Source organism: Micromonospora sp. CNZ297, assembly GCF_007827625.1.
The window spans coordinates 55,194-112,864 of record NZ_VISU01000010.1 but is presented as its reverse complement, the minus strand read 5'-3'; the positions used below and the strand labels follow the sequence as shown (position 1 = coordinate 112,864).

At 73.4% G+C, this 57,671-nt stretch carries 52 protein-coding genes (2 of these 52 cut by a window edge); 26 read left to right on the top strand and 26 right to left on the bottom strand.

What is annotated here, in order from left to right; all coding sequences use genetic code 11:
• From FB454_RS19080 to FB454_RS19050, 7 genes are all read left to right on the top strand, one after another.
• Positions 1-8 carry the final stretch of a BMP family lipoprotein gene (locus FB454_RS19080; RefSeq protein WP_030270517.1) on the top strand. Its footprint begins 1,063 nt before the window's first position, so 8 of the gene's 1,071 nt are visible here — the last part of the coding sequence; its start codon lies beyond the left edge, outside the window; it ends in the stop codon at positions 6-8.
• 121 nt (positions 9-129) lie between these two features.
• Positions 130-1,785, top strand: a complete 1,656-nt coding sequence (locus FB454_RS19075) for an ABC transporter ATP-binding protein (protein WP_013283978.1) — start codon at positions 130-132, stop codon at positions 1,783-1,785.
• Between the two features lie 173 nt (positions 1,786-1,958).
• Positions 1,959-3,146, top strand: coding sequence for an ABC transporter permease (locus FB454_RS19070; protein ID WP_369752228.1), 1,188 nt, complete (start codon positions 1,959-1,961; stop codon positions 3,144-3,146).
• A gap of 2 nt (positions 3,147-3,148) precedes the next feature.
• Entirely contained in the window at positions 3,149-4,429 is a 1,281-nt protein-coding gene (locus FB454_RS19065; protein ID WP_145823255.1) for an ABC transporter permease, read from the top strand.
• Positions 4,430-4,533: 104 nt separating this feature from the next.
• On the top strand, positions 4,534-5,235 hold the full coding sequence (locus FB454_RS19060) for a cytidine deaminase (RefSeq protein WP_013473962.1): 702 nt from the start codon (positions 4,534-4,536) through the stop codon (positions 5,233-5,235).
• Positions 5,236-5,377: 142 nt separating this feature from the next.
• The gene (locus FB454_RS19055) at positions 5,378-6,658 is read left to right on the top strand and encodes a thymidine phosphorylase (RefSeq protein WP_013283982.1); all 1,281 of its coding nucleotides are present in this window, start codon (positions 5,378-5,380) and stop codon (positions 6,656-6,658) included.
• 101 nt (positions 6,659-6,759) lie between these two features.
• Positions 6,760-7,440, top strand: a complete 681-nt coding sequence (locus tag FB454_RS19050) for a DUF4272 domain-containing protein (protein WP_013283983.1) — start codon at positions 6,760-6,762, stop codon at positions 7,438-7,440.
• A 6-nt stretch (positions 7,441-7,446) separates the two neighbouring features.
• On the opposite strand, the gene FB454_RS19045 is transcribed toward FB454_RS19050, so the two are convergent.
• Entirely contained in the window at positions 7,447-8,298 is an 852-nt protein-coding gene (locus tag FB454_RS19045) for a putative RNA methyltransferase (protein WP_013283984.1), read from the bottom strand.
• A 3-nt stretch (positions 8,299-8,301) separates the two neighbouring features.
• Positions 8,302-8,787 (bottom strand): MarR family winged helix-turn-helix transcriptional regulator, encoded by a 486-nt coding sequence (locus FB454_RS19040; RefSeq protein WP_091330225.1) that lies wholly within the window; start codon positions 8,785-8,787, stop codon positions 8,302-8,304.
• Between the two features lie 57 nt (positions 8,788-8,844).
• On the opposite strand from FB454_RS19040, the gene yczE reads away from it, so the two are divergent.
• Genes yczE through FB454_RS19020 form a run of 4 tightly spaced genes read left to right on the top strand, consistent with a single transcriptional unit; the run spans position 8,845 to position 11,574 of the window.
• Entirely contained in the window at positions 8,845-9,465 is a 621-nt protein-coding gene (gene yczE / locus FB454_RS19035; RefSeq protein WP_145823254.1) for a membrane protein YczE, read from the top strand.
• Entirely contained in the window at positions 9,453-10,028 is a 576-nt protein-coding gene (locus FB454_RS19030) for an NADPH-dependent FMN reductase (RefSeq protein ID WP_013473967.1), read from the top strand. The genes yczE and FB454_RS19030 overlap by 13 nt, the downstream gene beginning before the upstream one ends.
• Positions 10,025-10,447, top strand: a complete 423-nt coding sequence (locus FB454_RS19025; protein ID WP_047892650.1) for a PPOX class F420-dependent oxidoreductase — start codon at positions 10,025-10,027, stop codon at positions 10,445-10,447. Before FB454_RS19030 ends, FB454_RS19025 begins: the two co-directional genes overlap by 4 nt.
• A 50-nt stretch (positions 10,448-10,497) precedes the next feature.
• On the top strand, positions 10,498-11,574 hold the full coding sequence (locus tag FB454_RS19020) for an adenosine deaminase (protein WP_013473969.1): 1,077 nt from the start codon (positions 10,498-10,500) through the stop codon (positions 11,572-11,574).
• Here FB454_RS19020 and FB454_RS35445 read toward each other — a convergent pair whose 3' ends face one another.
• The gene (locus FB454_RS35445) at positions 11,575-11,946 is read right to left on the bottom strand and encodes a hypothetical protein (RefSeq protein ID WP_232236649.1); all 372 of its coding nucleotides are present in this window, start codon (positions 11,944-11,946) and stop codon (positions 11,575-11,577) included.
• A 427-nt stretch (positions 11,947-12,373) separates the two neighbouring features.
• Here FB454_RS35445 and FB454_RS19010 point away from each other — a divergent pair, with 427 nt between their 5' ends.
• From FB454_RS19010 to FB454_RS18995, 4 genes are all read left to right on the top strand, one after another.
• A complete protein-coding gene (locus tag FB454_RS19010; protein WP_145823253.1) occupies positions 12,374-16,018 on the top strand; it encodes a sensor histidine kinase in 3,645 nt (1,214 codons plus the stop codon).
• The gene (locus FB454_RS19005) at positions 16,015-16,419 is read left to right on the top strand and encodes a roadblock/LC7 domain-containing protein (RefSeq protein WP_013283992.1); all 405 of its coding nucleotides are present in this window, start codon (positions 16,015-16,017) and stop codon (positions 16,417-16,419) included. The genes FB454_RS19010 and FB454_RS19005 overlap by 4 nt, the downstream gene beginning before the upstream one ends.
• Positions 16,420-16,519: 100 nt before the next feature.
• Positions 16,520-16,900 (top strand): DUF742 domain-containing protein, encoded by a 381-nt coding sequence (locus tag FB454_RS19000; RefSeq protein WP_013473970.1) that lies wholly within the window; start codon positions 16,520-16,522, stop codon positions 16,898-16,900.
• Position 16,901: 1 nt separating this feature from the next.
• Positions 16,902-17,495: a GTP-binding protein gene (locus tag FB454_RS18995; RefSeq protein ID WP_013283994.1), complete on the top strand. Its 594-nt coding sequence runs from the start codon at positions 16,902-16,904 to the stop codon at positions 17,493-17,495.
• A gap of 124 nt (positions 17,496-17,619) precedes the next feature.
• On the opposite strand, the gene FB454_RS18990 is transcribed toward FB454_RS18995, so the two are convergent.
• From FB454_RS18990 to FB454_RS18980, 3 genes are all read right to left on the bottom strand, one after another.
• Positions 17,620-18,840 (bottom strand): ABC transporter substrate-binding protein, encoded by a 1,221-nt coding sequence (locus tag FB454_RS18990; protein ID WP_145754429.1) that lies wholly within the window; start codon positions 18,838-18,840, stop codon positions 17,620-17,622.
• A 121-nt stretch (positions 18,841-18,961) separates the two neighbouring features.
• Positions 18,962-21,373, bottom strand: a complete 2,412-nt coding sequence (locus FB454_RS18985) for a transposase (RefSeq protein WP_145754426.1) — start codon at positions 21,371-21,373, stop codon at positions 18,962-18,964.
• A 40-nt stretch (positions 21,374-21,413) separates the two neighbouring features.
• A complete protein-coding gene (locus tag FB454_RS18980; RefSeq protein WP_013283997.1) occupies positions 21,414-22,364 on the bottom strand; it encodes a hypothetical protein in 951 nt (316 codons plus the stop codon).
• A 145-nt stretch (positions 22,365-22,509) separates the two neighbouring features.
• On the opposite strand from FB454_RS18980, the gene FB454_RS18975 reads away from it, so the two are divergent.
• Positions 22,510-22,851, top strand: coding sequence for a PadR family transcriptional regulator (locus FB454_RS18975; RefSeq protein WP_013473973.1), 342 nt, complete (start codon positions 22,510-22,512; stop codon positions 22,849-22,851).
• 68 nt (positions 22,852-22,919) lie between these two features.
• Here the strand turns inward: FB454_RS18975 and FB454_RS18970 are convergent, their stop codons facing one another.
• The 10 genes from FB454_RS18970 to deoC all read right to left on the bottom strand — a co-directional run bounded on the left by FB454_RS18970 (position 22,920) and on the right by deoC (position 34,837).
• Positions 22,920-23,603, bottom strand: coding sequence for a permease prefix domain 1-containing protein (locus tag FB454_RS18970; protein ID WP_013283999.1), 684 nt, complete (start codon positions 23,601-23,603; stop codon positions 22,920-22,922).
• 62 nt (positions 23,604-23,665) lie between these two features.
• Entirely contained in the window at positions 23,666-25,504 is a 1,839-nt protein-coding gene (gene cydC / locus FB454_RS18965; RefSeq protein WP_145754423.1) for a thiol reductant ABC exporter subunit CydC, read from the bottom strand.
• 34 nt (positions 25,505-25,538) lie between these two features.
• A complete protein-coding gene (gene cydD, locus FB454_RS18960; RefSeq protein WP_145754420.1) occupies positions 25,539-27,218 on the bottom strand; it encodes a thiol reductant ABC exporter subunit CydD in 1,680 nt (559 codons plus the stop codon).
• Positions 27,215-28,222, bottom strand: a complete 1,008-nt coding sequence (locus FB454_RS18955) for a cytochrome d ubiquinol oxidase subunit II (protein ID WP_145754417.1) — start codon at positions 28,220-28,222, stop codon at positions 27,215-27,217. The genes cydD and FB454_RS18955 overlap by 4 nt, the downstream gene beginning before the upstream one ends.
• An 11-nt stretch (positions 28,223-28,233) precedes the next feature.
• Positions 28,234-29,481 (bottom strand): cytochrome ubiquinol oxidase subunit I, encoded by a 1,248-nt coding sequence (locus tag FB454_RS18950; RefSeq protein ID WP_145754415.1) that lies wholly within the window; start codon positions 29,479-29,481, stop codon positions 28,234-28,236.
• Positions 29,482-29,584: 103 nt separating this feature from the next.
• Positions 29,585-30,490, bottom strand: a complete 906-nt coding sequence (locus tag FB454_RS18945) for a M56 family metallopeptidase (RefSeq protein WP_013473979.1) — start codon at positions 30,488-30,490, stop codon at positions 29,585-29,587.
• 10 nt (positions 30,491-30,500) lie between these two features.
• On the bottom strand, positions 30,501-30,995 hold the full coding sequence (locus tag FB454_RS18940; protein ID WP_123109769.1) for a BlaI/MecI/CopY family transcriptional regulator: 495 nt from the start codon (positions 30,993-30,995) through the stop codon (positions 30,501-30,503).
• A gap of 629 nt (positions 30,996-31,624) precedes the next feature.
• On the bottom strand, positions 31,625-32,449 hold the full coding sequence (locus tag FB454_RS18935; protein ID WP_047893660.1) for an aldehyde dehydrogenase family protein: 825 nt from the start codon (positions 32,447-32,449) through the stop codon (positions 31,625-31,627).
• A complete protein-coding gene (locus FB454_RS18930; protein WP_145754411.1) occupies positions 32,442-33,872 on the bottom strand; it encodes an aldehyde dehydrogenase family protein in 1,431 nt (476 codons plus the stop codon). Before FB454_RS18930 ends, FB454_RS18935 begins: the two co-directional genes overlap by 8 nt.
• Before the next feature lie 5 nt (positions 33,873-33,877).
• Positions 33,878-34,837 carry a deoxyribose-phosphate aldolase gene (deoC, locus tag FB454_RS18925; protein WP_047893661.1) on the bottom strand — a complete coding sequence of 320 codons (960 nt, stop codon included), beginning with the start codon at positions 34,835-34,837 and terminating at the stop codon, positions 33,878-33,880.
• A gap of 136 nt (positions 34,838-34,973) precedes the next feature.
• Between deoC and upp the strand changes: the two genes are divergently transcribed.
• A complete protein-coding gene (gene upp / locus FB454_RS18920) occupies positions 34,974-35,606 on the top strand; it encodes a uracil phosphoribosyltransferase (RefSeq protein ID WP_013284009.1) in 633 nt (210 codons plus the stop codon).
• Between the two features lie 193 nt (positions 35,607-35,799).
• Positions 35,800-36,474, top strand: coding sequence for a GOLPH3/VPS74 family protein (locus FB454_RS18915; protein ID WP_013284010.1), 675 nt, complete (start codon positions 35,800-35,802; stop codon positions 36,472-36,474).
• A gap of 88 nt (positions 36,475-36,562) precedes the next feature.
• On the opposite strand, the gene FB454_RS18910 is transcribed toward FB454_RS18915, so the two are convergent.
• Together FB454_RS18910 and FB454_RS18905 are read right to left on the bottom strand one after the other, a co-directional pair.
• Positions 36,563-38,227, bottom strand: a complete 1,665-nt coding sequence (locus tag FB454_RS18910) for a phospho-sugar mutase (protein ID WP_145754407.1) — start codon at positions 38,225-38,227, stop codon at positions 36,563-36,565.
• A gap of 49 nt (positions 38,228-38,276) precedes the next feature.
• Positions 38,277-40,295, bottom strand: a complete 2,019-nt coding sequence (locus FB454_RS18905) for a serine/threonine-protein kinase (RefSeq protein WP_013473984.1) — start codon at positions 40,293-40,295, stop codon at positions 38,277-38,279.
• Between the two features lie 203 nt (positions 40,296-40,498).
• On the opposite strand from FB454_RS18905, the gene FB454_RS18900 reads away from it, so the two are divergent.
• Positions 40,499-42,082, top strand: coding sequence for an acyl-CoA mutase large subunit family protein (locus FB454_RS18900; RefSeq protein ID WP_013473985.1), 1,584 nt, complete (start codon positions 40,499-40,501; stop codon positions 42,080-42,082).
• A 472-nt stretch (positions 42,083-42,554) separates the two neighbouring features.
• Entirely contained in the window at positions 42,555-43,814 is a 1,260-nt protein-coding gene (locus FB454_RS18895; protein ID WP_145754405.1) for an amidohydrolase, read from the top strand.
• Here FB454_RS18895 and FB454_RS18890 read toward each other — a convergent pair.
• Positions 43,771-44,766 (bottom strand): DUF4349 domain-containing protein, encoded by a 996-nt coding sequence (locus tag FB454_RS18890; protein WP_013284015.1) that lies wholly within the window; start codon positions 44,764-44,766, stop codon positions 43,771-43,773. The genes FB454_RS18895 and FB454_RS18890 overlap by 44 nt on opposite strands.
• Before the next feature lie 124 nt (positions 44,767-44,890).
• Between FB454_RS18890 and FB454_RS18885 the strand changes: the two genes are divergently transcribed.
• From FB454_RS18885 to FB454_RS18870, 4 genes are read left to right on the top strand one after another with little or no spacing between them, the layout of a single operon-like run.
• Positions 44,891-45,520 (top strand): MBL fold metallo-hydrolase, encoded by a 630-nt coding sequence (locus tag FB454_RS18885; RefSeq protein WP_145754402.1) that lies wholly within the window; start codon positions 44,891-44,893, stop codon positions 45,518-45,520.
• A gap of 2 nt (positions 45,521-45,522) precedes the next feature.
• Positions 45,523-46,449: a hypothetical protein gene (locus FB454_RS18880; RefSeq protein WP_145823252.1), complete on the top strand. Its 927-nt coding sequence runs from the start codon at positions 45,523-45,525 to the stop codon at positions 46,447-46,449.
• Between the two features lie 43 nt (positions 46,450-46,492).
• The gene (locus FB454_RS18875; protein WP_145754397.1) at positions 46,493-47,233 is read left to right on the top strand and encodes an SCO6745 family protein; all 741 of its coding nucleotides are present in this window, start codon (positions 46,493-46,495) and stop codon (positions 47,231-47,233) included.
• A gap of 42 nt (positions 47,234-47,275) precedes the next feature.
• Positions 47,276-48,238 carry a GNAT family N-acetyltransferase gene (locus FB454_RS18870; protein ID WP_013473987.1) on the top strand — a complete coding sequence of 321 codons (963 nt, stop codon included), beginning with the start codon at positions 47,276-47,278 and terminating at the stop codon, positions 48,236-48,238.
• Between the two features lie 74 nt (positions 48,239-48,312).
• On the opposite strand, the gene FB454_RS18865 is transcribed toward FB454_RS18870, so the two are convergent.
• Positions 48,313-48,768 (bottom strand): gamma-glutamylcyclotransferase, encoded by a 456-nt coding sequence (locus FB454_RS18865; protein WP_013284020.1) that lies wholly within the window; start codon positions 48,766-48,768, stop codon positions 48,313-48,315.
• Positions 48,769-48,874: 106 nt separating this feature from the next.
• Here FB454_RS18865 and FB454_RS18860 point away from each other — a divergent pair, with 106 nt between their 5' ends.
• The gene (locus FB454_RS18860) at positions 48,875-50,278 is read left to right on the top strand and encodes an NAD(P)H-quinone dehydrogenase (RefSeq protein ID WP_013284021.1); all 1,404 of its coding nucleotides are present in this window, start codon (positions 48,875-48,877) and stop codon (positions 50,276-50,278) included.
• 24 nt (positions 50,279-50,302) lie between these two features.
• Here FB454_RS18860 and FB454_RS18855 read toward each other — a convergent pair whose 3' ends face one another.
• From FB454_RS18855 to FB454_RS18845, 3 genes are all read right to left on the bottom strand, one after another.
• Positions 50,303-50,965 carry a DUF998 domain-containing protein gene (locus FB454_RS18855; RefSeq protein WP_145754393.1) on the bottom strand — a complete coding sequence of 221 codons (663 nt, stop codon included), beginning with the start codon at positions 50,963-50,965 and terminating at the stop codon, positions 50,303-50,305.
• A gap of 96 nt (positions 50,966-51,061) precedes the next feature.
• Positions 51,062-51,244 (bottom strand): hypothetical protein, encoded by a 183-nt coding sequence (locus FB454_RS18850; RefSeq protein ID WP_141722566.1) that lies wholly within the window; start codon positions 51,242-51,244, stop codon positions 51,062-51,064.
• 38 nt (positions 51,245-51,282) lie between these two features.
• Entirely contained in the window at positions 51,283-51,906 is a 624-nt protein-coding gene (locus FB454_RS18845) for a DedA family protein (protein WP_013473989.1), read from the bottom strand.
• Positions 51,907-52,408: 502 nt separating this feature from the next.
• Between FB454_RS18845 and thrS the strand changes: the two genes are divergently transcribed.
• A complete protein-coding gene (thrS, locus tag FB454_RS18840) occupies positions 52,409-53,623 on the top strand; it encodes a threonine--tRNA ligase (RefSeq protein WP_145754390.1) in 1,215 nt (404 codons plus the stop codon).
• Between the two features lie 70 nt (positions 53,624-53,693).
• Here the strand turns inward: thrS and FB454_RS18835 are convergent, their stop codons facing one another.
• The 3 genes in view from FB454_RS18835 to FB454_RS18825 are tightly spaced (each overlapping or abutting the next) and all read right to left on the bottom strand, a layout consistent with a single transcriptional unit that may run on beyond the window.
• Entirely contained in the window at positions 53,694-55,772 is a 2,079-nt protein-coding gene (locus FB454_RS18835; RefSeq protein WP_145754387.1) for an ABC transporter ATP-binding protein, read from the bottom strand.
• A complete protein-coding gene (locus FB454_RS18830) occupies positions 55,769-57,502 on the bottom strand; it encodes an ABC transporter ATP-binding protein (protein ID WP_013284026.1) in 1,734 nt (577 codons plus the stop codon). Before FB454_RS18830 ends, FB454_RS18835 begins: the two co-directional genes overlap by 4 nt.
• A protein-coding gene (locus FB454_RS18825; protein WP_030270693.1) for a MarR family winged helix-turn-helix transcriptional regulator crosses the window boundary here: on the bottom strand, positions 57,496-57,671 show its 3' end. The gene runs 346 nt beyond the window's last position; 176 of the gene's 522 nt are visible here — the last part of the coding sequence; the start codon falls outside the window, past its right edge — the gene reads right to left on this strand; it ends in the stop codon at positions 57,496-57,498. The genes FB454_RS18830 and FB454_RS18825 overlap by 7 nt, the downstream gene beginning before the upstream one ends.

Genomic DNA, 57,671 nt, shown 5'->3' with positions numbered 1-57,671 from the left:
CCAAGTGACGGTCCCGCCGGCCGCCGCGGTGCGATCATCGGCAGCGGGGGCCGGCGGGCACCAGGTTTGACGATCCGGCCGTCCCGGCGCAACGGGGAAGGTACCCCGGCGCCGGGGCGGCCGATCACCTTGAATCCCCCGAACATCCCCACCCGGCGTGGTGGCGGCGCGGCAGGTCGCTACGCTGCACCATCGCTCGCACTCCAGGAGGTTGCGCTGAGACTCGAACTGCGCGGCATCACCAAACGGTTCGGTGATCTGGTCGCCAACGACCACATCGACCTGACGGTGGAGCCTGGAGAGATCCACGCCCTGCTCGGCGAGAACGGCGCCGGCAAGTCGACCCTGATGAACGTGCTCTACGGCCTCTACCAGCCGGACGAGGGCGAGATCCTGGTCGACGGCAAGCCGCTGAAGCTCAAGGGCCCGTCGGACGCGATCGCCGCCGGGATCGGGATGGTGCACCAGCACTTCATGCTGGTGCCGGTCTTCACCGTGGCCGAGAACGTGATGCTCGGCGCCGAGCAGGTCAGGGGGCCCTTCGCCGGCATCCTCGACCGCCGGCGTGCCCGGCGCGAGGTCGCCGAGGTCTCCGAGCGGTACAACCTGCGCGTCGACCCGGACGCGGTGATCGAGGACCTGCCGGTCGGCATCCAGCAGCGGGTGGAGATCGTCAAGGCCCTCACCCGCGACGTCGACCTGCTGATCCTCGACGAGCCCACGGCCGTGCTCACGCCGCAGGAGACCGAGGAACTGCTCACCGTCATGCGGTCGCTCAAGGCCGCCGGCAAGTCGATCGTGTTCATCACCCACAAGCTGGGCGAGGTGAAGGCGATCGCCGACCGGATCACTGTGATCCGGCGCGGGAAGACCGTCGGCACCGCCGAGCCGAGCGCCAGCCGGGACGAGCTGGCCGCGCTGATGGTGGGACGCAGCGTCCGGCTGACGGTGGACAAGAAGCCGGGCACCCCCGGCAAGCCGATCCTGGAGGTCGCCGGCCTGGTCGTGGACGACGACCGGCAGGTACGCGCGGTCGACGGCGTCGACCTCACGGTGCACGCCGGCGAGGTGCTCGGCGTGGCGGGCGTGCAGGGCAACGGCCAGACCGAGCTGATCGAGGCGATCATGGGCCTGCGCCCGGTGCTCGCCGGCACGATCAGCCTCGACGGCGAGCCGACGCACGGCTGGTCGACCAAGAAGGTGCTCCGCGCCGGCGTCGGCTACGTGCCGGAGGACCGCAGCGTGGACGGCCTGGTCAAGGAGTTCTCCGTGGCGGAGAACCTGGTGCTCGACATCTACGACCGGCCGCCGTTCGGCAAGGGCCTGTCGCTCAAGCCCGAGGCCATCGCGAAGTCGGCGCGGGAGCGGATCGAGCAGTTCGACGTCCGTACCTCCTCGGCCGACGCGGCGGTCGGCACGCTCTCCGGCGGCAACCAGCAGAAGGTGATCGTGGCCCGGGAGCTGTCCCGGCCGCTGAAGCTCTTCATCGCCGCCCAGCCCACCCGGGGCGTGGACGTCGGCTCGATCGAGTTCATTCACAGCCGGGTCATCCGCGAACGGGACATCGGCACCGCGGTCATGGTGGTCTCCAGCGAACTGGACGAGGTGATCGGCCTGGCCGACCGGATCGCGGTCATGTACCGCGGGCGGATCATCGGCATCGTCGGCCCGGACACCCCGCGTGAGGAGATCGGCCTGCTGATGGCCGGCATCACCCCGGACGCCGCCACCCCGGACGCCGCCACCGCGACCGAGGACGGCCCTGGCAACGAGGACGAGGCATGACCAACCCGAACCCCGTCTCGGGCTCGCCGGACAAGGAACCGGCGACCGAGGCGCAGGAGTCGCTGAGCGAGGCCCGGGCGACGCCGACGCAGCCGGCCGGTGACACCGAGCAGACGGTCCCCGCCACCGCGACCGCGAAGAAGCCGGACCCGGCCGGGGAGTCCCGCCCCAGCATGGGCCGGATGTTCCTGGACAACCTCTGGGCGGCCAACACGCTCACCGTGACGGTGCTCGCGGTGCTGCTGGCGATGGTGGTCGGCGCGGTGCTGATCATCGTGTCCGACCCCGAGGTGCTCGCCACCTACAGCTACATCACCGCCCGTCCCACCGACGCGCTGAACGCCAGCTGGACTGTGGTCAGCGAGGCGTACGCGAACCTGTTCAAGGGCGCGATCTTCGACCCGGACGCGGTCGGCTTCACCGCCGCCATGAGCCCGATCTCGGAGACGCTCACCTACGCCGCGCCGCTCGTCTTCACCGGCCTGTCGGTGGCGCTGGCCTTCCGCGGCGGCCTGTTCAACATCGGCGCCCAGGGCCAGGCGACGATCGCCGTCATCCTGGCCGCCGTGGCCGGCTTCGCGCTGCCGCTGCCGCCCGTCGTGCACCTGCTGGTGGCGCTGATCGCCGGCGCGCTCGGCGGCGCGCTCTGGGGCTTCATCCCCGGCATCCTCAAGGCACGGGCCGGCGCGCACGAGGTGATCAACACGATCATGCTCAACTACGTGGCGGTCTACTTCCTGTCCTGGATCATCGTCCAGAACGGGGTGCAGAACCCGAACCGGGCGGACGCGATCAGCAAGCCGGTCGACTCCACCGCGCAGCTGCCCCGGCTGCTCGGCGAAGACCTGCGGGTGCACGCCGGCATCCTGCTCGCGGTGGCGGCCACCTGGTTCATCGCCTGGCTGCTCAACCGCTCCACGCTCGGCTTCGAGCTGCGGGCCGTGGGCGCGAACCCGGACGCGGCCCGGACCGCCGGCATCAGCGTCACGAAGACGTACGTGCTGGTGATGGTGTTCGCGGGCATGCTGGCCGGTCTCGGCGGCTCGACCATGGTGCTCGGCACCACCGCCACCGCGCTGACCCCGCTGGTGATCGCGCAGATCGGCTTCGACGGCATCCTGGTCGCGCTGCTCGGCCGCGTGAAGCCGTGGGGCGTGCTGCTGGCCGCGCTGCTGTTCGGCGCGCTCCAGGCCGGCGGCAACCGGATGCAGTCGTACTCCGGCATCTCGCTGGAACTGGTCACCGTGCTCCAGGCGCTCATCGTCATCTTCATCGCCGCGCCTGCCCTGGTGAAGACGATCTTCCAGCTCCGGGCGGCCCGCGCCGCCCGGTTGCAGACGAGCCTCGCGAAGGGCTGGTGAGCATGTCCACCACCGCTGTCCCCGAGGTCGCCGTTACCGCGGTCGACGAGGGTTTCTGGACCCGCAACCGGAAGATCGGCGCGGTCCTGCTGGCGCTCGGTGTGCTCGCGGCGGTGCTGTTCGGCGCGCTCGCGACCGACCAGCACGCGCGGTTCACGCTCAGCGAGACCGAGGGCGGGGCCGCCCTGGAGATCAACGGTACGGTCGGCGCGATCCTGTTCGGGCTGATCACCGCCGCGGCCGGAGGCGCGCTGCTGGCCGGTGTGCCGAAACGCTGGTTCACGCTGCTGCTCGGCACCGGGCTGATCGCCTTCGTGCTGAGCTTCCTGTGCTGGCAGGTCTCGGCCGCGCCCGAGGGCCGCAACTTCATGCCGCTGGTGAACGTCGTCCGCGGCACGTTCATCCTGGCCCTGCCGCTGATCTTCGGCGCGCTCGCCGGTGTGCTCTGCGAGCGTTCCGGCGTGGTCAACGTGGCGATCGAGGGCCAGCTCCTGATGGGCGCCTTCTCCGGTGCGCTGTTCGGCAGCATGTCCGGCAGCGTCTGGGTGGGCCTGGTGGCCGCCGCCATCGGTGGCGCGTTCATCTCGTTCCTGCTGGCCGTGTTCTCCATCCGCTACCTGGTCGACCAGGTGGTCATGGGCATCGTGCTCAACCTGCTCGCGGTCGGCATCACCGGCTTCCTGTACGAGCGGCTGATGCAGACCGACGCGGCGAAGTACAACAGCGCGCCCCGGTTCGGCAACTGGGAGATCCCGCTGCTGTCCGACATCCCGCTGCTCGGCCCGGCGCTGTTCCGGGGCAACATCTTCCTCTACGTCGGCCTGCTGCTGGTGCTCGTCATCCACCTGGCGCTGTTCCGTACCCGGTGGGGCCTGCGGACCCGCTCGGTCGGCGAGCACCCGACCGCCGCGGACACGCTGGGCGTGAAGGTGCTGCGGCTGCGCTACCGCAACGTGATCCTGGCCGGTCTGGTGGCAGGTGTCGGCGGCGCCTCGTACACGCTGGCGCTCTACTCGTTCACCAAGAACATGATCGGCGGTAAGGGCTTCATCGCCCTGGCCGCGCTGATCTTCGGCCGGTGGAGCCCGACCGGCGCGCTGCTGGCGGCGCTGTTCTTCGGCTTCGCCGACCAGCTCGCCACCTACCTGGGCGCGATCGGCAGCAGCATCCCGAGCCAGTTCCTGGCGATGCTGCCGTACCTGGCGACGATCCTGGCCGTGGCCGGGCTGGTCGGCAAGGTCCGGGCGCCGGCCGCCGACGGCAAGCCGTACATCAAGGGCTGACCGCCCGCCGCGACACCGTGCCCGGCGGGGCGACCCGCCGGGCATCGTCGTCTCCGGCCGCACCCGCGACCGATCGGCGTTGATTGGGCAGAATGGGGGTTGTGATGGAGATCGACTGGGAGCGGCTGCGTACCGCCGCCACCGAGGTCATGCGGCACGCCTACGTGCCGTACTCGAAGTTCCCGGTGGGTGCCGCCGCGCTCGTCGACGACGGCCGGGTCGTGGTCGGCTGCAACGTGGAGAACGCCGGCTACGGCGTCACGCTCTGCGCCGAGTGCGGCGTGGTCTCGCAACTGCACGCGACCGGCGGAGGCCGGATCGTGGCGCTGTCCTGCGTCGACGCCACCGGTGAGCCGCTGATGCCGTGCGGCAGGTGCCGGCAGCTCCTCTGGGAGCAGGGCGGGCCGGAGTGCCTGGTCGAGGCGAAGGGCGGACCGCTGCGGATGGCGGAGCTGCTGCCGCACGCCTTCGACGTGGCCGACATCGAGGCGGTGACCGGCGAGCACCCGGTGCCCGTGGTGCCGGACCGGCTGGCCGCCTGGCGGGGCCGGGGCACCGTGTTCGTGCACCCCGACCTGTCGGCCGGGCAACAGGTCTGGACGACGTACTGGGAGCGGTCGTCCGGTGAGACCGAGGGCGCCGAGACCGGCGTGCTGGAGGAGGGGTCGACCTGGGACGATCCGGCCGAGGCGATCGCGTGGGGACTGGCGCGGACGCCGCGCGTGGTCGTGGTGGACGCCTCGGGGACGATCTTCTGGGCTGGTGAGGGTGAGCCTCCTACGGAGATTCCGGTCCGCTGGGGCTGAGGTTGGGGCCGGGGCCGACCGTGCCCGGCTCCGGGCGGTCAGGCTTGATCCCTCCGCCGGGCACGGTCGGCCCCCGGCCCGACCTGGTCACCGTTCGCGGGTCGGTGCGGCCACGCGCGATCAACTGATTGGATCTTGAGAAGTGAGTGCTTTTACGGCGGTTGACGTCATCCGGGCGAAGCGGGACGGGGGTGTGCTGAGCGACGGGCAGATCGACTGGGTGGTCGACGCGTACACCAAGGGTCTGGTCGCCGACGAGCAGATGTCGGCGCTGGCCATGGCGATCCTGCTGCGCGGCATGACCGCCCCGGAGATCGCCCGGTGGACCGCCGCCATGATCGCCAGCGGCGAGCGGCTCGACCTGTCGCCGGTGTCCCGGCCGACGGTGGACAAGCACTCGACCGGCGGCGTCGGTGACAAGATCACCCTGCCGCTGACCCCACTGGTGGCCGCGTGCGGCGCGGCGGTGCCGCAGCTGTCCGGCCGGGGTCTGGGCCACACCGGCGGCACGCTGGACAAGCTGGAGTCGATCCCGGGCTGGCGGGCGGCGCTCACCAACGACGAGTTCATCGCCCAGCTCCGCGACGTGGGGGCGGTTATCTGCGCGGCCGGCGACGGGCTCGCCCCGGCCGACCGCAAGCTGTACGCGTTGCGCGACGTCACCGGCACCGTCGAGGCGATCCCGCTGATCGCCAGCTCGATCATGAGCAAGAAGATCGCCGAGGGGACCGGCGCGCTGGTGCTCGACGTGAAGGTCGGCTCCGGCGCGTTCATGAAGAACGTCGACGACGCCCGCGAGCTGGCCCGCACCATGGTCGAGCTGGGCGGCGCGCACGGCGTACGGACGGTCGCCCTGCTCACCGACATGTCCACCCCGCTCGGCCTCGCAGTGGGCAACGCGGTCGAGGTGACCGAGTCGGTGGAGGTGCTCGCCGGTGGCGGTCCGGCCGACGTGGTGGAGCTGACGCTGGCACTGGCCCGGGAGATGCTCGACGCGGCCGGGCTGCCGGACGCCGACCCGGAGGCGGCACTGCGGGACGGCCGGGCGATGGACTCCTGGCGCACGATGATCCGGGCGCAGGGCGGTGACCCGGACGCACCGATGCCCACCGCGAACGAGGTCGAGCTGGTCACCGCCACCGAGGACGGCTGGGTCGCCGACGTCGACGCGTACGCGATCGGGGTGGCCGCGTGGCGTCTCGGCGCGGGCCGGGCCCGCAAGGAGGACCCGGTGAGCATCCCGGCCGGCGTGGTGCTGCACAAGCGCCGCGGTGACCGGGTGCGGGTCGGCGACCCGCTGTTCGAGCTGCGGGCCGAGCACGCCGAGCGGATGCCCGCCGCGCTGGACGAGGCGCGCCGCGCGGTGCGGGTGGCACCGGACGCGCCGGACGCGACGCCTCTGGTCGTCGAGCGGATCGGCTGACCGGGACCGGCCATGGTGCCGGCCCGGCCGGAGCCGCTATCCTCCCAGGCCAGGGGGGATCGGCCGGCGACGAGCCGAGGTGAGCAGACAGGGGCTTGACCGTGCGCGTACCCGCTCCCGATCCCCGGGCCGTCCGGGAGGCGAGCCTGGACGAGTTGTCCCGGCTGGGTCTTCCGCTGCCGCCGCCGCAGTTCCCGCTGGTGTGGGAGCCGGGCGACGAGATCGAGCTGCGTCCGACCCCGGAGATCGAGGCCCGGATCGCGGTGCTGCACGTGATCCTGGCCCGTTGCTTCGGGATGCCCGCCCGGGCGGCGATGGGCTGGCTGCTGGAGTCGCACCTGGTCGACTCGGTGACGCCGCCGGAGTGGCAGTTCGTGATGGGCGGCCGGGGCGACCACAGGTCGTTCGTGCTGCACCACGACGCCTTGTTCTCGCTGGCCTGGGTGCTCGGGCTGGCCAAGGAGCTGGACCCGACGGTGCCGGTGGACGAGCGGCTGGTCGAGCGGATGCCGAACCTGGTCGCGGGGGAGACGTTCGGCCAGTGGCGGGCCCGGATCCTGGCCGCGCCGCAGCATCCCGGCGATGCCGCGGCGCTGCTGGACCTGCACTACTGCCTCGACTGGGCGTACCTGGAGACCGAGAAGGCGGGTGGCGCGCTGCCGGGGCTGGTGGACGCCAACGCGATCGGGCAGCGCCGGTGGGCGCTGGAGTGGGCGGTGGTGCTGCGCGGGCCGTACCACGACGAGCCGCCGGGCTGGGAAGAGGTCGACCTCTCCACCTGAGCCGGGTCAGCGCGGGCGGTGCACGCCGAGCCGGACGGAGAGCGTGACCGGCACCGGCTCGGGCAGCGCGGCGATGCGCGCGGCGAGCCGTCGCGGGTCGGCGTGCCAGGCGCTCGGTCCCATCCCGACGAGCGTGGTGACCTCGGCGCGGGTCAGCGCGAGCCGGGCCCGGTGCCCGGTCGCGGACTCCTCGGCGAAGTGGGCGCCGAGGCTGCCGGCGACCCGGTCGGCCTTGTCCGGGTCGACCCGCAGCAGGTCCAGCGCGTCGACGAGTTCGGTCAGGTGGTCGGCGGCCGGGGTGACCACCAGCAGCGCGCCGCCCGGGTCGAGCACCCGGTGGAACTCCGGGCCGTTGCGCGGCGCGAACACGTTCAGCAGCACTGAGGTGGACCGGTCGGCCAGGGGCAGCCGCTGCCAGGTGTCGGCGAGCGCGGCGGCGGCCCGCGAATGCGCCCGGGCCGCGCGGCGCAGCGCCGGCTTGGAGACGTCCAGGGCCAGGCCGGCGGCCTCCGGCAGCGCCGCCAGCACCGCCGCGAGGTAGTGCCCGGTCCCGGCGCCGGCATCCACGACCAGGGGGTACGCGTCGGAGCCCGCGACGCGTACCGCTGTGGTCGCAAGCGCGGCGGCGACGGCGTCGTAGTGGCCGGCGGCGAGGAAGCCGGCGCGGGCGGCGACCATCTCGGCGCTGTCCCCGGTGTGCGGGGCGCGGCCGGCGAGCAGGTTCACGTATCCCTGCCGGGCGATGTCGAAGCTGTGCCCGCGCGGGCAGCGCAGCGCGCGTGCGGTGCCGGCGGTGGTCTCGGTGAGCGGCTCGGCGCAGACCGGGCAGCGCAGCCGGGCGAGGATGCGATCGTCCACGGCTCAGTGCTCCGTCTCGGGTCGGCCGGTGAGGCGGCCGGTGAGGTGGTCGATCACCCGCTGGCTGAGCGTGCCGAGCGCGGCCACCTCGGCCGGGGTGAGCCGGTCGATCAGGTGCCGGCGGACGGCCGCCACGTGCCCGGGTGCGGCGGCCTCGACGGCCCGGCGTCCGGCCGGGGTGAGCACGACGACCGAGCCGCGGCCGTCGGTGGCGCACTCCTCCCGGGTGACCAGGCCGCGTTGCTGCATGCGGGAGATGTGGTGGGACAGGCGGCTGCGGGACCAGAGCATCCGGTCGGCGAGTTCGCTGAGCCGCAGCCGCTGCTCCGGGGTCTCGGACAGGTCGCTCAGGACGTCGTAGTCGGGCTCGGAGAGGCCGGCGTCCTGCATCAGCTCCCGGGCCAGTTCCAGGTCGAGCAGGCGGCGCATGCGGCGGTAGCCGCGCCAGGCGCGGTCCTCCTGCTCGTCCAGCCAGCGCGGTTCGTCCATGCGCCGATCGTACCGGTGTTGTTGACATGTCACCAAGTTGCGGCCTAGGTTGATGACATGTCAACCAAACTGCCGTCCCGGCTGGTACGGCTGTTCGCCGGCCTGGCCCTGTTCGGCGTCAGCGTCGCGCTGATGGTCCGCGCCGACCTCGGGCTCGCGTCCTGGGACGTGCTGCACCAGGGCCTCGCCGACCGCACCGGCCTGCCGATGGGCCTGCTGGTCAACGGCGTGGCGCTGCTGGTGCTGCTGCTGTGGATCCCGCTGCGGCAGCGGCCGGGCGTCGGCACCGTGGCGAACGTCGCGCTCGTCGGCCTGGCCCTCGACGCCACGCTGGCGCTCCTGCCGCCGGTCGCCCCGCTCGTCGGCCGGATCGGCCTGCTGGTCGCGGGCGTCCTGCTCAACGGCCTCGCCACCGCGCTCTACCTCGGCGCCCGCCTCGGCCCCGGCCCGCGGGACGGGCTGATGACCGGCCTGGCCGCCCGCGGCCTGCCGCTCGGCCCGGCCCGCACCGCGATCGAGGTGACGGTGCTGGCCGTCGGCTGGCTGCTCGGCGGCGCCGTCGGCCCCGGCACCCTGCTCTACGCGATCGGCATCGGGCCGATCGTCGCCTGGTTCGTTCCCCGGCTCACCGCCCCGGCCCCCGTCCCGACAGGAGTGACCTCGCCATGCCCCGCCTGACCGTCGTCGTCGCCAGCACCCGCCCCGGCCGGGTCGGCCGCCGCATCGGTGACTGGTTCACCGCCGCCGCCGTCCGCCACGCCGGCTTCGACGAGGTACGCCTCCTCGACCTGGCCGAGGTCGACCTGCCCTTCCACGACGAGCCGCACCACCCGTCCGAGCGGGTCTACCTGCACGAGCACACCCGGGCCTGGAGCGCCGAGATCGACGCCGCGGACGCCTTCGTCCTGGTCATGCCGGAGTACAACTACGGCTTCAGCGCGCCGCTGAAGAACGCGATCGACTACCTCTATTACGAGTGGCAGCACAAGCCCGTGGGCTTCGTCAGCTACGGCATGACCTCCGGGGGCCTGCGCGCGGTGCAGATGATCAAGCAGGTGGTGACCACGCTGAACATGACCCCGGTCAACGACCAGGTGGTCGTCTTCCTGCGGCAGGCGCTGGACGAGGCGGGCGAGCTGCGACCCGACCCCGGCCGGGAGGAGGCCGCCGCGCTCATGCTGGATCAGCTCGCCCGGCTGGCCGCCGCGCTCGCGCCGCTGCGAACCGAGGTGGCGCGGTGAGCGCGGTGAGCGCCCGGCTCTGGGAACTGTTCGGTGAGCGCGGGCGCGGAGTGCTCGTCACGCTGCGCCGGGACGGCCGCCCCCAGCTGTCCAACCTCGACTACCTGGCCGAGCCGGGCCTGATCCGCTGCTCCACCACGGGCGACCGGGCCAAGGTGCGCAACCTGCGCCGCGACCCCCGGGCCAGCTTCCACGTGACCACCGCCGACGGCGGGGCGTACGCGGTCGCCGAGGGCACCGTGACGCTCACCCCGCCCGCTGCGGCCACCGACGACGCGACCGTCGACGAGCTGGTCGAGGTCTACCGGCGGATCCGCGGCGAGCACCCGGACTGGGCCGACTACCGGGCCGCCATGGTGGCCGACGGGCGGGTGGTCCTGCGGCTCGCGGTGGAGCGGGTGTACGGCTGGCGGCCCTGACCGGACCGGTCCACCGCCGCGCCCGTACCGGGGGTGACTAGGGTCTGAGCATGGTCGCAATCTCGTACGAGGACATCGTCAAGGTCCCGAAGGCGCTGCTGCACGATCACCTCGACGGCGGCCTGCGGCCCGCGACGATCGTCGAGCTGGCCGCCGAGGTCGGCCACGAACTGCCCACCACCGACCCGGCGGCGCTCGGCGTCTGGTTCACCGAGGCGGCGAACTCCGGCTCGCTGGAGCGCTACCTGGAGACGTTCGCGCACACGGTGGCGGTCATGCAGACCCCTGCCGCGCTGCGCCGGGTGGCCCGCGAGTGCGCGCTGGACCTGGCCGCCGACGGCGTGGTCTACGCCGAGGTGCGGTTCGCGCCGGAGCAGCACCTGGAGCAGAACCTGACCCTGGACGAGGTGGTCGACGCGGTGGTCACCGGGTTCCGGGAGGGCAGCGCGCTGGCCGCCGAGGCGGGCACCCCGATCCGGATCGGCACGCTGCTCACCGCGATGCGGCACGCGGCCCGCTCGCAGGAGATCGCCGAGCTGGCCGTGCGGCACCGCGACACCGGGGTGGTCGGGTTCGACATCGCCGGCGCCGAGGCGGGCTTCCCGCCCACCCGGCATCTGGACGCGTTCGAGTACCTCCAGCGGGAGAACTTCCACTTCACCATCCACGCGGGTGAGGCGTTCGGCCTGCCGTCCATCTGGCAGGCGATCCAGTGGTGCGGCGCCGACCGGCTCGGCCACGGCGTCCGCATCGTCGACGACATCACGCCGGGCAACCCGCCGGTGCTGGGCCGGCTGGCCGCGTACGTGCGGGACAAGCGCATCCCGCTGGAGCTGTGCCCGTCGTCGAACGTGCAGACCGGCGCCGCGGCCTCGATCGCCGACCACCCGATCGGGCTCCTGCGTGACCTGCGGTTCCGGGTGACTGTGAACACCGACAACCGGCTGATGAGCGGCACCTCGATGTCGCGGGAGATGGCGTTGCTGGTGGAGGCCTTCGGCTACGGCTGGAAGGAACTCCAGTGGTTCACCATCAACGCGATGAAGAGCGCGTTCATCCCGTTCGACGAGCGGCTGCGGATCATCGACGAGGTGATCAAGCCGGCGTACGCCGAGCTGATCGGCTGATCACGACTGGCGGGGATGGCCGGAGAGCAGTGCGGCCACCCCGCGCAGCACCTGCCCGGCCCGGGCGGCCTCGGCGCCCAGCCCGGTCTGCCGGCGCAGCACGGCCGGCTCGGCGCGCAGCAGCGCGACCCCGCGCCGGAGCAGCACCCGGGGCGCCTTGCGCTGCTCGGCGAGATCCCGGGCGAGGCGGCGCAGGAACGTCGCGCCGCGCGGGCGGCGCAGCGCGTACGCACCGGCGAGCAGGCCCAGTCGCCGGCACTCGGCCACGATCTCGGCCGCGAAGATCCCCTCGGCGACGAAGATTGGCGATCCGTCGACATCGAATGGCCGGGTGGCTACTCGACGGTCTGCGCCGATCGCATAAACCGGCACTTCGGCCTTGCCCTCACGAGCCAGTCGGGCGATTGTTTGCACCGCCGTGTCCGAATCCCAGGACAAGGGGGACTCCCAGTCCACCTGTCCGTTTCGACGCGGACACGTAGGGTCATCGCCGTCCTTGTAGAAGTCGTCCAGGCAGAGCACCGGAAGTCCGGTTCGCTGGGCTATGTATGACTTTCCGGACCCGGAGGGGCCGGCGAGCAGGACGACGCGGTGCGGGTGTTCCATTACCTTCAGTGACTCCGGCCAGACGGATTGCTATCAAATTGCATCAACATCTCATCACACCTCCGGTGAGGGACAACCTGGGCTTTCTCTTTGCGGAGCGGCGTGATGGAATCTCGGAGGTCCGACCCGCCGGGTCGGTCGCTCGGCGTTGCCCTCAGGGTGGCGCGGGGTGCGGTAATGCGAGGGCGGTGACGTGAGCAAACGGCCAACGACGGCGGGCTCCTTCCTGTCGCGGCTGCGCCGGCCGATGAGTCGGCTGCGCGATATGCCGATCTGGTCCAAGCTCGGTCTGATCATGATCGTGCCGACCATCGCCACGGTCGTGGTGGGCACCAGTGGTCTGGTCGACCACCTGGAGACGCTCAACAATGCCAACCGGGCGGGGGATCTGGCCAACCTGATCGGCTACTCGGGTGACCTGGTCGACACCGTGCAGGACGAGCGGGTCGGCGCCGTGCTCTTCCTCGGCGCGAAGGAGTTCCAGACCCGGGCGCAGTACCAGGAGGGTTACAACCGCGCCAACCAGCGGGTGGACCAGGCGAAGTCGCCGTACCTGCGGCAGCGTGGCGAGATCGACGACCTGCCCCGCAACTTCGTCGGGCTGCTCGACACGATCGACACCCAGCTGAAGGACCTTCCGGCGACCCGCAGCCAGGTGCTGAACGGCAAGCTGAAGATCAACGACGCCGACCAGGCGTACCGGCAGCTGATCGAGGACCTGCTCGCGATCCGCGACTCGGCCACCCAGCTCGCCGGCAACAACGACCTGAGCGACCGGATGCGCGCGGCGGCCGCCGTCGCCCGGCAGAAGGAATACCTGACCCAGCGCCGGGTCGTCGTCCACCAGGCGCTGACCCAGAACCAGTACACCGCCGCGCTGCGCGAGCAGTTCATCGCCAGCGGCACCGGCCAGTCGCAGTCGCTGGCGACCTTCCAGTCGGTCGCCACCGAGCCCGACAAGCTGTTCTACGAGCAGACCGTCTCCGGGCCCGACCTGCGCAAGGCCGACCGCTTCACGAGTTTCGTCTCGGGCAACAACAACGGCTCGATGGAGAACGCCCCGTTCGGGGCGGACCAGTGGGACCAGACCATGGTCGCCAACGCCAAGCTGATCCGGACCGTGGAGGCCCGGCTCGACGGCAACGTGGTCCGGCAGGCCGACGCGCTGCGCTCGGACACCCAGCGCCAGGTGTTCCTGGAGACCGGCCTGCTGCTCACCATGCTGCTGCTGGCCATCCTGTTCGCGTACCTGGTGGCCCGCTCGATGGCCCGGTCGCTGCGCGACCTGCGCCAGGGCGCCCTGGCGGTGGCCCAGTACGGGCTGCCACAGGCGGTCGCCCGTCTGCGCGACCCGCAGGTCACCGGCCAGCTCTCCCCTGTGCAACTGGCAAACCAGATCGCCGAGCCGCTGCCGGTGCGCAGCAAGGACGAGTTCGGCCAGGTGACCGAGGCGTTCAACGCCGTCCACCTGGAGGCCGTCCGGACCGCCGCCGAGCAGGCCGCCCTGCGGGCCTCGGTTGCGACCATGTTCGTCAACCTGGCCCGCCGCTCGCAGATCCTGGTCGACCGGCTGATCGGCCACCTCGACCGCCTGGAGCGCGGCGAGGAGGACCCGGACCGGCTGGCCGAGCTGTTCCAGCTCGACCACCTGGCCACCCGGATGCGCCGCAACGACGAGAACCTGCTGGTCCTCGCCGGTGCGGACTCCACCCGTGTGCAGCGCGAGCCCGCCGCACTGATCGACGTGCTGCGCGCCGCCCAGTCCGAGGTCGAGCACTACACCCGGATCGAGTTCGGCGTGATCGACCGGGACATCGAGGTCGCCGCCCACGCGGTCAACGACCTGGTGCACCTGGTCGCCGAGCTGTTCGACAACGCCACCGCCTTCTCCCCGCCGGACTCGCAGGTCATGGTGGAGGCCCGGCGGGTCGGCGACCGCGCCTCCCTCTACGTGGAGGACCGCGGCATCGGCATCAGCCCGGACCAGCTCCGCGACCTCAACGAGCGGCTGGCCACGCCGCCGCAGGTGGACGTCGCGGTCTCCCGGATGATGGGCCTGGTCGTGGTCGCGCGGCTGGCCGCCCGGCACGGCGTCCGGGTCGAGCTGCGGCCGGGTGCCGACCGGGGCACCGTCGCCGACGTGACGCTGCCGACCTCGGTCCTGGTGCCGCGCGCCCTGGCCGGCCGTGGCCTGCCCGGACCGGCCCTGCCGGCCGCGGGCCCGCAGCAGAACGGCCCGGCACCGGCCTTCGGCGCCCTGGCCGCCTTCGGCAACAACAACCCGCCGAGCCTGCCGCCGGCGCCCCACCCGGGCTCCTCGGGCAACCAGGTCACGCTCGGCGGACGCGCCTTCGACCCGGCGCCGCGCAACGGCTCGGGCACCCCGGCGAACGCCGGTGGCGGCCGTGCCATGCCGGCCTGGTCCGACCTGACCGGCGCCAGCCCGTCCGGCGGCGACGGCGGATTCGGCGGCCGGCCCAACGGCCAGTCGACGGACCCGCTGCCGCAGCGGCGCAACCCGGCCGACGGCGACCCGGGCAGCACCGGCCAGCAGCCGGCGATCCCGCGCCAACTGCCGAGCAGCCCGGAGGCGCGGCCCTACAGCCCGCCGCCGGTCTCCGCGCCGCCGGTCCCGCCGGTGTCGGCCCCGCCGCTGCCCCCGGTCTCCGGCGCGCCGGTCTCCGGCAACCCGCTGCCGTACCGCCCGGTCTCGGCCGCGCCGGTCTCCGGCGACCCGTTCTCGGGCCGCCCGGTCTCCGCGGCGCCGGTCTCCGGCGACCCGCTGCCGTACCGTCCGGTCTCGGCCGCGCCGGTCTCCGGGCACCCCGCGCCGGTGTCCGGGCAGCCCGCCGCCGGGTACCCGGCCTCCGCGCCGCCGGCGAACCAGCCGCAGGCGCGTCCGATGCCCGCACCGGGTGTCAGCGCCCCGCCGGTCTGGCCGCCGGTCGCGCCGACCCCGGCTCCGGCGGCGCCGGAACGGCCCACCAGTGGCATGGACATGACCACCGAGCTGCCCCGGGTGCCGCGCACGGAGATTCCGGCCACCCCGCAGCAGGCGGCCGGCCAGCCGTCCGCCGCTCCGGCCGCGAGCCGGCCGGCCGAGGCCCCGGCGGCGAACCGCCCGGCGGCACCGGTGGCACGCCCGGCCGCGCCGCAGCAGCAGGGCAACCGTCAGCGGTACGCGGACGAGACGATGGAGCTGCCGATCTTCCGGGAGCTGGAGTCGGCGTGGTTCCGCACCCGCCGGCCCGGACCCAACGAGGAGTCGGCGGCACCGGCCGCGACGACGAACGGCGGCGCCGCCACCCAGCAGTTCGCCAAGGTGGACACGGACGGCCGGCCCGTGCCGCAGAAGACACCCGCAACGACAGGTAACACGCCGATGGCACACACTCCGACGGCCGGCGGAGCACCGCGTGACAACGGCGCGGCGAACGGGAACGCCCGTCCCGCGCACACCGGCGGGTTGCCCACCCGGCAGCCGACCGCGTCGCCGCAGTCCTCCTCCCCGTGGCAGACGGCGGCCGACGACGGCTGGCGTGCCGCGTCGGCGGCCACCGAGGTCCCGGTTGCGGAGACCACCCAGAAGGGCCTGCCGAAGCGGACGCCGATGGCGCAGCTCGTGCCCGGCAGCATCGAGAAGCCTTCCGCGTCGGTGCAGCGGCGTACTCCGGAGGGTGTTCGGGGCCTGCTCTCGGCCTACCATCGGGGCGTACAGCGCGGGCGTAACACCGACAGCAACACGACCGGCCCGGAGGGCACTCCGGGCGGGCAGCAGTCCTCGCAGTCTGGCTCAGGCCCGGTGGCCGGGAGCGGGCAGAAGGAGCAACAAGGATGACTACTACGCAGGATCTCGGATGGCTGCTCGCCAACTTCGCCGACCGGGTGCCCGGTGTGGCGCACGCGGTCGCGGTCTCGGCCGACGGCCTGCTTCTCGCCTCGTCCCGTGACCTTCCGCGGGACCGCGCCGACCAGCTCGCCGCGATCGCGTCCGGTCTGGTCAGCCTGACCCAGGGCGCGGCCCGCTGCTTCGAGGGCGGAGCGGTGTTGCAGACAGTCGTCGAGATGGACAACGGTTTCCTGTTCCTGATGTCCATCTCCGACGGCTCGTCGTTCGCGGTGCTGGCGGCGCGGAGCTGCGACGTGGGTCAGGTCGGGTACGAGATGGCCCTGCTCGTGGACCGGGTGGGCGATGCCCTGACGCCGCAGCCGCGTACGGCTGTGGGGATGATGGGCTGAATGACGCGCTGGCCGGTGGGTCAGGTGCGGGAACAACTACGACAGCGACGGATGCCACCGGGGCGAGCCGGTGCCGGGTACGAGGGAGGTGAGCGGCGAAATGGCGGATCGTGACGAGCCGACCGGAGCGTTGGTCCGGCCGTACGCCGTTACCCGCGGCCGTACCCGTCCCCGGCTCGACATCGCCCTGGAGGCACTCGTCGAGACGACGGTGCGCGGCCGAGCGGTTGCCACTGGCAATGGTGGCGGCCACGGTCGTGAACACCAGTACATCGCCGCGTTGTGTGACGGACGTGTGCAGTCGCTCGCCGAGATCGCGGCGCGGATGCAGCTTCCGCTCGGCGTGGCCCGGGTGCTCATCGCCGACATGGCGACGGACGGCCTGGTCGCGGTCCACGAGCCGACCATCTTGGACGACTCCGACGACGCGGTGGGCACTGAACTGCTGGAGAGGGTGCTGAGTGGACTTCGCAGGCTCTGACATGTCGCACCGGCCGCCGGCCCCGAGCGGCCGAGTGACGTCGGCGAAGATCGTTATCGCCGGTGGGTTCGGCGTCGGCAAGACGACGCTGGTCGGCTCGGTCTCCGAGATCACGCCGCTGACCACCGAGGCGATCATGACCTCCGCCGGTGTCGGCGTCGACGACACCCGGCAGGTGCCGGGTAAGACGACGACCACGGTGGCGATGGACTTCGGTCGTATCTCGATCGACCGGGATCTGATCCTGTACCTGTTCGGTACTCCGGGTCAGACGCGGTTCTGGTTCATGTGGGACGAGTTGGTCCGGGGTGCGATCGGCGCGGTGGTGCTGGTCGACACCCGCCGGCTCGCCGACTGCTTCGCCGCGATCGACTTCTTCGAGCACCGGCGGTTGCCGTACCTGATCGCCATCAACTGCTTCGACGGCATGCAGTACCACGATCCGCAGGACGTCCGGGACGCGCTGGCGATCTCCCGCGACGTGCCGGTGGTGCCGTGCGACGCCCGGAACCGGGAGTCCACGAAGCACGTGCTGATCTCGCTGGTCGAGTACGTGCTCACCATGCGGCGCTCGCGGGCCGTCGCGCCCGCCTGACCGACGCGCGGAAGCGCCCGGCGGCCTCAGGGCCACCGGGCGCTTCCTGCCGTCTGGGGGCGGACACGGTACGCGATCACCCGGTGACCCTCCAGGCGGGACGGTCACCGGGCGACGGGTGAGGTCAGGCGTACCGGGTCCAGTTGCCCCGGAACACCTGGTACACGGCGAGCGAGTCGGGCTCCATGCCGCCGTGCCGGTCGGCGCGGAACGCGTATCCGCCGGCGATGCCCTCGACGGTCTGCGCCTGGAGGAGCGCCCGCAGCCGGCCCCGGTCCAGGCTCGTCGCCATCCGCGCCGACGTGGCGAGGAGCTGGAGCGCGTCCGAGGCGTACGGGGCGAAGTCCGGGCTGACGCCGTGCCGCTGCGTGTAGCGGTTGACGAAGTCCCGGCGGGCCAGCTGGGCCGTCGTGGTGGCGGTGGCGGCGGAGACGTCCAGGCAGGCCGGGTGTACCGCGTACGCGCCCTCCACGGCGGCGGCGTTCGCGCCCTGCACGGTGTCGTCGGCGACCGCGCCGGCGTCGAAGAAGATCGGGCCGCGGTGGCCGGCGGCGCGCAGTTCCCGTGCCGCGACACCGGAGTCGGGTGCGGTAGCCCAGACCACCACGCCGTCCCGCTGGCTGCCGGCGACGCGCTCGGCGGCGGTACGGAAGCGCCGGCCGGTCGCCGGAAGGCGTACCGTGCGGGCCAGGTCGGTGCTGCTGTCGGCGAGCGCCTCCCGCATCGCCCGCACACCCGAGTCGCCGTGCATCCCGTCGGCGGCGAGCACCGACACCCGCCGGATCTTCTTGGACTCGAACAGCTCCACCAGGCGACGTGCCATGTCGACGGCGTCCGGGGTGAGCTTGTAGGTGAACGTGCGCTCGTCCAGCGGCAGCGCGATGCGTTCACCGTAGCCGAGCGACAGGAAGGGTGTCTTGACCCGCTGGGCGGCCGCCGCGAGGGCCACCGAGGTCTCGCCGAGCACGCCGCCGATCAGCGCCTGGGCGCCGGCCCGGGTGAACTCGGCGGCGTGGCGGGCGGCGACCTCGGGATTGCTGCCGTTGTCCAGGATCTGGAGCCGGACCGACCGGACCAGGTTCCCGACCGGCAGGCCGGTGCGGTTGAGCGAGTCGGCGGTGAGCTGAAGGGCCTGCCGCTGGGCGACGCCGAGCAGCGACCCGGCGCCGGTCAGTTCCAGGCTCGCGCCGACGATCAGGTCCTGGTCGCTCGGCGCGCTGCTGGACGGGCCGTCGTCCGGCCGCTGGCCCTGCGGCGCGCACCCGGCGAGCAGCAGGCTCCCGGCAGCGGCGGCGAGGACGCCCCGCCGGGTGAGCACAGTGGAGTCGAACGCCGGTGTCGCCAATGGAATCGCCTTCCCACCCCGGCGAACAGGCGCCGCCGCTGGTCCGCCGGGTATGTTCCCGGCCGGTCCAGCCCAGCGTCAAATCGTCCCGGTGTGGGATGGAACACCCCGGCGGGCCCGGTCAGGAGCGGTAGCCCGCCGAGCGGTACTCGTACTCCCGGTCGTCGTCGCGGTCGCCGGTGTCGCGGGTGAAGTCCCAGCCACCGGCCGCCTCACGGCCCGGACGGCCGCCCACGGCGAAGCCGCCGATCTCCTGGCCGCGCCGCCAGCCCCGGAAGTATCCGGTGGTGTTCTCGGCGAGGCTCGCCGCGTTCCGGACGATCCGCAGAGGACGCTCCTCGCGCAGCGGGGAGCCCGGGACCAGGTTGGCCTGCGGCACGCGCTTCGGCAGCCCGGCCTTGGTCTCCGCGCCGACGGCCGGACGGGCCGCCTGCTCGGCCGCCTGCCAGCCGGTGTCGGCGGTGGTCGACCACTCCAGGTCGGCCTCGTCGCCGTGGCCGACGAACCAGGCGGACTTGGCCTGCGCGAAGATCAGCAGGTCGCCGTCACCCTCGTCGGAGACCGGCGGCGGCCGGTGCTCCTTCGGGGCGGGACGCCGCTCGGGCGCGGCGGGCAGCGGTACGCGGCTCGGGTCGCCCTGGTCGACGAGACGCAGCGGGGGCGTCTCCAGGCCGGGGTCGGCCGGCCGGCCCATCTCGTCGCGCAGCGCGCGGTCGGCGAGCGGCGGCGGCTCCACCAGCCGCAGCATCGGCGGCTCCTGCGGCAGGTCGTCGGCGAGCCACGGCGGCGTGACCCGGCCCGGGTCGCTCGGCGCGTCCACGCCCCGCCCGTACGGGTAGGTGGTGCCCTCCCGCTCCCGGGCGGTGTCGTCCTCGGTGTTCACCAGCGGCCAGTTCGCCCGGGAGCCCGGCGGCGCCTCCGGCGCGGGCGGGCGCGGGGCCGGCACCGGGATGCTCAGGTCGGTGGCGCTGAATCCACCGGTGGGCGGTTCCTGGTGCGGGTTCTGGTTGGTCTTCGGCCGGGGCGGGATGACTGTGCGCTGCCGCTCGGCCCGCGCCTTGTTGATGGCCGCGGTGGTGAGCGTCGGGCGGAACGGCTCGCCGGCCTCGGCCGGCGGCACGGCGCCGCGCGGGGACGGGGCGATCGGCGTGATCCCGGGTGGCGGCGGAGGCGGCGCGGAGACCGGCCGGTTGGTGGGGCCGTCCACCCGCGACGGCAGCGGCGCACCGGTCGGCTCGGGCCGCGCCGGGGGAGCCGAGGACGGCCGGCCCAGTGCTGCTGCCGGAGCGACGGGCGTGACCGGCGCCGGGGCGACCGGCGGCGGCGTGACGGGCGCCGGCGCGACGGGTGGCGGGCCGAGCGGCCGGGGCGTCGTCGTGGCGGCCGGACCGGACACCGGCTCCGGACGGCTGCGCCGCCCGCCGGGGAGCGGCTCGGGACGACCGCGACGGCCGGCCGGCTCGGGTGCCCCGGCCGGCTCGGGACGACCGCGGTGGGGCTCGGCGATCGGGTCCGGCTGGATGGAGCGCACCGGACGGAGGTCGGCCGCGGGCGTCGAGGCCAGCTCGTCGACCTGCTCGCCCCGTCGGGCGGCGGCCCGGCGGCCGGTCGCGGGAGTGGGAGCGGTGCGTTCGGCGAGCGCGCCGACGAGCGCGTCGCAGCCGGCGTCACAGGTCCGGACGGAGGCGACGGCCTGGCGTACGGTCTCGGCGACGGCCGCGGTGAGCGTGCGGTTGACGGTGGCCCGCCGGGGCGTCTCGGAGATGGCGACACGCAGCGCGGTCACCGCGTCGGAGACGGCGTCGGCGTCGGCCACGCCCTCGCCGGCCAGCTGCGCGACGACCGCGTCGGCGGCCAGCGCGCCGTCCCGGCCACCACGGCCCGCGGGGCCGGTGAGCATCCCCGGCTCGGGCAGCGCGTCGAGGACCGCCAGGGCGACCCGGTCGGCAGGATCCGGGTAGGCCCGCAGCGCGGCCGGGTAGAGCTCGCGGAGCACCTCGCGCAGTGTCACGGCGGCGGAGTGACGGCCACTCGCCAGCGCCGCGTGCGCGGCCAGGACCTGCGTGTATCCGGCGAGTTCGCGCGGCGCCGGGAGGGTCACCGCGGAGAGCGCGCCGGCCTGGAGCGCACGGGCCAGCCCGACCGCCCGGCGCTCGGCGGGCGGGGACTGCATCTCCTCCAGGGAGTCGTCGTCGGCGAAGCGCTCGGCGAAGTCGTCGACCGAGTCGTCGTCCGCGATCGCCAGCGGGCGGCCGGCGGCGCTCAGCAGCGAGGTGACGATGTGGTCGTCGCTGTCCGCGGCGATGGCCGCGCCGCTCGGACCGCCGGACCGTTCCACCAGCAGCGCGACCAGCCGGGCGTAACCGGCGGGATCGTCACCGATCTCGCAGACGTGCAGCAGACGGCCTGCGTCGTCGACCACAGCGGACGTCAGCGTCGTTCCGGCCGAAGCCGTTCGGTCGGCCGGATCTGCCGAGGCCAGACCGCAGTACACGCGCACGAGCGCCACGGCGTCGTCCTCCTCCCGGGACACAGGTCTTGCTCTGCCAGAGACTGATGCTCCCCGCTCCGGGTCAGTCGCGCCAGTCCACAACCGCAGAGATCTTGCCGACAATGGTGCGCCAACCCAAACTTGCGGTTTGTGCCCCGATTTTCTTCAGCCGCCGACGACCCAGGAAACCACCGACGCCACCGTTGACGGAAGCGCGCAGCGCCTCGTCCAGGTCGTCCAGGCTGGAGCCCGCCGAGAGCATGTCCAGCACGGCGGGTAGCCGCAGGGCGTACGCCAGGTCACGGGCGATCTCACCGGCTTCGATGAGCAGCTCGTGGTCCCACGCGTCGTGGCCGCCGCGCAGGTTCTCCACCACCAGGTCGAGCTCGTACGTGTCCTCGTCCAGCGGGGCGATGTCGGCCGGCTCCAGCCGTTCGGACAGTTCATTCCAACTGTCCAGCTGGGACAGGTCGTTGGGCGCGCCGGAACGGATGAAAGTGACCAATGACTCCGGCGTCTTGAACAGCAGGAGCCGGCCCTTGTGGGTGAGGAAGACCGGCACCTCCTCGTCGCCCGCCTCGTCCTCGTCCTCGTCGTCCTCGGCGTCGTCCTCGTCGGCCTCGGCCTTCTCGTCGTCCGAGGCGTCGGCCTTGCCCTTGCGGCGGGACTTGGCGTCCTTCTCCTCGTCCTCGTCGTCCTCCTCGGCGGAGAGGGCGGCGAACTCCTCGTCGAGGATCACCACCTCCTCGTCCTCCTCGGTCTCGACGACCTGACGGCGGGCCAGGAACGGGTCGTCCTGGTCGCGCTCGGCGACGTCGGTCGGGGTCAGCTCGCGCGCCTGCCGGTACGCCCGCAGCGTGAAGCCGGTGCCGGCGGGCAGGGCGATCTCCACCGGGTCGATCCGCACCTCGTCCCAGAGCGCGCGGTCGGCCGGCGGGCGGTCCTCCTCGACCTCGTCGGCCGCGGCGGCGGCGTCGGTGTCGTCGAGCTCGGGCTCGTCGGCGTCGGGCCGTTGGGGCGACTGGCGGGCCACGCTGACCTCCGTGTGCGTTCGGGTTGCCCACCCGACGGCGTCGCGCCGCCGAGTGACTCTGCGCACATACCCTAGTGGGCGACGGTTCCGACCGGGAGTCGCACCCCTTGGCGTCGCGGCGGCGCGACAAGTAGCGTTGCTACGCATGAAGGCGCAGGCGCTGCACGGACACCTGGACGCGCTGCTGCTCGCCGTGCTGGAACGGGGCGCGCTGCACGGCTACGCGATCATCGAGGCGTTGCGTGCCCGCAGCGGCGGCACGCTGGATCTGCCCACCGGCACCATCTATCCGGCTCTGCGCCGGCTGGAGCGGGCCGGGCTGGTGGCGAGCACCTGGAGCACTGTGAACGGCCGGGAGCGCCGCACCTACGAGCTGACCGATGCCGGCGGCCGGGCGCTGGCCGGGGAGCGGGCCGGCTGGCGCGAGTTCAGCGCCACCGTCGGACGGTTCCTCGGCGCGGACGAGCCACCCACCGCACCGGCCTGACCGCGGCGGCAGCCCGGCCCGCCGAGCGGGCAGCCGGGGACGCCCGAGCAAGGCCGAGGGGCGGCCGCTCAGCCGGCCAGCCGGCGGTCGGCGAGCACCCAGCAGCGGGCCGCCCGGGCCAGCGCGAACCAGGCCGCCGAGACCACCACCATCCCGATGACCAGGGGCGGCCAGGTGAGCGCGGCGTCCCACAGCCCGATCGACCAGCCGAACAGCGCGCCCCCGGCGACCGCGCCGAGCAGCAGGCTGCCGGTCAGACCGAAACCGATCAGCCGTGCCGGGCGGACGAGCCGCGGTGAACCCCACCGGGCGACCAGCGGACCGACCAGCAGCGCGACCAGCGCCAGCGCGGCGACCACGCCCCAGATGCCGTTCAGCGCGGCGGAGAGCAGCAGGTAGCTCTGTGGCGGGGGCGGACCGTCGCTCCAGCTCGACCCCTGCCAGGTCAGGTCACCGGCGGCGATGAGCACCACCGCCACCACGAGCGTGCGCAGCGCCAGCCCGCGCAGCGCGCCGACCGCCAGCTCGGCCTGGAAACCCGGCACGAGCTGGGCGTCGCTGCCGAACTCGGCGACCGCCCGCCGCTGCGCCTCCGCGCGCGGCAGGCCCCCTTCCCGGTACGCCTCGACGGCGTCCTCCAGCGCGTGCCGCGCCTCGGTCAGCAGGTCGGCCTTGAGCCGGTTCGGCCCGTGCAACCGCGTGGACAACTCGTGCAGCCGGCGGTCGACCACTGCCTCCTCATGCACCCGCATGCGGGTAAGCCTGCCACCGGCGGGCGACACCCGCGTCAGGGAAAACCCCGATCGGCCGGGCGTCAGGGCGTGATCGCCAGGTAGCCGCGCTCGGCCGCCTCCTGGCGCAGCCACTGCTCCCGGTACCAGCCGGGGCGCGCCACCAGCTCGTCGTGCCGGCCGCACTGCACCATCCGGCCGCCTTCGAGCACCACGATCTCGTCGAACCCGGCGAGACCGCTGAGCCGGTGGCTGATCAGCAGCACCGAGTGCCCGGCCGGGGTGGCGGCGAGCGTGGAGTCCAGCACCGCGTCGGCGGCCGCCGGGTCGAGCCCCTCGGTCGGCTCGTCGAGCACCAGCACCGGTGGGGCGGCCAGCAGCGCCCGGGCCAGCGCGAGCCGCTGCCGCTGCCCGCCGGAGAGCTGCCCGCCCTGCTCGCCGACCACCGTGTCCCAGCCGTCTGGCTGTTCGCGTACCCAGTCGAGCAGGCCGGCCGCCCGGGTCGCGGCGACCAGGTCCGCCTCGGTGGCGTCCGGCCGGCCGAGGAGCAGGTTCTCCTTGACCGTGGCGTGGAAGACGTACGCCTCGGCGAGCAGGCCGCCGACCACCCGGGGCAGGTGCTCGGCCGGGATCTCGGACACCGGCACGCCGCCGGCGGTGACGCGGCCGGTGTCGGGGCGTACCGCGCCGGTGAGCACCGCGGCGAGCGTGCTCTTGCCGGCGCCGCTCGGCCCGACCACCGCCACCCGCCGGCCGGCCGGCAGGTCGAGGTCGAACCCGGCCAGGGCGGGGGCGGCGCCGGCCCGGTAGCGGACCGTCACGTCGGCGAACCGCACGTCGTGGCCGTCGACAGTGGGCTCCGGCGTGTCCGGTGGGGTCGCCGGGCCGGGCTCGGTGAGCAGGTCGGCGACCCGGGCCAGCCCGGCCCGCAGCTGGGTGCGCTGGCGGGCCGCAGCGACGAGCGCGAGCGCCACCTCCACGGCGGCGAGTGAGCCGACCGCGAGGACGCCGACCAGCACGCCGCCGACCTCGGCGCGCAGCGCCACGACCACCACGGCGGCGGCGGTGAGACCAGCCACGAGGACGCCGAGCGCGTCCACCGCGAAGCCGGTCGCGGCGAGCCTTCGTTCCAGCCGGGCCAGTCGTCCGGCCCGCTCGTCGGCGGCGGCGAGCGCGGCGCCTGTCGCCCCGAACGCGGCCAGGTCGGCGGCGCCGTGGGTGAGGTCGACCGCGTCCACGGCGAGCGCGCCCCGCAGCGGGGCCACCTCGTCGGCGGCGCGGCGGGTGATCCGGGCGGCGAGCGCGGGGAGCGCCACGCCCGCCACGAGCAGGCCGAGCGCGAGCACACCGGCGGCCGCTGGCGAGATCAGCGCGGCGACGCCGACCGCGAGCACGCTGACCAGCGCCGCCGCCGCACCCGGTACGAGGACGCGCAGGAGCAGATCCTGGGCCGCCTCCACGTCGGAGACCAGGCGGCTCAGCGCGTCCCCGGTACGGCGGCCGGTCTCCCGGCGGGCGGCGAGCGTGGCGAAGACGCGCGCCCGCACGTCGGTGATCATGCGGAGGACGGCGTCGTGCCCGGCGAGCCGTTCGGTGTACCGGAACACGCCCCGGCTGACCGCCAGTGCCCGGACCGCGACGATCGCCACCGTCAGCCGGTCCAGCGGCGGACGGCCGGCGGCGCTCATCAGCAGCCAGGTGGCGGTGGCCATCAGCGCCAAGCCGGCGAACTCGGTGGCGGCGGCGAGCAGCCCGGCGCCGAGCAGCCGGCTCAGGTAGGGCCGGGCCAGGCGCAGCACCGCACGTTCCGCGCCGGGCCGGGCGGGCGCGGGCGGTTCCGGCGAGCCGGAGGGCGGCACCGGAACCCCCGTCGGCCCGGCCGGCTCGCGGCCCACAGGCGTCACGCCGTCGGCGGCGGTCACCCGGTCACCACCGGGCGGGTGGGGGAGACGGGGATCATCGCGGCACCGCCGGTCCGGTGGCGGTCGGGTGCAGTTCGGTGACCCGGCCGTCCTCGACGCGCAGGATCCGGTCGGCGTCGGCGAGCAGCGCGGGCCGGTGCGCGACGAGCAGCGCGGTACGTCCGGCGACCAGCCGCCGGGTCGCGTCCAGCACGACCGCCTCGCTGGCGCTGTCCAGCCGCGCTGTCGGCTCGTCGAGCAGCACGATCGGCGCGTCCCGCAGGAACGCACGAGCCAGGGCGACACGCTGCCGCTGACCGCTGGACAGGCCGTGACCGCGCTCGCCCAGGCGGGTGTCCAGCCCGTCGGGCAGGGCGCCTACCACCTCGTCGAGCGCGGCGCCGGTGACCGCCGCGGCGAGCGCGGCGTCAGGGGTCTCCGGTGCGCCCAGGCGGATGTTGTCGGCGAGCGACCCGGCGAACAGGTGCGCCCGCTGCGGCACCCAGGCCAGCTCGCGCCGCCAGGCGTCGAGGTCGACCCCGGCCAGGTCCACCCCGTCGACCGTGACCCGGCCCGAGGTCGGTGCGACGAAGCCGAGCAGCAGGTTGAGCAGCGTGCTCTTGCCCGCGCCGCTGGGCCCGATGATCGCCACCCGGTCGCCGGGCCGGACGGTCAGCGTGACGTCGCGCAGCGCTGTGGTCCGGTCGTACGCGACCGTTACGCCCTCGAAGCGGATCTCACCACGGCCGCGCGGCGCCGGACGGCGCGGCTCGGCGGTGGCGGGCGCGTCGGTGGCGGAGAGTGTGAGCGCCTCGTCCAGCGCGGTGAGTCCTTCCATGCTGGCGTGGAACCGGCTGCCCGCGGCCCGCAGCGGCAGGTACGCCTCCGGGGTGAGCAGCAGCACCAGCAGCGCGGTGGAGAGCGTGAGGCCGCCGCCGAGCAGCCGGATGCCGACCGGCACCGCGACCAGCGCGACGGAGAGTGTGGCGACCAGTTCCAGCACCAGCGCGGACAGGAACGCGATCCGCAGCGTCTTCATGGTGGCCTGGCGGTGGCCGTCGGCCATCCGGCGTACCACGTCGACCTGCCCCCGGGACCGGCCGAACGCGCGCAGCGTGGGCAGCCCGGCCACCATGTCGAGGAAGTGCCCGCCGAGCAGCGACAGGCGCCGCCACTGCCGTTCGGTGGCGGCCTGCGCCTGCCAGCCGAGCAGCGCGCCGAAGATCGGGATGAGCGGGATGGTGAGCGCGATGATCAGCGCTGAGCTCCAGTCGGCGAACACGATCCGGGCCAGCACCGCCACCGGCACCGTGACGCTCAGCACGAGCTGCGGCAGGTAGCCGGTGAAGTAAGGGTCGAGCGCGTCCAGGCCGCGCCCGGCCAGCGTGGCGAGCTGCCCGGCCCGCTGTCCGGCGACCCAGGTGGGGCCGTGCCGGCCGACCGCGCCGAGCAGGTCGGCGCGCAGCGCCGCCTTCACCGTGGCGGCGGCCCGCGCCGCCACAGTGCCCTGCGCCCAGCTCACCAGCGCCCGCCCGGCGACAGCGGCCACGAACCCGGCGAGCGCCGGCCGGTGCAGCCGCCCGTCGAATGCCGTCGCCAGCAGTGTCGCCAGCGCGGTGGCCTGGGCGATCACCAGCAGCGCGGTGAGCCCGCCCAGCACCGCGAGCACGGCGAGGTCGCGCCGGGCCGCGGGGACCCGACGCAGCAGACGCGGGTCGAACGGGCGGCGGTTCACCAGTACACCGGTGCCCTGCCGTCGATCCGTCCCCGGAAAACCCACCAGCACATCGCCTGAAAGCCTAGTAGGGCCGGCAGGAGCGGTAACGCGAGCCATCCCAACAGCGCCAGCGTCGGGCGGCCGGCGGCCGCCTCGGCCACCGTCAGCGACGCCGCCGGGTCGGCAGTGGAGACCAGGATCCGGGGCCAGAGCGCGGCCCCGATCAGCGGCGCCGGAAGCGCCAGCGCCGTCGCGGTCGCCGCGAAGGCCACCCCGGCCCGGCCCCGCCGCAGCGCCGCGCGGGCCGCCAGCAGCGCCGCCACGAGCGCCAACGGCAGGAGTACGGCGACAGCCGGGCGTGCCACAGCGGCGCGTACCCGATCGGAGAGCACACCCAGAACGGTGGCCGCGCCGACCGCGACGAGTGCGGCGGGCACCAGGCCGCTCGCCAGCCGGGCGAGCGCCGGGGCCTCGGCGGCGGGCAGCCGGAGCGTGAGGAACGTCGCACCGTGCACCGCCACCAGCGCGAGCAGCGCCAGCCCGGCGGCGGCGACGAACGGGGTGGCGAGATGACCGACACCGACCACGTGGCCGTCGGCGCTCAACGGCACGCCCTGGAGCAGCCCGGCGAGCACCGCGCCCCAGCCCAGCGCGGCGAGCAGGCAGCCGACCACCACCACCCGGTCCCAGCGGGCGCGGGCGGCGGCGGAGGCCGGGCGGCTGCGCAACTGCACCCCGGCGGTCACCAGCACCACCCCCGCCAGCGCGGCGAGCACGGCCGGGTAGAAGCCGGAGAGCAGTTCGCCCTCCAGCCGGGGGAACGCGCCGAACAGGACGCCGACGGCGGCGACCAGCCAGACCTCGTTGCCGAGGAAGAACGGCCCGAGCGCGGTGAGCGTGGCCCGGCTTCCCGGTGCCGGGCCACGTCGGGCCAGCAGCAGGCCGACGCCGTAGTCGTAGCCGCCGAGCACGAGGTAGGTGGCGAAGAAGAGGCCGAGCAGGGCGTACCAGGCGAGTTCCACGGCGGGCTCCCTCAGACGAACACGGGCTGGTGGTGGGCGTCGCTGTCGGGCGCGGGCGGGCGGCCGAGCGCGGGGTCCTGCGCTCCACGGGCCGCGTGCCGGGCCAGCAGCGTCCAGTTGGCCACCGCGAGCGCGCCGAGCAGCAGGCTGAACCCGATCAGCGAGGTGAGCATCAGCCCCGGTGAGACCGGCGAGACGGCCTGCGCGGTGGGCAGCAGCCCGTACGCGGCCCAGGGCTGGCGGCCGACCTCGCGGGCGATCCAGCCGAGCAGCATCGCCACGAAGGGCAGCGGCAGGCCGAGCAGGATCAGCCAGAGCGGCGCCTTCAACCTGATGATCCAGTCGCGCCAGAGCAGCGGCAGCAGGAGCCAGAGCGCGCCGAGCGTGAAGCCGATCAGGATCATGAAGCCGAGGCCGACGTTGGAGAGCACAGGTGGTTCCCAGTCGCCCGGGCCGAAGCGCGCGGTCCAGTCGGCGACGAGCGCGTCCCGCTCCGGCCCGCCGCCGAACTTGGTCGGCTGGAGCTGCCCGACCGGGCCGAACTGGGCGAAGCCGAAACCCTGGAGCATGCTGACCGCCAGGGCCGCGGTGACCAGGCCGAGCCGCAGCGAGGTGCGGAACAGCGCGTAGTCGGGGGTACGCCGCAGCAGGTGCCAGGCGCTCACCGCGGCCATCAGCAGCCCGCCGGTGACCAGGCTCGCCGAGATCACGTGACCGAACGCCATGCCGAACGTCGGGTTGGTGAGCAGCGCGCCGAAGTCGGTGAGGTGGGCGACGCCGTCGCGGACCTCGTACCCGACCGGGTTCTGCAGCCAGGCGTTCGCCACCATGATCCAGAAGGCCGAGGCGTACGCGGTGATCGCCACGCCCCAGAGCAGCGCCAGGTGCACGCCGCGCCGCAGCCGGTGCCATCCGAAGATCCACATGCCGAGGAACGTGGACTCCAGGAAGAACGCCACCAGCGTCTCGATGGCCAGCGGCGCGCCGAAGACGTTCCCGACGTAGCGCGACAGCCCGCTCCAGTTCAGGCCGAACTGGAACTCCATGACGATGCCGGTGGCGATGCCGAGCACGTAGTTGATCACGTAGAGCTGGCCCCAGAACCGGGTCAGCCGCTCGTACACCGGCTTGCCGGTCAGGTAGCCGGCCGTCTGCAACCCGACCAGGAGCGTGACCAGGCCGAGCGTGACCGCCACGAACAGGAAGTGGATCGAGGTGGTGGTGGCGAACTGGAGGCGGGCGAGGAGCAGCGGGTCCACTGTCGTCCTCCCATGGGTTGGCTCTCTTGTCGTAGTCAACCTACACGTAGCCTCGCTACCTATAGGGGCGCGCGAACCCGGAGAAGTCCCGTAGGGGGTGACGTCAGCTCAGGAACAGGGCGAACGGCAGGGAGACGAGCGTGCCCGCGACAGCCAGCGCCATCGCGCCGAGCACCCGCGGCGGGCGGTCCGCGACGAGCAGCCGCTGCACGCGTACGTCGAGGTCGCGGTCGCCGAGTCCGAGCGTGCCGGCCGGCTGGACCCGGTGCTCGGCGGCGGCGAACCGGCGCAGCGCACCGGCTAGCGGCGCGTCCGCGTGCAGCTCCCGGGCCTTGTCGTCGGCACGCATCTCGACCAGCAGCGCCACCCGCGCGTGCGCGTCCCGCACCCACCGGAACCAGGGCAGCGCCCGGCACAGCGCGGTGAACGGCAGCAGCACCAGGTCGTGCCGCTCCTGCGCGTGCGCCCGCTCGTGGGTGAGCACCGCCGCCAGCTCGGCCGGGTCGAGCAGGTCGAGCGTGCCCGCGCTCACCACCACCCGGGGACGCACCCCGGGCAGGCAGTACGCCGCCGCGCTCGGGTGGTCGAGCACCAGCGCGCCGGGCACCGTCGGGTCACGCCGGGCCACCAGGTGCAGCAGCTCCCGGTGCCGGCGCTGCGCGCGGACCGCGCCGTGCAGGCTGCGGACCGTCGTGGTGAGCAGCACCGCGCCGATGCCGAGACCGACGCCGACCAGGCTGAGGTGCACCGCGCCCACACCGGCCGGCAGCGTGCCGTGGGCCAGGTCGTCGGCCAGCGCCAGCAGCGCGTGCCCGGTCGCCCGGTCGTACGCGTCGAGCCCCAGCGCCATCGGCAGCCCCATGGCGGACAGGCCGAGCGCCAGCCCGACCGCCTGCCAGCAGATGATCGCCACCCGGGGTGCCCGCCAGGTCCAGCGCGCGGCGGCGAGGACCTGCGCGGTCAGCCAGCAGGCCAGGATGATCGCGGCGAAGTGCAGGGCGTACGCCACGGCAGCCGCCCTACCGGTCCGTCGCCTCGTCGAGCGCCGGCCGGCCGGGCCGGGGGTTCTCGACCCGGCCGGCCGGTCCGTCCTCGACAGTCGCCCCGGCCTCGGCGCCGAGCGCGGCCCCGGCCTCGGCGCCGAGCGCGGCCCCGGCCTCGGCGCCGAGCGCGGCGCGGAGCACGTCCGCCTCCGTGCCGGTCACCGAGCGGGCGAAGCGCACGAGCGCGGCGTCCCGGCTGCCGCCGAGGTCGAGGGCTTCGAGCATGAGCTGGGCGATGTGCGCCTCGCGGGTGGCGGCCGGACGGTAACGCCAGGCGCGGCCCTCCCGCTCGCGCTGCACCATGCCCTTGCCGGCGAGCCGGTCGAGCACGGTCATCACAGTGGTGTAGGCGAGTTCCCGGCCGTCCAGGGCGTCGGCGACCTCGCGCACGGTCACCCCGTCCGACGAGGCGGGCGCCGCGTCCCACAGCACGTCCATCACCGCACGCTCAAGGTCCCCCAGCCGAGTCACCCGTCAATCCTACCCCCGGTAGTAGATCCCTTCCGTCGCCCCGGTCCCCGTTCCCCGCTCCCGAAGATCAACACCAGCTCGGGGAGGTGGCGCCGTCCCGGGCTGGTCGATGTGACCACTTCGCGGAGCTGGTGTTGATCTTGCTGGCTTCGGGCGGCATTGGGGCCCTATTCAGGCCACTCCGGGGTCTGGTGTTGATCCTGCTGATCCGGGCGGGCACCGCGGGCAAGATCCACGCCAGTTCGGGAAGGTGGCGCTGTCCCGGGTGGGTTGATGCAGCCACCTCGCCGTGCTGGTGCTGATCTTGAAGTCCGGGGTGGGGGTGCGTGGACAAGATCCACGCTGGTTCGGGGAGGTGGCGGTATCTGGGGCGGGTGGATGCGGCCACTTCGCGGAGCTGGGGTTGATCTTGCTGGCCGAGGGTGCAGGTTGGAGCAAGGTCGGCACCGGCTCGGGGAGGTGGTGTTGTCCGGGGGTGGCTGATGTGGCCACTTCGGGGGAATAGCGCCGATCTTGGCGGGGGCACCGGGTGAGATCGACACCGGCTCGGGGAGATGGGTGGAAGGGGAAGTGGCGGCAACCCGGCTGGGGGTGTGCCGCCACTTCGGGCCGGACTTGGGCTGCGCCGGTCAGACGCCCTTCGGGTGCCAGACCGTCTTGGTCTCCAGCAGCGTGGTCATCCGGGTGATGCCGGGATCGGCGTACCAGTCGTGGTCGGCCGGGGCCGGCCGGAGCACCCGCTTGAGGTTCTCCGCGGCCTTGATCTCCAGGTCGGCCGCCAGCTCGGCGTCGGCGACGCCGGTCAGGTCGATCGCGTTGACGTCCATGTGCGCGGCGAGCGTCGGCACGGTCTCGGTCAGCCGGCCGGTGAGGATGTTGACCACCCCGCCGGGCAGGTCGGAGGTGGCGAGCACCTCGGCCAGCGTCACCGCCGCCAGCGGCGCCGCCGGGGAGGCGGCCACCACCACCGTGTTGCCGGTGACGATCGCCGGGGCGATCACGCTCACCAGGCCGAGCAGCGCGGGCTCCTCGGGTGCCACCACCGCCACCACGCCGGTGGGCTCCGGCGCGGACAGGTTGAAGTACGGGCCGGCCACCGGATTCGCCCCGCCGTACACCTGGGCCAGCTTGTCGGACCAACCGGCGTACCAGACCCAGCGGTCGATCGCCGCGTCCACCTCGTCGGCCGGGACGCCCAGGGCGACGAACTGCTCGCGCCGGCCCTCCAGCATCTCGGCGACCCGGTAGAGGATCTGACCCCGGTTGTACGCGGTCGCCCCGGCCCAGCCCTTCACCGCGGCGCGGGCGGCGACTACCGCGTCCCGCGCGTCCTTCCGGGAGGCAAGAGACACGTTCGCGGATTGCACGAGATACGACCGTCCCGACTCGCTGCGCGGGAACTTCCCGCCGATGAAGAGCTTGTACGTCTTGCGTACCGCGACCCGCTCAGACATTGAGGTACCCCTCCAGCCCGTGCCGGCCGCCCTCGCGACCGTAGCCCGACTCCTTGTAGCCGCCGAACGGCGACGTCGGGTCGAACTTGTTGAACGTGTTGGCCCACACCACGCCCGCGCGCAGCCGGTCGGCCAGCCACAGGATCCGGGAACCCTTGTCGGTCCAGATCCCGGCCGACAGCCCGTACGGCGTGTTGTTGGCCTTCTCGACGGCCTCCGCCGGGGTGCGGAACGTCAGCACGGACAGCACCGGGCCGAAGATCTCCTCGCGGGCGATCCGATGGGCCTGGGTGACGCCGGTGAAGATGGTCGGCGCGAACCAGAAGCCGCGCTCGGGCAGCTCGCACGGCGGCGACCAGCGCTCCGCGCCCTCGGCGGACCCGGCGTCGGACAGCTCCCGGATGCGGGCCAGCTGCTCGGCCGAGTTGATCGCGCCGATGTCGGTGTTCTTGTCCAGCGGGTCGCCGACCCGGAGCTGGGCCATCCGGCGCTTCAGCGACTCCAGCACCCGGTCGGCGACCGACTCCTGCACCAGCAGCCGGGAGCCGGCGCAGCAGACGTGGCCCTGGTTGAAGAAGATGCCGTTGACGATGCCCTCGACGGCCTGGTCGATCGGGGCGTCGTCGAAGACGATGTTGGCGGCCTTGCCGCCCAGCTCCAGCGTGAGCTTCTTGCGGGTGCCGGCGACCGAGCGGGCGATGGCGCGGCCGACCTCGGTGGAGCCGGTGAACGCCACCTTGTCCACGCCCGGGTGCTCGACCAGCGCCCGGCCGGTGTCGCCGGCGCCGGTGACGATGTTCACCACGCCGGCCGGCAGGTCGGCCTGCTGGCAGATCTCGGCGAATAGCAGCGCGGTCAGCGGGGTGGTCTCGGCCGGCTTGAGCACCACCGTGTTGCCTGCGGCCAGCGCCGGGGCGATCTTCCACGCCAGCATGAGCAGCGGGAAGTTCCACGGGATGACCTGGGCCGCCACGCCCAGCGGCTTCGGGTCGGAACCGAAACCCGCGTGCGGAAGCTTGTCCGCCCAGCCCGCGTAGTAGAAGAAGTGCGCGGCGACGAGCGGTAGGTCGACGTCGCGGGACTCCTTGATCGGCTTGCCGTTGTCCAGCGACTCCAGCACCGCCAGCTCACGCGAGCGCTCCTGAATGAGCCGAGCGATCCGGAACAGGTACTTGGCCCGGTCGCGGCCCGGCATCGGACCCCATACCTTCTCGTACGCGCTCCGGGCGGCGCGGACCGCGCGGTCCACGTCGTCGGCGCCCGCCTCGGCGATCTCGGCCAGCACCTCCTCGGAGGCCGGGTTCACCGACTTGAAGCTGCCGCCGGAGGCCGGGTCGACGAACGCGCCGTCGACGAAGAGCCCGTACGAGGGCTTGATGTCCACCACCGAGCGGGACTCGGGGGCGGGTGCGTATTCGAACATCGCGTTCAGTCCAGGGTGAAGTAGTCGGGGCCGGCGTAGACGCCGGTCGTCAGCTTGGTGCGCTGCATGAGCAGGTCGTTGAGCAGGCTCGACGCGCCGAACCGGAACCAGTCCGGGCTCAGCCAGTCGGCGCCGACTGTCTCGTTGACCATGACCAGGTACTTGATCGCGTCCTTGGTGGTCTTGATGCCACCGGCCGGCTTGACGCCGACCTGACGCCCGGTGGCGGCGCGGAAGTCGCGGACCGCCTCCAGCATCACCAGCGTCACCGGCAGGGTGGCCGCGACCGGGACCTTGCCGGTGGAGGTCTTGATGAAGTCGCCGCCCGCGAGCATGGCGAGCCATGACGCCCGGCGCACGTTGTCGTACGTGGCCAGCTCACCGGTCTCCAGGATCACCTTGAGGTGCGCGTCCCCGCATGCCTCCTTGGTGGCCACGATCTCGTCGTAGACCTCGGAGTAGCGCCCGGCCAGGAACGCGCCCCGGTTGATCACCATGTCGATCTCGTCCGCGCCCGCCTCGACCGCCGCCCGCACATCGGCGAGCTTGATCTCCAGCGGCGCCTGGCCGGACGGGAACGCGGTCGCCACGCTGGCCAGGTGCACGCCGCTGCCGCGCAGCACCTCGGCCACGTACGGGACCATCGACGGGTAGACGCAGACGGCGCCGACGTGCGGGCAGCTCGGGTCGGCCGGGTCGGGGCGCAGCGCCTTCGCGGCCAGCGCCCGCACCTTGCCCGGGGTGTCCGCCCCTTCGAGGGTGGTCAGGTCGACCATCCGGATCGCCAGGTCGATCGCCTCGGCCTTGGCTGTGGTCTTGATGGAGCGGGTGCCGAGTTGCGCCGCCCGCTGCTCCGCGCCGACCTGGTCCACGCCGGGCAGGCCGTGCAGGAAGGTCCGCAGAGCGGTCTCGGATCGTCCCAGCTCGGTGAGGTCCGACCGGGCCGACGTCGTTGTCGCCGTCATGCCCCGAATAGTACGCACCCGCGAGTCGAGTGATCTTGCTCACGGACGACCGGTCGTGAGCGTCATACGTGAGCGGTGTCGCTGGTCGTACCGCACCCGCCCTGCGCCGGACCGCCAAACGGTAGGTTGAGCGATCGTGGACGTACACGTCATTGACCATCCGCTCGCCCAGACGCGGCTGACCGCCATGCGGGACGCCCGGACCGACTCGTCGTCGTTCCGGGCGGCGCTGCGCGAACTCACCACCATGCTGGTGTACGAGGCCGCGCGCTCCTTCCCGGTCGAGAAGTACTCGATCCAGACCCCGGTCACCGCCACCGAGGGCAGCCGGCTGGCGAACCCGCCGCTGCTGGTGCCGGTGCTGCGGGCCGGTCTCGGCATGGCCGACGCCGCGCTCGGCCTGCTGCCCGAGTCGTCGATGGGCTTCGTCGGCCTGGCCCGCGACGAGGAGACGTACGAGCCCCGCGCGTACATGGAGTCGCTGCCGCGCGACCTCAGCGGCCTGCCGGTGCTGGTGCTCGACCCGATGCTCGCCACCGGCGGCTCGCTGGAGCACTGCTGCCGGCTGCTCGCCGACCGCGGCTGCACCGACATCACGGTGCTCTGCGTGCTGGCCGCCCCGGTCGGCATCGAGCGGCTGGAGCGCTCCGGCCTGCCGCTGCGCCTGGTCACCGCCTCGATCGACGAGGGACTGAACGACTCGAAGTTCATCGTCCCCGGCCTGGGTGACGCCGGCGACCGCCAGTTCGGCGGCATGCCCCGCTTCTGACCCGGCCGTCCGGGTTCCGGATCCGGCACCGGCGCCGCCGAGGCTCCGGCGTCGCGGCGCCGCCGGCAATCCGGCAATCCGGCGATTCGGTGGAGAGGGCCCTTTCCCGCGGGGAAGGGTCCTCTCGCCGTGAATCGGGCGGCCCCGGCGAGTCGATGCGCGGGGGTGCGGGGAGGCGCTAGCGTTCCGGGCCATGACTGGTGTTGCGCTCGCCGAGGAGCTGCTGCTCCTCGCGTATGACGACGAAACCGGCAAGGCCACCATGCCACGGATCAGCCTGGACCTGGGCATGGCCGCCGCGGTGCTGGTCGAGCTGGCCCTGGCCGGACGGGTCGCGTACGCGGACGGGAACCTGGCGGTGGTCGACCCGGCCCCGACCGGCGAGCCGATCGCGGACGCCGTACTCGCCAAGATCGCCGCGGATACCCCGCACACGCCGTCGTCGTGGGTGCAGCGACTGCGGCACGGGCTGCGCGATCGGATCCTCTCCGACCTCTGCGGCCGGGGCGTGGTCCGCGACGTCGACGAGACCGAGCTGGGCTTCATCCACGTGCACCGCTACCCGGTGGCCGACGCCTCGGTCGAGGCGGACATCCGGCAGCGGCTGGCCGACGCGCTGACCAGCGGGCAGCTCCCGGACGAGCGGACCGCCGCGCTCGCGACGCTGGTCGCGGTGCTGCGGATGGAACCCGCGCTGGGGCTGACCGGCCCGGCCGCCGAGGACGCCGGCCGGCGCCTGGAGGAGATCGCCGCCGGCGCCGGGTTCTCCGGCACGGTGAGCCTGGACGACAGCGTCGTACGCCCGTCGATCAGCCTGGTCATCGCCGCGCTGGGCCAGGCCGTCGACGCCGCCCTGGGCAAGCGGTAAGGAAGGGCCCCCTCTTAACGCCTCCGGTAGAGGAAGGGCCCCTTCTTAACGCCAGGCGTTAAGAAGGGGCCCTTCCTTGCACCAGGGGTCAGAGGCCCAGGGCGGCGGCGATCTCGTTGCGCAGCTCGGTGACGGCGGCCCGCGCGCGCTGCCGGGCCGCGGGCACGTCGCCGCCGGTCACCGGCTCCACCACCTCCAGGTACGCCTTGAGCTTCGGCTCGGTGCCGGACGGCCGGATCACCACCCGGGCCGCGCCGGTGCGCAGGATCACCACGTCCGCGTCGGGGAGCAGGTCGGACGCCTCGGTCACCGGCTGCCCGAGCAGCGTGGTCGGGGTGGCCGCCCGGATCCGGGCCATCGAGTCCGCGATCACCCGCAGGTCCTCCACCCGGACCGAGAGCTGCTCGGTGTGGTGCACACCGAACTCGGCTGCGAGCTCGTCCAGCCGGTCGAGGAGCGTACGGCCCTCGGCCTTGAGACCGGCGGCCAGCTCGGCGACCGTCAGCGCGGCGGTGATGCCGTCCTTGTCCCGGACGTGACCCGGCGCGACGCAGTAGCCCAGCGCCTCCTCGTAGCCGTACACCAGCGGCTCCCGGCCCCCGCCGGCCCGCACGATCCACTTGAACCCGGTGAGCGTCTCGTCGTAGGGCAGGCCCCGGGCCGCCGCCATGGCCCGCAGCAGCGCCGACGACACGATCGTGGTGGCGTACAGGCCGGTCACGCCGCGCCGCATCAGGTGGTCGGCGAGCAGCGCGCCCACCTCGTCGCCGCGCAGCATCCGCCAGGACCCGGCGTCGCGTACGGCCACCGCGCAGCGGTCCGCGTCCGGGTCGTTGGCGACGGCGAGGTCGGCGCCGGTGCGGTCGGCGAGCGCGACGAGCAGGTCCACCGCGCCCGGCTCCTCCGGGTTGGGGAAGCTCACGGTCGGGAACGCCGGGTCCGGCTCGGCCTGCTCGGGCACCACGCCTGGAACGCCGAAACCGGCGCGCGCGAACGCGGCGGTCAGCACCACGCCACCAACCCCGTGCAGCGGCGTGTACGCCACCTTCAGGTCCCGCGGTCCGGCCGGGTCCACCACCGCGGCGGCCTGCTCCACGTACGCGGTCACCATGTCGTCGCCGAGCACCTGACCGGCCGGGCCGAGCGGCACCGCCGCGAGCGGGCCGACCGCCCGGATGGCCGCCTCGATGCCGGCGTCGGCGGGCGGCACGATCTGCGCGCCGGCGCCGAGCTCACCGCCGAGCTGCGCGCCCAGGTAGACCTTGTAGCCGTTGTCCTGCGGCGGGTTGTGGCTGGCCGTGACCATCACCCCGGCGACCGCGCCGAGCTGCCGGACCGCGAACGCCAGCACGGGCGTGGGCAGCGGCCGGGGCAGCAGCAGCGCCTGGCGACCCGCACCGGTGGCCACCTGTGCGGTGCGCTCGGCGAAGGCACGGGAGCCGCGCCGGGCGTCGTACCCGATCACCAGCGGGCCCTCGCCGCCCTGGGCGGCGAGCCAGCCGACGAGCCCGGCGGCGGCCTGGGTGACCACGGCGAGGTTCATGCCGTTCGGCCCGGCCCGCAGCGGGCCGCGCAGCCCGGCGGTGCCGAACGTCAGCGGGCCGGCGAACCGGTCGGCCAGGTCGGCCGCCGTGCCGGGCAGCCCGTCGAGGACCGTGCGCAGCTCGACGCGGTCGTCCGGGTCCGGGTCGTCGGCGAGCCAGCGCTCGGCGCGTACGCGAAGGTCGTCAAGGTCAGTGGTTTCCGCCGCCATTGCCTCATGAAAGCACGGCGGCGGATCACCACTGGCCGTCGGCCTCGACTCAGTTGGCCGCCGTGAGCTGGAACGAGCCGGCCATCGCGTCGAAGATCGGCTTGCTCTCGGCGAACCGCGCGTCGGTCGAGGAGAGGTAGAACGAGTAGACCTTGCCGTCCTTGACCACGCCCCGCCAGATGCCGTGGCGCATGGACTCACCCTCGCCGCAGGTGTATTCGAGCTGGCCGGCGGTTTGCCCGGCCAGCGGCTGCTCGGAGACCGACACCTCGGTGTAGGGGGCGGGGCAGGTCTTGCTCTTGGTGCTGTTCTTCTTCAGGTTCCGCGAGGCGAACTCGGCCCAGCTGATCGAGGTGCCGCCCCACGCCTCGGCGATGACCCGCACCTTGCGGCCCTCGTCCTCCGGGTCGACGTAGTCGACGTAGAGGCCGCCGGTCTGCCGCTGCCAGCCCTTCGGCACCTGGATGGTCACGCCCTTGACGGTCTGTTCCTGCATCTCCACCGGCGAGGCGGCGGCCGAGTTCGACGGCAGCGCGCCCACGATCGGCGGGGGAGCGTCGTCGCCGCCGCTGGTCAGCGCGATCACGCTCACCAGCAGCACCACGGCGAGACCACCGGCGGCGGCGAGCTGGACCTTGCGCGGCCACGCCTTCACGCGCCCGAGCAGGCCCTTGGCGCCGCCGACCGCGCCGCCACCACCGGCGGCCGGTGGCGAGGTGGCCGCTGTGGTCCAGGGCTGGCCGGTGCCGGGCACCGACCACTGGTTGCCGCCGTACACCGGCTGGGTGGCGTCGACGGTGCGGCCGTAGGCGGTCGGCACCGCCTGGGTCGCGTCCGCTCCGGCGCCCTGGCCGAGCCGCACCGTGGCGTCCGGCGAGATGCGCTGGGTGGCCTCCGGCGTGCCCGGCCCGGACATCGCGCCGGTCGGGGTGTGCAGCGGGCCGGCCAGCGCGTCGGCGCTGGTCTCGTCGAGCGCGGCGGCACCCGCCGCGGGCTTCTCGCCGGCGGGCCGCTCCCCGCGGCGCAGCGCGGCGAGCCGGTCGGTGAGCGACTCGTCCGGGCCGATCATCGCCCGGCCGCCGATCTGCCCGCTCGGCTTCGGCTCCGCCGCGATCGCCGGCGGCGTGGTCGGGCGCGGCACCGGCACCACCGCGTACGGGTCGGTGACCGAGTTGACGGCTGTGGCGGTGCTGGTCAGCGGCCCGGCGAGCAGCTCGCGCAGGTTGGCGCGGGCCCGGTGCACGTCCATCCGGCGGGCCGGGTCCTTCTCCAGCAGCCCCATCAGCACGCCGGTCAGCGGGCCGCTGCGCTGCGGCGTGGCGGGCGGGTCCTCGACCACGGCGTGCATGGTCTCGATCGGGTCGCCCTTGTCGAACGGGGGCCGGCCCTCGACCGCTGTGTAGAGCGTCACGCCGAGCGAGAACAGGTCGCTCGGCGGCCCGAACTCCTGGCCCATGGCCCGCTCGGGCGAGATGAAGTGCGGCGAGCCGAGCACCATGCCGGGCGTGGTGAGCTGCACGTCGGTGGGCATCCGGGCGACGCCGAAGTCGGTGAGCACGCAGCGGCCGTCGGTGCAGATCAGCACGTTGGCCGGCTTCACGTCGCGGTGCAGCACGCCGATCGCGTGCGCCACCTCCAGCGCGCCGAGCAGCGCGATCCCGATCTTGGCGACGGCGCGCGGCGCGACCGGCCCGTCCTCGATCACCATGTCGGCCAGGCTGCGGGCGTCCAGCAGTTCCATCACGATCCACGGGCGGCCACCCTCGGTGACCACGTCGTAGACCTGCACCACTGCCGGGTGCTGGATCGCGGCGGCGGCACGGGCCTCCCGCAGCGTCCGTTCGTAGAGCGCGTCGCGGTCGCTCGGGGCGAGCCCCGGCGGGAGGACGACCTCCTTGACCGCCACATCACGGCGCAGCAACGTGTCTGTGGCCCGCCAGACCGTGCCCATGCCTCCGTTGCCCACCGGGGAGCGCAGCGAGTAGCGACCACCGATGGTGGTGCCGGGCGCCGCGCGTCCAGTGGGGGGACTGGCCGGTCCGCCGCTCCACGTCGGAATCTGAGTCACAGAAAAGCCACCGGGGGATATCGAGGGGGCTGGGACACAACCCCTCTATCTTGCTGGTTCCGACGCCCGATGCGAAACCCGACGCGGCGGGCGTTTACCTACTCGACGGTATGTGGTCGGTCGCTCACCTCCGGTGGGTCGCCGCCGCGAGGTGTGCGGTATCCCTCACCCACCAGGCGGTCTGCGCGTCCTACCATCCGGTAATGAGCGATGCGCGGTCAAGCGAGTCGGGTTTCCCGATCCAGGGCGTCTACACGGCGGCAGACCTTCCGGCGGACCTGGACGCCCGGCTGGGCGAGCCGGGCGAGTTCCCGTACACCCGCGGGGTCTACCCGACGATGTACACGTCCCGGCCCTGGACCATGCGACAGTACGCCGGGTTCGGCACCGCGACCGAGAGCAACGCGCGCTACCACCAGCTGCTTCGCGCCGGCACCATGGGCCTGTCCGTCGCGTTCGACCTGCCCACCCAGATGGGGTACGACTCGGACGACCCGATCGCGCACGGCGAGGTGGGCAAGGTCGGCGTCGCCATCGACTCCATCGAGGACATGCGCACGCTGTTCGGCGGCATCCCGCTGGACAAGGTCTCCACCTCGATGACCATCAACGCGCCCGGCTCGGTGCTGCTGCTGCTCTACCAGCTCGTGGCCGAGGAGAACGGCGTGCCGGGGGCGGCGCTCAACGGCACGATCCAGAACGACATCCTCAAGGAGTACATCGCCCGGGGGACGTACATCTTCCCGCCGAAGCCCTCGCTGCGGCTGGTCGCCGACACCTTCGCCTACTGCCGGGCCGAGGTGCCGAAGTGGAACACCATCTCCATCTCCGGCTACCACATGGCCGAGGCCGGCGCGTCGCCCGCGCAGGAGGTCGCGTTCACGCTCGCCAACGGCGTGGAGTACGTCCGCGCGGCGCTCGCCGCCGGGCTGGCCGTCGACGACTTCGCGCCCCGGCTGTCGTTCTTCTTCGTGGCCCGCACCACGCTGCTGGAGGAGGTCGCGAAGTTCCGCGCGGCCCGGCGCATCTGGGCCCGGCTGATGCGCGACGAGTTCGGCGCGAAGAACCCGAAGTCGATGATGCTGCGGTTCCACACCCAGACCGCCGGCGTGCAGCTCACCGCCCAGCAGCCGGAGGTGAACCTGGTCCGGGTGGCGGTGCAGGGCCTCGGCGCGGTGCTCGGCGGCACCCAGTCGCTGCACACCAACAGCTTCGACGAGGCCATCGCGCTGCCCACCGAGAAGGCGGCCCGGCTGGCGCTGCGGACCCAGCAGGTGCTGGCGTACGAGACGGACCTGACCGCCACCGTCGACCCGTTCGCCGGGTCGTACGTGGTGGAGGCGATGACCGCCGAGGTGGAGGCGGCCGCCACCGAGCTGATGGACCGGGTCTTCGACCACGGTTCGGCGGTGGACGCGATCGAGGCCGGGTTCCAGAAGCGGGAGATCGAGCAGTCCGCGTACCGGATCGCCCAGGAGATCGACTCGGGTGAGCGGGTGGTGGTCGGGCTCAACCGGTTCCGGATCGACGAGGAGGAGCCGTACGAGCCGCTGCGGGTCGACCCGTCGATCGAGGCGGCGCAGGGGGAGCGGCTGGCCCGGCTGCGCGCGGAGCGGGACTCCGGCGCGGTCGAGCGGGCACTGGCCGAGCTGCGCGCCGCCGCCGAGGGGGACACCAACGTGCTCTACCCGATGAAGGAGGCGCTGCGCGCCCGCGCCACGGTCGGCGAGGTCTGCGGGACGCTGCGCGAGGTGTGGGGGATCTACCGGCCCAGCGACCGGTTCTGAAACTGTCCGGAGGCGGCCCCGTCGTACACCCTCGGTGTGCGGCGCGGGCCGCCTTCGCGTGTGCGATTCGGCGATTCGGGTAACCGGATCGGGTGAACGGGACGGACAGCGTGTGCGGTCGGCGGTCGGGCGCTCGTGTCACCGTCGGGAGTCTTCCGGCAGCCGACAGTTGTCGTGCAATTGTCGGAGCGGCAGTTAATTGCCGCGACTAATGCGACAATTCGGAACGACGGGTCGTTATTTGTGACCGATGAAACGGTTACGCGTTGTAGGAGGTGGGAGGCGGATGACGGCGTTCGACCGCGATCTACCTGCTGTCCCGCAGATATTCGAGCCCTCTCACCAGGGCATTCGTGACGCTGCGCGGTCCGACCGCTACGCGAAAGATGTTGCGCAGCGTCACCGTCGGAGGTCTAGGCTGTCTGCTGTCCGACCCGAAGATCCATCCACTTCTAGTGATCGAGAATTCGACGTGACGAGTGCGTTGACGCTGCCTTCCGGCGGCCTGCTGTCGTCGTCCCGGCCCGAGGCGCCGACCGGTTACCAGCCCCTGCCCTTCGAGCTCGACCATCTGCTCGCGCTGCGCGTACCCGGCCTCATCGAAACGCGCCGTCACATCCACTCCCACCCGGAGTTGTCCGGCGAGGAGTTCGAGACGGCCGCGCTGGTGCACCGTGAGCTGTCCCTCGCCGGTCTCAAGCCGCGCCTGCTGCCGAAGGGCAACGGCGTCATCTGCGACATCGACGGACGCCCGGACGGCCCGGTCATCGCGCTCCGCGCCGACATCGACGCGCTGCCGCTGAGCGACCCGAAGGACGTGCCGTACCGCTCGACCGTGGAGGGCGTCTGCCACGCCTGCGGCCACGACGTGCACACGTCGGTGATGCTCGGCGTCGGCATGCTGCTGGCCCAGCTCGCCGACACGGGCCGCCTCGACGGCCGGGTCCGGCTGATCTTCCAGCCGGCCGAGGAGATCCTGCCCTGCGGCTCGCTGGAGGTCATCGAGGCCGGTGGCCTGGACGACGTGGTGCAGATCTTCGCGCTGCACTGCGACCCGAACCTGCCGGTGGGCAAGGTCGGCCTGCGGGTCGGGCCGATCACCGCCGCCGCCGACAACGTCACCGTCCGGCTCACCGGGCCCGGCGGGCACACCGCCCGCCCGCACCTGACCGTCGACCTGGTGGACGCGCTCGGCCGGCTGGTCACCGAGGTGCCGACGCTGATCAGCCGCCGGGTGCCGGCCAACAGCGGGCTGCTGCTGGTGTTCGGCCACGCCTCGGCCGGCACCCGTTACAACGTCATCCCGTCCGAGGCGTGCGCGGCCGGCACGCTACGCGTGATGGACCGCGACACCTGGGACCAGGCGCCCGAGATCGTCGCTCAGGTGGTGCGGGACGTGCTCGCGCCCACCGGCGCCACTGTCGACCTGGAATACCTGCGTGGCCGGCCCCCGGTGACGAACGACGCCCGCGCCATCGGTGTCCTCACCGCGGCCACCGCTGCGGCGCTCGGCCCCGACGGCATCGCCGAGACGCCGCAGAGCATGGGCGGCGAGGACTTCTCCTGGTACCTGGAGCACGTGCCGGGCGCGCTCGCCCGCCTCGGCGTCGGTCGCAGCGGTCCCAACGTGGACCTGCACCGGGCCTCGTTCGACGTGGACGAGCGCGCCATCGAGGCCGGCGTACGCCTCATGGTCCAGACCGCGCTGCGGGCACTGGCGGCGGCGCGCTGACCGGACCGCCGAGCGGCCCCGGCGGCATCGGCGCCGCCGGGTTCGGGCCGGGCGGCGGTGTCCGCCGGGCCCGCACCCGGCGCCGCCACAGGAGCAGCAACCACAGCGGTACGCCGATCACGACCGCGAACGGCAGCACCGCGCCGAGCACTGTGAGCAGGACCCGGGCCGAGGCCAGGAACGCCGTCCAGCCGCCGCCCAGCCCGGCCAGGAAGCCCAGGTCGGCCTCCTCCTCGGCGGTGCTGGCGTCCTGACCGAGGAACGTCACGGTGATGGTGGACAGCGAGGTCAGGTCCGCGAGCCGGCGCTTGCGGGCCTCCAGCGCGGCCAGGTCCGCCTGCCGGGTGCCCACCTCGTTCTCCAGCCGGACCAGCTCGTCCACCGACGTGGCCCGGGCCAGCAGCTTGCGGGAACTCTCCACCCGCGCACGCTGGGTGGCGATCCGGGCGTCCAGGTCGACCACCTGCTCGGTGACGTCCTCGGTGCGGATCTCCCGGCGCTCCTGCCGGCCGAGACCGGCGAGCCGGTCGATCACCGCGGCGAACCGGTCCGCGGGCACGCGCAGCGTCAGCGCCGCCCGAGCCTCGGCGGCCCGGCTCGACCGCCGGTCCGCGCCGACGAATCCGCCGGCCGCCGTCACCGCTGTGGTCGCCTCCCGCGCGGCGGCCTCCACATCGTCCACCCGGACCTGCATGGTCCCGGTGTAGATGATGGACCGCTGGTCGACCCGCAGGTCCGCGCCACCGGTGCCGCCCGGAGCGGCCTGGTCGCGATCCGCGCCACCGCTGTCCGCGCCGCCCTCGGCGGCCTGCTCGCGCCCCGCGCCCCCGTCGGCCGCCGGCGCGGCCGAGTCGCTGCCGGAGTCCCCGCCCGCGCCGCAGGCGCCCACACCCAGTGCCGCTATCAGACCCACAGCCACCAGGGCCACGCCCCGGAGTCGTCGTCCGCCCATACCCCGTACTCCGATCGTCGACGGCCCCGACTGCCGGGACCGATACCTCGGACGTGACGCGTGGTCGCGCCGGTTCCGGCAGACTGCGCTGAGGACATCACGATTCGATAATCGAGGAGTCACGATGCAGGTGACCAAATACGCCCACTCCTGTCTCCGGCTGGAGCACGACGGTGCGGTGCTCGTCGTCGACCCGGGTGTCTTCAGCGATCCGGCGGCGCTGGACGGCGCCGACGCGGTGCTGATCACCCACGAGCACCCGGACCATGTGGACGTCGCCGCGCTGACCCGGGCGCTGGAGCGGCGGCCGGTGCCGGTGCACGGTCCCGCCTCGCTCGCCGGGGTGCTCGGCGACGCCGCCGAGGCGCTGGTGACGGTCGAGCCCGGACAGTCGCTCACAGTCGCCGGGACGCCGGTGCGGACGTACGGCGGGCAGCACGCGGTCATCCACCCGGACATCCCGGTGATCCAGAACATCGGCTACCTCTTCGCCGACGTGGTCTACCACCCGGGCGACGCGTTGTTCGTGCCCGACGACGTACAGGTGGACACGCTGTTCGCCCCGATCCACGCGCCCTGGTCGAAGTTCTCCGAGGTCGTCGACTTCATCCGCGCGGTCGCGCCACGCCGGGCGTACGCGCTGCACGACGGGCTGCTGAACGACAACGGCTTCGGTGTGCTGGACCGGCAGTACACGGCGATGTCCAACACCGACTACCGCCGTCTGGAGCCGGGCACCCGGATCGACGCCTGACCATGACCGAGGTGCCCGCGGAGGTGGTCCGGCGGCTCTACGCCACGCCGCCGGACCGGTTCGTGGCGGCCCGGGACGAGGCCGTCGCGCAGGCGCGGCAGTCCGGTGACCCGCGTACCGCCCGGGAGATCGGCAAGCTGCGCCGTCCCACAGTGGCGGCCTGGCTGGTCAACCTGCTGGCGATCCGCCGGCCCGAGCTGGTCGCCGACCTGAGCCAGCTCGCCGAGTCGCTGCGCGCCGCGCAACGCGACCTGCGCGGCGGCACGCTGCGGGAACTGTCCGCGCAGCGGCGCGCCGTCGTGGGCGCGCTGGTGGCGGAGGTACGCCGGCTCGCCGCCGCCGAGCCCGCCGCGCCCCCGGCCGGGAAGCTGCCGCTGGGCGAGGTGGAGGCGACACTCAACGCCGCGCTGTCGGACACCGAGGTGGCCGAGCAGGTACGCGCCGGACGCCTGCTGCGGGCCAGCCACTACGCCGGGTTCGGCGAGGTGCCCCGCCCCCAGCTCCGGCTCGTGACAGGGGGCGAGGAGGCGCCTGTCGTACCGGATCGGGCGGCCGAGCGGGCCGACGCGCGCCGGGCCCGCGACGAGCGGGCGGCGCGGGCCGAACGGGCCGGGCGGCGGCGGACCGCGACCCGGGAGCTGACCCGGGCCCGCGCGGACCTGGACCGGGCCGAGAAGGAGCTGGCGACGGCTGACGCGGCCGAGCGGGACGGCGCCGCGACGTTGGACCGGATCGAGACCGAGCTGGCCGAGCTGGAGCGTCGACGGGCCGTCGCCGAGCAGGAGCTGAGCCGGGCCCGGCTGGCCCGCCGGGGCGCGGAACGGGTGGTCACAGCGGCCCGGCGCCGCGCCGGTGAGGTGGAGGCCGTGTTGGAGGCGCTCGACGCCGAAGAGGGGGATGCCGACACCGGTGACCACGCGGCAGACTGAGCGTGATGAATGGCTTCGGTGGAGTGACGGTGACGGGCGGCCGATGACTCCGGAACAGCTCGCCGCCGCCTGCAAACCGCTGGTGCTCGAACTCGGGGAGGCGTTCGCCCGCTGCCCGTCCACGCTGCGCCGGGCGCGGCTGCTGGGCATCTCCGGATGGGCCTTCTACATCACCGGGCGGGCCGGTGCGCTCGGCGACGTCCGCGCCGAGACGGTGGCCGCGGCGCTCGGCTTCATCGCGCCGGAGGCGGTCACGGACGGCTGGGACGCCGCCGCGCGGACCGTCCCGCCGCTGGAGGTGGCCGCCGCCAACCTGGCCGAGTGCTGCCGGTGGGGCACCGTCCGGCTGGGCGACGGCGCCGAGTCGTCGCGGCTCGCCGCGCTGCTGGGCCGGGCGGTCGACGCGGCGGACGGCAGCGGCATGCCACTGTTCGCCGCCTGGCGGGCCATGCCCGTGCCCGATCCGTCCCCGGGTGCGCGGGCGGCTGTCGGCATGCTGCTGCTGCGCGAGCACTTCGCCGGGGCGTACCTGCTGGCGGTGCGCGCGGCTGGGCTGACGCCGCTGGAGGCGGTGCTGGCCGGGCCGGAGGGCGAGGCGGGCGCTGCGGCGTGCGGCTGGGTGCCCCCGTACCCGCCGGTCGGGCCGCTGGTGCGGCGCCGGCTGTGGGCCGAGGCGGTGACCGACCGGCTGGCGTCGGCGGCGTTCCGCGCGCTGGACGCGGCCGAGGGCGCTGAGCTGCTGGGTCTGCTCGGCGCCGCGCGGCTACGCGCCCGCGGCGGATAAATGGGAGGCGATCCGGCCGGTCCGGCTGCCAGGATCTGGCCCGTGACGCTCCCCGCCGGCTGGTCGGCCCGCCGCCCGACCCTCGACGACGTGCCCGCGATCCTCGCGGTGGTGCACGCCTCCGACACCTTCGCCGTGGGCTACCCGGACTTCGACGACGAGGACGTGCGGTCCGCGCTGACCGCGCCGTTCGTCGACCCGGACCGGGACTCCTGGCTGGTCACCGACCCGGACGGTACGGCGGTGGCCTGGTCGATCCTGGCCAACCCGAGCGGCGTGGGCCGGGAGTGGGTGGACGTCCTCGTCGACCCCGACCGCGGCGCCGACCTGCGCGCGCCGCTGCTTGCCCGGCTGCTGGAACGCGTCGCCGAGCGGGCCGCCGAGCGCGGCCTGCCCGCGCTGACCGCGCGCACCGGGGTGTACGCGCCGGAGACCCGCTGGGCCGGTGAGCTGACCGAGGCCGGGTTCACCCGGATCAAGCGCTACATCCGGATGAGTCGCTCGTTCGCCGACCTGCCCGCCGAGCCGGCGCCCCCGCCCGGGGTGACGGTGCGGCCGCTGCGCGCCGACGACGAGAGCGACCTGCGGCTGTTCCACCGGATCTACGACACCGCGTTCCGGGACACCCCGGACCACGACCCGCTCGACTTCGAGCAGTGGCGGGAGCTGCTGCCGTCGTACGGCAAGGTCTGGGACGAGTGGTTCCTGGCCGAGGTCGACGGCGAGCCGGCCGGTGCGCTCCAGTCCTCCGACCAGGCGCTCGACCAGGACCTCGGGTGGGTGCGGACGCTGTCGGTGCTGCCCGCGTACCGGCGTCGCGGGGTGGGTGCGGCGCTGCTGCGCCGGGCCTTCGCGGTCTACGCGGCGAAGGGCCGCGCCGGGGCCGGGCTGGGCGTCGACCTGGCCAACCCGACCGCGCCGGTCACGCTCTACCGCTCCGTCGGGCTGGTGGAGGAGCGCTGGACCGACATGTACGAGCGGAGTGTGCCCGCCTCGCGGGTGTGACCAGGCACCCGCGTACCGGGGTCGCCGAGCGCCCGTAGGGTCGCGCGGCGCAGACTGTCGGTGTGGGAGACGCGCTACGCGGACGCGGTGCCGGTGGGGCGGGACCGCAGCTCGGTGACGTAGTCGTCCGGCGCGCCCGCCTTCTCCGCGGCGTTCGCGATCTCCGAGAGGTACCACGCCGTGGGCAGCCCGCCCTCGTACCCGTCGAACACGTAGACCCACGCGGTCACGTCGCCGTCGAGCGTCGAGACGCGGACGGTCAGCCTGCGGTACGTCTCGGCGGTCACGCCCTCGATCTCGTCGAGCTGCGCGGCGTCGTACGGGTGGATGTCGTAGAGCGCCACGAACACCCGGTCACCGGGGGACTCGACCACGGTGCTGACCGAGCCCTCCCACCCGATGACGTCCTCGCCGGCGAAGGTGAGCCGCCACCCCTCAAGCCAGCCGGTGCCCACCATCGGCGAATGCGGGCAGTAGGCGCGCATGCGGGCGGGGTCCAGGTTCGAGCCGTAAGCAGCGTAGAGACGCACGGCGACGACGATAGCCCGGCCGACGGGTGGGGGAGAATACGACAGTGCGTGTCGGACGGGACGGGGAGAAGAAAGTCACTGTGAGCTTCGACGAAGGGATGGCTCTGTGAGCCAGATCGTGATCATCGGCGGCGGGCCGGCCGGGTACGAGGCGGCTCTGGTCGCCGCGCAGTTGGACGCCGATGTCACAGTGGTCGAGGCGGAGGGCGCCGGCGGCGCCTGCGTGCTCTCCGACTGCGTGCCCTCCAAGACGTTCATCGCCAGCTCCGAGGTGGTCACCGGCTACCGGGACACCGAGGAGTTCGGGGTGCACTCCGACGGCCTGGAGGCGGTCACCGTCGACGCGCGGGCGGTGCACGAGCGGGTCAAGCGGCTCGCGCTGGCCCAGTCCGCCGACATCCACACCAAGCTCGTCAAGGCCGGCGTCGAGTTCGTCGCCGGCACCGCCCGGCTCGGCGAGGACACGCTCGGCCACACCCACCGGGTGATCGTCACCCCGGCCGACGGCGGCGCCGAATACTCCATCGCCGCGTCGACGGTGCTCGTCGCGACCGGCGCGACCCCCCGCCAGCTGCCCACCGCCGTACCGGACGGCGAGCGCATCCTGACCTGGCGCCAGGTGTACGACCTGCCCGAGCTGCCCGAGCACCTGATCGTGGTCGGCTCCGGCGTGACCGGTGCCGAGTTCGCCAGCGCGTACCTCGCCATGGGCGTCAAGGTCACGCTCGTGTCCAGCCGGGACCGGGTCATGCCGCACGAGGACGCCGACGCCGCGTCGGCGATCGAGCGGGTGTTCCGCAACCGGGGCATGAGCATCCTGAACAACTCCCGCGCCGAGGCGGTCCGCCGTGTCGGCGACGGGGTGGAGGTGGTGCTCTCCGACGGCCGCCAGGTCACCGGCTCGCACGCGCTGATCGCTGTCGGCTCGATCCCGAACACCGCCGACCTGGGCCTGGCCGAGTACGGCGTGGAGCTGGCCCGGGGCGGTTACGTGACTGTCGACCGGGTCTCGCGTACCAACGTGCCGGGCATCTACGCGGCGGGTGACTGCACCGGCGTGCTGCCGCTCGCGAGCGTCGCGGCCATGCAGGGCCGCATCGCCATGTGGCACGCGCTGGGCGAGGCGGTCCGGCCGCTGCGGCTGCGCACCGTCGCGGCGAACGTCTTCACCGACCCGGAGCTGGCCACCGTCGGCGTCTCCCAGGACGAGGTGGACGCCGGCAAGACCCCGGCCCGCCAGGTGATGCTGCCGCTGTCCGGCAACGCCCGGGCGAAGATGGACGACCTGGCCGACGGCTTCGTCAAGCTGTTCTGCCGGCCGGCGAGCGGCCAGGTGATCGGCGGCGTGGTGGTGGCGCCGAAGGCCAGCGAGCTGATCCTGCCGATCACGATGGCGGTGGAGAACAACCTCACCGTCAACGAGCTGGCCCACACCATCACCATCTACCCGAGCCTGTCCGGCTCCATCACCGAGGCCGCCCGCCAGCTCATGCTCCACGAGCTGGAGTAGCAGCCGTTCGCAGGCATTCGTCGATCATGGAGTTGTGGCCCCCGATCCGACCGGTATGCCCGGTCCGTGCGGGGTCGCAACTGCATGATCGACGGCGCTGGTCCTGGGGCTCAGGGTGGCGTGCAGGGCCAGGGTGGTTATGACGGCTGTCTCGGTGAGGATGAGGAGGCGCTCGATCAGGCCGAGCAGCGCGCGGTCGCCCGGGTAGGCGGACCAGATCATCGCGCCCGCCAGCACCAGGCTGGCCACGGTCAGTCCGCGCAGCCAGGCGGCGGCTCCGGCGACCGGGTGACGGGCGAGCAGCCAGCCGGCCACCGGCAGGGCCAGGAACGACAGCACCGAGGCGTACCGGTGCACGTACGCGGCGGTGTCCATGGGCGTGCCCGGCTCGTTCGTGGGCACCACGGCGGCGGCCAGCAGCCCGGTCGACCAGGCGGTCAGCAGCGCGAGCGGCACGCGGCCCGCACCGGCCCGGCGCAGCGACGGCAGCAGGACCAGGCTGGCCGCCGCGAGCACCGCCATCGCGGTGTCGATGACGCCGCCCCGATCGGAGACGGCGAAGTCGCTGACGGTCAGCGACCAGGGATCCAGGTCGTCGCTCACCTCGAGATGACCGACCATCGCGAGCACCGCCGCCAGGACGATCCCGCCGAGGGCCAGCAGGCCGCTGCTCCGCGTTCCAGGCATACGGCCAGCCTGTCGCCGGAACCGCCCCAGACGGATCCGGGACCACCACCCACTTCACTCCCCGGGTCGTCCCCTACCGGACCCCCGAGAACCGCGTCAGGTGAGGTCGGGTCGAGGTGGATCGTCCGCCCGGTCTCCCGCCGGTTGCGCGGCGGCGATCGATGCCAGCATCTGCTCCCTGAGATGTCTGCGCCGAGCCGCGCGCTCGGCGTCGTCCCACGAAGGATCGATTCGCCGGGCCCTGGCCTTGACGTCGTGCCATCTCGCCGCGTCGCTCATGGCCTGTGCTTCCTTTACGTCGATCAGGTGCTCGGGGGTCAGCTGCCGGCGGAGTCGGCGGTGGCCTCGGCGCGGGTCTGCCGGGTGCTGCTGATCCAGGTCATCGCCCACCCGGCCAGCGCGAACCCCGCAGCGGCCACCCCACCGATCAGCAGCAGCCGCCACGCCGAGTGGGTCAGCGCCGTACCGCCCAGGTGGCCGACGAGCGTGCCGTAGCTGGACCAGGCGAGCGCCGCCGCCGCCTCGTACGGCAGGAACAGGCGGTACGGGTAGCGGCTGCGCCCGGCCGAGAAGCAGGCAGCCATCCGGCCGCCGGGTACGAAACGGCAGAGCAGGATCACCATTGGCCCCGGTTCGCGCAGCCCACGGGTGACCCGGGTGACGGCGCGGCGTGCCCGTCCGGGTGGCGTGGCGCGTGCCGCGCGGCGGGTCGGCGTGCTGCGGCCGATCAGGTAGCAGGCCAGGTCACCGATGAACACACCGGCAGCGCCGACCGCGATGGTGAGCGGCAGGCTGAGCCCGCCGTACACCGTCAGCGCCCCACTGGTGATCATGACGAGCTGGGTCGGCACCACCGGGACGAAGGCGTCGGCGATCAGCAGGATCAGCAGCAGCGCGTACGCCCACATGGGCGACGCGACGTCAGAGATGAGTTCGGCCACGACCGCCACCTCGCCGGAGTTCTCCGTTCGACCGGATCGAGCCTGACGCCGTGCCCGGCGTCACCACCACCGGCCCCACCGCACGGTGACAGCCGACACCGGCAGGCCGTAGATGTGAAACGAGGCGGCCCGCCCGCGAGTGACGGGTCACCGGGGCATACGCGCCGGGGCGGGGCGGCGCGTCGTCGATTCCCGGCGTACCGTTGGTCGGACGCGGCACCGGAGCCGTCGGGTCCCCCGTTCCCGATGCCCGGGCCGCCGCGGGTCGCCGGCAGGTCCCGTGCCGGCGACCCGCACCCACTCTCCGAAACTCAGATGCGCCGTCGATACCCGCGTGCCTATCGTTCGGGCATGCGCAGCGCGGTAGTGACCACGACGCCGGGTGTTCCCGGCGCGCCGCACTGACGTTTCCGTCGACGAGGCCCCGGGGCGATCCGCTCCGGGGCCTCGCGGCGTTCCGGGCCTGCTCGCCTCCGGGTCGTACCCGATCAAGGAGAGCGACATGATCGACCACCGCAGGCTCGGCCGGGACCTGGAGCTGTTCGTCTCCGACCCGCTCGCGGGCGCCGGGCTGCCGATCTGGCTGCCGGCCGGCGCCGCCGCCCGGCACGCCGTCGAGGAGTACGTCCGGGAGCTGGAACGCCGGGCCGGCTACCAGCACGTCTACTCGCCGCCGCTCGGTAAGCGGGAACTGTTCGAGCTGTCCGGGCACCTGGGCTACTTCGCCGACGACATGTTCCCGCCGATGCGGCTGAGCGCCGACGACGAGTTCGTGCTGCGCCCGGCGCTCTGCCCGCACCACGCGCTCGTGTTCCGCGCCCGCGGCCGCTCCTACCGCGAGTTGCCGCTGCGGGTCGCCGAGCTGGGCGGCATGTACCGGGCGGAGCGTTCCGGTGTGCTCGGCGGGCTGTCCCGGGTGCGGGCCATCTCGCTCAACGACGCGCACAACTTCTGCGCGCTGGAGCAGGTCGGTGACGAGGTCCGCGAGATCCTGCGGCTGATCGGCGAGGCGCACGCCGCGCTCGGCGTCCGTCCCGCCGGGTTGCGGTTGTCGCTGCGCGGGCCGGGTCAGCGGTACGTGGGCGACGACGCCGGCTGGGCGCGGGCCGAGGAACTGCTCCGCGCGGCGCTCGACGGGGTGGACGTCGTCGAGGCGCCGGGGGAGGCCGCGTTCTACGGCCCGAAGATCGACATTCAGATCGTGGACGCGGCCGGCCGGGAGTCGACCATCTCCACCGTCCAGCTCGACTTCGACAAGCCGGAGCGGTTCGACCTGTCGTACACCGACTCGGACGGCCGCCGGAAACGGCCGGTGATGGTGCACCGCAGCCTGGTCGGCAGCATGGAGCGGCTGTTCGCGTACCTGATCGAGGTGCACGAGGGCGCGTTCCCCGTCTGGTACGCCCCGGTGCAGTTGCTGCTGCTCCCGGTGGACGCGGCGCAGGCCGACGCGGCCGTCGGGCTGGCCCGCCGGGCCGAGGCGGCCGGGCTGCGGGCCGAGGTGGACTACGCCGGTTCGCTCGGCGCCCGGATCCGGGACGCGTCCCGCCGCCGCGTCCCGTACACCGGGGTCCTCGGCCCCCGGGAGGCGGCCGACGGTTCGGTCTCGCTGCGCCTGCGCGACGGCCGGATGCTCGACCCGATGCCCGCCGCCGAGGCGCTGGGCCTGATCGGCGCGGTGGTCGCGAGCCGGTCGGCGGCGCTGCTCCCGGCCTGACCCCGGCCCGTCCGGGTGCCGGTGAGGCACCCGGACGGGGACCGGTGCCGGACCTGTGGCCGGGTCCACGTCAGTTCCCGACCGGCGTGCCGGCGCCGGCCCGCATCCCCGGCGGGCCGGCCGGGGCGGGCGCCGGCACCTCGTCCTCGATCACCGCGCCGCTGAACTGCGCCCGGTAGAGCCGGGCGTACGCGCCACCGGCGGCGACGAGCTGGTCGTGGGTGCCCTGCTCGACGATCCGGCCCTGCTCCATCATCAGGATCAGGTCGGCGTCGCGGATGGTGGAGAGCCGGTGCGCGATGACGAAGCTCGTCCGGTCCGAGCGCAGCGCCGCCATGGCGCGCTGGAGCAGCACCTCGGTCCGGGTGTCCACCGAGCTGGTCGCCTCGTCCAGGATCAGCAGCGACGGCTCGGCCAGGAACGCCCGAGCGATGGTGATGAGCTGCTTCTCCCCGGCGCTGACGTTGCTGCCCTCCTCGTCGATCACCGTGTCGTAGCCGTCCGGCAGGCTGCGGACGAACCGGTCCACGAAGGTCGCCCGGGCGGCGGCGAGGATCTCCTCCTCGGTGGCGTCCGGCCGGCCGTAGGCGATGTTGTCCCGGATGGTCCCGCCGAACAGCCAGGTGTCCTGGAGCACCATGCCGATCCGGCCGCGCAGGTCGTCGCGGCGCATCGTGGAGATGTCCACCCCGTCCAGCGTGATCCGCCCGGCGTCCAGCTCGTAGAACCGCATGACCAGGTTGACCAGCGTGGTCTTGCCGGCGCCGGTGGGACCGACGATGGCGACCGTGTGACCCGGCTCGGCGACCAGCGACAGGTCGTCGATGAGCGGCTTCTCCGGGTCGTACCGGAAGGAGACGTGCTCGAACTCGACCCGCCCGTGCGGGTCGGCGACCCGGGCCGGCTCGGCCGGGTCGGGGCTCTGCTCGTCGGCGTCGAGCACGGCGAAGACCCGCTCGGCCGAGGCGACCCCGGACTGCAGCAGGTTGGCCATCGACGCGACCTGGGTGAGCGGCTGGGTGAACTGCCGCGAGTACTGGATGAACGCCTGCACGTCACCGAGGCTCATCGAGCCCGACGCCACCCGCAGGCCGCCGACCACGGCGATCGCGACGTAGCTGAGGTTCCCGATGAAGAACATCGCCGGCATGATCAGCCCGGAGACGAACTGCGCGCCGAAGCCGGCCCGGAACAGCTCCTCGTTCTTGGCGTGGAAGGCGGCCTCGACCTCCTTCTGCCGGCCGAAGACCTTGACCAGCTCGTGCCCGGTGTACGCCTCCTCGATCTGGCCGTTCAGCTCGCCGGTGTGCTTCCACTGGGCGATGAACTTGCCCTGCGACCGCTTGGCGATCAGGCTGGTGACCACCACCGACAGCGGCACCGCGACGAGCGCGACGACAGCCAGCAACGGCGAGATCCAGAACATCATCCCGAGTACGCCGACGACGGTGAGCAGCGACGTGAGCAACTGGCTCAGCGTCTGCTGGAGCGTCTGCGACACGTTGTCGATGTCGTTCGTGACGCGGCTCAGCAGCTCACCGCGGGGCTGCTTGTCGAAGTAGGGCAGCGGCAGCCGGTTGAGCTTGTCCTCCACGTCGGCGCGCAGCGTCAGCACGGTGCGCTGCACCACCCCGTTGAGCACCCAGCCCTGCGCCCACTGGAGCATGCTGGCGCCGATGTAGAGCACGACGGCGAACGCCAGCACCCGGCCCAGCGCGTCGAAGTCGATGCCGGTCCCCGGGATCACGTCCATCCGGGCCAGCATGTCGGCGAAGTTGCCGTTGCCCTCGGCGCGGGCCGCCTCCGCCGCCGCCTCGGTGGTGGTGCCGGGCGGAAGCTGCCGCCCGATCACCCCGCTGAAGATGATGTCGGTGGCGTGGCCGAGCACCTTCGGCCCGATGACGCTGAGCCCGACGCTGGCCAGGGCCAGCGCGAGCACGCCGGTGAGCTGGAGCCGGTACGGCCGCAGCCGTGCCAGCAGCCGGCGTGCCGACGGCCCGAAGTTCATCGCCTTCTCGGCCGGCATGCCCATGCTCATGTGCGGCGGGCCGCCAGCGGGGCGCCGTCCGGCCGGCGGCAGCCGCGTCGGCTCGTTCTTCTGCTGCGGAACCGGTGGCGTCCCGCTGTTCCCCCCGGTCGGCGCGCTCACGCGGCCACCTCCGCCGTCTGCTGCGACGCGACGATCTCGGCGTACGTGGGGCAGCTCTCCAGCAGTTCCTCATGTCGTCCCATCCCGACGACACCCCCGTCCTCGAGCACGATGATCTGGTCGGCGTCGATGATCGTGGAGACCCGCTGGGCCACGATCACCACCGCCGCGTCCGCGGTGACCGGCTTGAGGGCGGCCCGCAGCCGGGCGTCCGTGCCGAGGTCGAGCGCGGAGAAGGAGTCGTCGAAGAGATAGATCTCCGGTTTGCGGACGAGCGCGCGGGCGATGGCCAGGCGTTGCCGCTGGCCGCCGGAGACGTTGGTGCCGCCCTGCGCGATCGGCGCCTCCAGCCCGCCCGGCATCTCGGTGACGAAGTCACGCGCCTGGGCGATCTCCAGCGCGGCCCACAGGTCCGCGTCGGTGGCGTCCGGGTTGCCGTAGCGCAGGTTGCTGGCGACGGTGCCGGTGAACAGGTACGGCCGCTGGGGCACCAGCCCGATCCGCCGCCACAGCTCGTCCGGGGCCAGGTCCCGTACGTCCACGCCGTCGACCAGGACCGCGCCGGCGGTCGGGTCGACGAGCCGGGGGATGAGCGTCAGCAGCGTGGTCTTGCCGGCGCCGGTGGAACCGATGATCGCGGTGGTGCGGCCCGGTTCGGCGCGGAACGAGATGTCGTGCAGCACCGGCGCGCTCGCGCCCGGGTACTGGAATCCGGCGCCGCGTAGTTCCAGTTCGCCGCGGCCGGTGACCTCGGTGACCGGGTCGGTGGCCGGCACCACCGACGAGTCGGTGTCCAGCACCTCCTCGATGCGCTCGGCGCAGACCGCCGCCCGGGGCACCATCATCAGCATGAAGGTGGCCATCATGACCGCCATCAGGATCTGCATCAGGTATTGCAGGAACGCGGTGAGCGCGCCGACCTGGATCTGACCGGAGTCGACCCGTGCCGCGCCGAACCAGAGCACGGCGACGCTGGAGACGTTCAGCACCAGCATCACGATCGGGAAGATCAGCGCCTGAAGCCGTCCGATCCGCAGCGCGGTGGTGGTCAGGTCGGTGTTCGCGACCCGGAACCGGTCGGTCTCGTACGGCTCGCGGACGAACGCCCGGACCACCCGGATGCCGGTGATCTGCTCGCGGAGCACCCGGTTGACGGTGTCGATCCGGGTCTGCATGAGCCGGAAGCCCGGCACCATCCGGCGGATGATCAGGCCCAGCGCGACTGCGAGCACCGGTACGCAGACCAGCATCAGCCAGGAGAGCCCGACGTCCTCGCGCAGCGCCATCACCACGCCGCCGACGCTCATGATCGGCGCGGCCACCAGCATGGTGCAGCTCAGCAGCACCAGCATCTGCACCTGCTGGACGTCGTTGGTGTTGCGGGTGATCAGGGACGGCGCTCCGAACCGGGCGACCTCGCGGGCGGAGAAGCTGTTGACGCGGCGGAAGATCGAGCCGCGTACGTCGCGGCCGAACGCCATCGCGGTCTTCGCGCCGAAGTAGACGGCGGCGATCGAACAGGCGATCTGGAGCAGGCTGACCACCAGCATCCACCCGCCCGTACGCAGGATCTGGTCGGTGTCGCCGACGGCGACGCCCCGGTCGATGATGTCGGCGTTCAGGCTGGGCAGGTAGAGCGAGGCGATGGTGCCGACGAACTGGAACGCCACCACGGCGGCCAGCCATCGTCGGTACGGGTGCAGATGTGAGCGGAGCAGGCGGATCAACACGGATGGCTCCCCGTTGGCGGCTCGGTGTCGGACTCGCTGTCCCGGTTCAACCGACGGAGGTCCCCGTCGGACATGCCGGTGATGATTTCGATCAGGAACTGGCGGATCACCGCCCGGTTGGCCGGGTCGGCGTCGACCGACGTCAACGGCCGGTCGCTGTGGATCATGT

Bases quoted from the DNA above. Each gene is read 5' to 3' on its own strand.
- FB454_RS19000 (WP_013473970.1), top strand. From the start codon at position 16,520: ATGGCGGATCGTGACGAGCCGACCGGAGCGTTGGTCCGGCCGTACGCC.
- FB454_RS18885 (WP_145754402.1), top strand. From the start codon at position 44,891: ATGCAGGTGACCAAATACGCCCACTCCTGTCTCCGGCTGGAGCACGAC.
- FB454_RS18970 (WP_013283999.1), bottom strand. From the start codon at position 23,603: ATGCGGGTGCATGAGGAGGCAGTGGTCGACCGCCGGCTGCACGAGTTG.
- thrS (WP_145754390.1), top strand. From the start codon at position 52,409: ATGATCGACCACCGCAGGCTCGGCCGGGACCTGGAGCTGTTCGTCTCC.
- deoC (WP_047893661.1), bottom strand. From the start codon at position 34,837: ATGACGGCGACAACGACGTCGGCCCGGTCGGACCTCACCGAGCTGGGA.
- FB454_RS18930 (WP_145754411.1), bottom strand. From the start codon at position 33,872: ATGTTCGAATACGCACCCGCCCCCGAGTCCCGCTCGGTGGTGGACATC.
- FB454_RS19040 (WP_091330225.1), bottom strand. From the start codon at position 8,787: ATGGACGAACCGCGCTGGCTGGACGAGCAGGAGGACCGCGCCTGGCGC.
- FB454_RS19030 (WP_013473967.1), top strand. From the start codon at position 9,453: ATGCCCCGCCTGACCGTCGTCGTCGCCAGCACCCGCCCCGGCCGGGTC.
- FB454_RS18850 (WP_141722566.1), bottom strand. From the start codon at position 51,244: ATGAGCGACGCGGCGAGATGGCACGACGTCAAGGCCAGGGCCCGGCGA.
- FB454_RS18910 (WP_145754407.1), bottom strand. From the start codon at position 38,227: ATGGCGGCGGAAACCACTGACCTTGACGACCTTCGCGTACGCGCCGAG.
- yczE (WP_145823254.1), top strand. From the start codon at position 8,845: ATGTCAACCAAACTGCCGTCCCGGCTGGTACGGCTGTTCGCCGGCCTG.
- FB454_RS19070 (WP_369752228.1), top strand. From the start codon at position 1,959: ATGGGCCGGATGTTCCTGGACAACCTCTGGGCGGCCAACACGCTCACC.
- FB454_RS18915 (WP_013284010.1), top strand. From the start codon at position 35,800: ATGACTGGTGTTGCGCTCGCCGAGGAGCTGCTGCTCCTCGCGTATGAC.
- FB454_RS19020 (WP_013473969.1), top strand. From the start codon at position 10,498: ATGGTCGCAATCTCGTACGAGGACATCGTCAAGGTCCCGAAGGCGCTG.
- FB454_RS19065 (WP_145823255.1), top strand. From the start codon at position 3,149: ATGTCCACCACCGCTGTCCCCGAGGTCGCCGTTACCGCGGTCGACGAG.
- FB454_RS18975 (WP_013473973.1), top strand. From the start codon at position 22,510: ATGAAGGCGCAGGCGCTGCACGGACACCTGGACGCGCTGCTGCTCGCC.
- FB454_RS18875 (WP_145754397.1), top strand. From the start codon at position 46,493: ATGACTCCGGAACAGCTCGCCGCCGCCTGCAAACCGCTGGTGCTCGAA.
- FB454_RS19005 (WP_013283992.1), top strand. From the start codon at position 16,015: ATGACTACTACGCAGGATCTCGGATGGCTGCTCGCCAACTTCGCCGAC.
- FB454_RS18880 (WP_145823252.1), top strand. From the start codon at position 45,523: ATGACCGAGGTGCCCGCGGAGGTGGTCCGGCGGCTCTACGCCACGCCG.
- FB454_RS18935 (WP_047893660.1), bottom strand. From the start codon at position 32,449: ATGTCTGAGCGGGTCGCGGTACGCAAGACGTACAAGCTCTTCATCGGC.
- FB454_RS18890 (WP_013284015.1), bottom strand. From the start codon at position 44,766: ATGGGCGGACGACGACTCCGGGGCGTGGCCCTGGTGGCTGTGGGTCTG.
- FB454_RS18995 (WP_013283994.1), top strand. From the start codon at position 16,902: ATGTCGCACCGGCCGCCGGCCCCGAGCGGCCGAGTGACGTCGGCGAAG.
- FB454_RS18855 (WP_145754393.1), bottom strand. From the start codon at position 50,965: ATGCCTGGAACGCGGAGCAGCGGCCTGCTGGCCCTCGGCGGGATCGTC.
- FB454_RS19060 (WP_013473962.1), top strand. From the start codon at position 4,534: ATGGAGATCGACTGGGAGCGGCTGCGTACCGCCGCCACCGAGGTCATG.
- FB454_RS18900 (WP_013473985.1), top strand. From the start codon at position 40,499: ATGAGCGATGCGCGGTCAAGCGAGTCGGGTTTCCCGATCCAGGGCGTC.